Source organism: Streptomyces sp. NPDC046712, from assembly GCF_040645695.1.
Classification (GTDB): domain Bacteria; phylum Actinomycetota; class Actinomycetes; order Streptomycetales; family Streptomycetaceae; genus Streptomyces.
On record NZ_JBEYYW010000035.1, the window covers coordinates 1 to 54,723 of the forward strand.

56 protein-coding genes and 1 pseudogene (1 of these 57 only partly in view) are annotated in these 54,723 nt (G+C 70.9%); 35 read left to right on the forward strand and 22 right to left on the reverse strand.

Features of this window, described 5'->3' with window-relative positions:
- The first annotated feature begins 94 nt into the window (after window positions 1-94).
- From ABZ939_RS32400 to ABZ939_RS32440, 9 genes are all read left to right on the forward strand, one after another.
- A complete protein-coding gene (locus tag ABZ939_RS32400) occupies window positions 95-916 on the forward strand; it encodes a hypothetical protein (RefSeq protein WP_361863248.1) in 822 nt (273 codons plus the stop codon).
- Between the two features lie 10 nt (window positions 917-926).
- Window positions 927-1,574, forward strand: a complete 648-nt coding sequence (locus ABZ939_RS32405) for an HAD family hydrolase (RefSeq protein ID WP_361863250.1) — start codon at window positions 927-929, stop codon at window positions 1,572-1,574.
- A 43-nt stretch (window positions 1,575-1,617) separates the two neighbouring features.
- Window positions 1,618-2,823, forward strand: a complete 1,206-nt coding sequence (locus ABZ939_RS32410) for an MFS transporter (RefSeq protein ID WP_361863253.1) — start codon at window positions 1,618-1,620, stop codon at window positions 2,821-2,823.
- Entirely contained in the window at window positions 2,792-3,970 is a 1,179-nt protein-coding gene (locus tag ABZ939_RS32415) for an acetoin utilization protein AcuC (protein ID WP_361863256.1), read from the forward strand. The genes ABZ939_RS32410 and ABZ939_RS32415 overlap by 32 nt, the downstream gene beginning before the upstream one ends.
- A gap of 96 nt (window positions 3,971-4,066) precedes the next feature.
- Complete coding sequence (locus ABZ939_RS32420) at window positions 4,067-4,882, forward strand: phosphatase (protein WP_361863258.1); 816 nt, start codon at window positions 4,067-4,069, stop codon at window positions 4,880-4,882.
- Window positions 4,883-5,010: 128 nt separating this feature from the next.
- A complete protein-coding gene (locus ABZ939_RS32425) occupies window positions 5,011-5,220 on the forward strand; it encodes a helix-turn-helix domain-containing protein (protein WP_158988220.1) in 210 nt (69 codons plus the stop codon).
- 132 nt (window positions 5,221-5,352) lie between these two features.
- Entirely contained in the window at window positions 5,353-5,451 is a 99-nt protein-coding gene (locus ABZ939_RS32430) for an AURKAIP1/COX24 domain-containing protein (RefSeq protein WP_003948845.1), read from the forward strand.
- 194 nt (window positions 5,452-5,645) lie between these two features.
- A complete protein-coding gene (locus tag ABZ939_RS32435) occupies window positions 5,646-6,686 on the forward strand; it encodes an NAD-dependent epimerase/dehydratase family protein (protein WP_361863261.1) in 1,041 nt (346 codons plus the stop codon).
- A 2-nt stretch (window positions 6,687-6,688) separates the two neighbouring features.
- A complete protein-coding gene (locus ABZ939_RS32440) occupies window positions 6,689-7,750 on the forward strand; it encodes a lysophospholipid acyltransferase family protein (RefSeq protein ID WP_361863264.1) in 1,062 nt (353 codons plus the stop codon).
- A 66-nt stretch (window positions 7,751-7,816) separates the two neighbouring features.
- Here the strand turns inward: ABZ939_RS32440 and ABZ939_RS32445 are convergent, their stop codons facing one another.
- The 3 genes from ABZ939_RS32445 to ABZ939_RS32455 all read right to left on the reverse strand — a co-directional run bounded on the left by ABZ939_RS32445 (window position 7,817) and on the right by ABZ939_RS32455 (window position 11,543).
- The gene (locus ABZ939_RS32445; RefSeq protein ID WP_361863267.1) at window positions 7,817-9,016 is read right to left on the reverse strand and encodes a DUF5667 domain-containing protein; all 1,200 of its coding nucleotides are present in this window, start codon (window positions 9,014-9,016) and stop codon (window positions 7,817-7,819) included.
- A gap of 298 nt (window positions 9,017-9,314) precedes the next feature.
- Window positions 9,315-10,106: an ECF subfamily RNA polymerase sigma factor, BldN family gene (locus tag ABZ939_RS32450; protein ID WP_137988687.1), complete on the reverse strand. Its 792-nt coding sequence runs from the start codon at window positions 10,104-10,106 to the stop codon at window positions 9,315-9,317.
- Window positions 10,107-10,601: 495 nt separating this feature from the next.
- Window positions 10,602-11,543, reverse strand: coding sequence for an HAD-IB family hydrolase (locus ABZ939_RS32455; protein WP_361863270.1), 942 nt, complete (start codon window positions 11,541-11,543; stop codon window positions 10,602-10,604).
- Between the two features lie 137 nt (window positions 11,544-11,680).
- Between ABZ939_RS32455 and ABZ939_RS32460 the strand changes: the two genes are divergently transcribed.
- The 6 genes from ABZ939_RS32460 (at window position 11,681) to hemB (ending at window position 18,379) form a co-directional block, all read left to right on the forward strand.
- On the forward strand, window positions 11,681-11,968 hold the full coding sequence (locus ABZ939_RS32460) for a glutaredoxin family protein (protein WP_361863273.1): 288 nt from the start codon (window positions 11,681-11,683) through the stop codon (window positions 11,966-11,968).
- A gap of 272 nt (window positions 11,969-12,240) precedes the next feature.
- The gene (locus ABZ939_RS32465) at window positions 12,241-13,032 is read left to right on the forward strand and encodes a redox-sensing transcriptional repressor Rex (RefSeq protein WP_361863276.1); all 792 of its coding nucleotides are present in this window, start codon (window positions 12,241-12,243) and stop codon (window positions 13,030-13,032) included.
- Window positions 13,029-14,384 (forward strand): glutamyl-tRNA reductase, encoded by a 1,356-nt coding sequence (locus ABZ939_RS32470; RefSeq protein WP_361863279.1) that lies wholly within the window; start codon window positions 13,029-13,031, stop codon window positions 14,382-14,384. The genes ABZ939_RS32465 and ABZ939_RS32470 overlap by 4 nt, the downstream gene beginning before the upstream one ends.
- Window positions 14,381-15,367, forward strand: coding sequence for a hydroxymethylbilane synthase (gene hemC / locus ABZ939_RS32475; RefSeq protein WP_361863282.1), 987 nt, complete (start codon window positions 14,381-14,383; stop codon window positions 15,365-15,367). The genes ABZ939_RS32470 and hemC overlap by 4 nt, the downstream gene beginning before the upstream one ends.
- Entirely contained in the window at window positions 15,364-17,034 is a 1,671-nt protein-coding gene (locus tag ABZ939_RS32480; protein WP_361863285.1) for a uroporphyrinogen-III synthase, read from the forward strand. Before hemC ends, ABZ939_RS32480 begins: the two co-directional genes overlap by 4 nt.
- Window positions 17,035-17,377: 343 nt before the next feature.
- Window positions 17,378-18,379, forward strand: a complete 1,002-nt coding sequence (hemB, locus tag ABZ939_RS32485) for a porphobilinogen synthase (protein ID WP_361863288.1) — start codon at window positions 17,378-17,380, stop codon at window positions 18,377-18,379.
- Window positions 18,380-18,393: 14 nt separating this feature from the next.
- On the opposite strand, the gene ABZ939_RS32490 is transcribed toward hemB, so the two are convergent.
- Window positions 18,394-19,314, reverse strand: coding sequence for an NAD(P)-binding domain-containing protein (locus ABZ939_RS32490; RefSeq protein WP_361863291.1), 921 nt, complete (start codon window positions 19,312-19,314; stop codon window positions 18,394-18,396).
- A gap of 173 nt (window positions 19,315-19,487) precedes the next feature.
- Between ABZ939_RS32490 and ABZ939_RS32495 the strand changes: the two genes are divergently transcribed.
- The 3 genes and pseudogenes from ABZ939_RS32495 (at window position 19,488) to ABZ939_RS32505 (ending at window position 21,358) form a co-directional block, all read left to right on the forward strand.
- Window positions 19,488-19,757 carry a DUF1876 domain-containing protein gene (locus ABZ939_RS32495; RefSeq protein WP_361863469.1) on the forward strand — a complete coding sequence of 90 codons (270 nt, stop codon included), beginning with the start codon at window positions 19,488-19,490 and terminating at the stop codon, window positions 19,755-19,757.
- Window positions 19,758-19,843: 86 nt separating this feature from the next.
- Window positions 19,844-20,092: pseudogene (locus ABZ939_RS32500) on the forward strand (helix-turn-helix transcriptional regulator); the annotation flags it as partial.
- Window positions 20,093-20,338: 246 nt separating this feature from the next.
- Window positions 20,339-21,358, forward strand: coding sequence for a transcriptional regulator (locus ABZ939_RS32505; RefSeq protein WP_361863477.1), 1,020 nt, complete (start codon window positions 20,339-20,341; stop codon window positions 21,356-21,358).
- Between the two features lie 79 nt (window positions 21,359-21,437).
- On the opposite strand, the gene argS is transcribed toward ABZ939_RS32505, so the two are convergent.
- On the reverse strand, window positions 21,438-23,198 hold the full coding sequence (gene argS / locus ABZ939_RS32510; RefSeq protein WP_361863294.1) for an arginine--tRNA ligase: 1,761 nt from the start codon (window positions 23,196-23,198) through the stop codon (window positions 21,438-21,440).
- Window positions 23,199-23,371: 173 nt separating this feature from the next.
- On the opposite strand from argS, the gene lysS reads away from it, so the two are divergent.
- On the forward strand, window positions 23,372-25,099 hold the full coding sequence (lysS, locus tag ABZ939_RS32515) for a lysine--tRNA ligase (protein ID WP_361863296.1): 1,728 nt from the start codon (window positions 23,372-23,374) through the stop codon (window positions 25,097-25,099).
- A 124-nt stretch (window positions 25,100-25,223) separates the two neighbouring features.
- Window positions 25,224-25,433, forward strand: a complete 210-nt coding sequence (locus ABZ939_RS32520) for a hypothetical protein (protein WP_361863299.1) — start codon at window positions 25,224-25,226, stop codon at window positions 25,431-25,433.
- An 18-nt stretch (window positions 25,434-25,451) separates the two neighbouring features.
- Here ABZ939_RS32520 and ABZ939_RS32525 read toward each other — a convergent pair whose 3' ends face one another.
- From ABZ939_RS32525 to ABZ939_RS32535, 3 genes are all read right to left on the reverse strand, one after another.
- Window positions 25,452-26,669 (reverse strand): DUF2637 domain-containing protein, encoded by a 1,218-nt coding sequence (locus ABZ939_RS32525; RefSeq protein ID WP_361863301.1) that lies wholly within the window; start codon window positions 26,667-26,669, stop codon window positions 25,452-25,454.
- 139 nt (window positions 26,670-26,808) lie between these two features.
- Window positions 26,809-27,534, reverse strand: a complete 726-nt coding sequence (locus ABZ939_RS32530; protein ID WP_361863303.1) for a DUF3558 domain-containing protein — start codon at window positions 27,532-27,534, stop codon at window positions 26,809-26,811.
- A 96-nt stretch (window positions 27,535-27,630) separates the two neighbouring features.
- Window positions 27,631-28,506: a DUF3558 domain-containing protein gene (locus tag ABZ939_RS32535; protein ID WP_361863306.1), complete on the reverse strand. Its 876-nt coding sequence runs from the start codon at window positions 28,504-28,506 to the stop codon at window positions 27,631-27,633.
- Between the two features lie 174 nt (window positions 28,507-28,680).
- On the opposite strand from ABZ939_RS32535, the gene ABZ939_RS32540 reads away from it, so the two are divergent.
- Window positions 28,681-29,874 carry an RtcB family protein gene (locus ABZ939_RS32540; RefSeq protein ID WP_361863309.1) on the forward strand — a complete coding sequence of 398 codons (1,194 nt, stop codon included), beginning with the start codon at window positions 28,681-28,683 and terminating at the stop codon, window positions 29,872-29,874.
- Between the two features lie 85 nt (window positions 29,875-29,959).
- Here ABZ939_RS32540 and ABZ939_RS32545 read toward each other — a convergent pair whose 3' ends face one another.
- A complete protein-coding gene (locus tag ABZ939_RS32545; protein WP_361863312.1) occupies window positions 29,960-30,724 on the reverse strand; it encodes an SDR family NAD(P)-dependent oxidoreductase in 765 nt (254 codons plus the stop codon).
- A gap of 50 nt (window positions 30,725-30,774) precedes the next feature.
- Window positions 30,775-31,110 carry a YnfA family protein gene (locus tag ABZ939_RS32550; RefSeq protein WP_361863315.1) on the reverse strand — a complete coding sequence of 112 codons (336 nt, stop codon included), beginning with the start codon at window positions 31,108-31,110 and terminating at the stop codon, window positions 30,775-30,777.
- Window positions 31,111-31,185: 75 nt separating this feature from the next.
- On the opposite strand from ABZ939_RS32550, the gene ABZ939_RS32555 reads away from it, so the two are divergent.
- Window positions 31,186-31,656 (forward strand): hypothetical protein, encoded by a 471-nt coding sequence (locus tag ABZ939_RS32555; protein WP_361863318.1) that lies wholly within the window; start codon window positions 31,186-31,188, stop codon window positions 31,654-31,656.
- Between the two features lie 8 nt (window positions 31,657-31,664).
- Here ABZ939_RS32555 and ABZ939_RS32560 read toward each other — a convergent pair whose 3' ends face one another.
- Entirely contained in the window at window positions 31,665-33,044 is a 1,380-nt protein-coding gene (locus ABZ939_RS32560; protein WP_361863321.1) for an FAD-dependent monooxygenase, read from the reverse strand.
- 122 nt (window positions 33,045-33,166) lie between these two features.
- Between ABZ939_RS32560 and ABZ939_RS32565 the strand changes: the two genes are divergently transcribed.
- Window positions 33,167-33,727 (forward strand): TetR family transcriptional regulator, encoded by a 561-nt coding sequence (locus ABZ939_RS32565; RefSeq protein WP_361863324.1) that lies wholly within the window; start codon window positions 33,167-33,169, stop codon window positions 33,725-33,727.
- A 32-nt stretch (window positions 33,728-33,759) separates the two neighbouring features.
- Window positions 33,760-34,236, forward strand: coding sequence for a MarR family transcriptional regulator (locus ABZ939_RS32570; protein WP_361863327.1), 477 nt, complete (start codon window positions 33,760-33,762; stop codon window positions 34,234-34,236).
- Between the two features lie 56 nt (window positions 34,237-34,292).
- On the opposite strand, the gene ABZ939_RS32575 is transcribed toward ABZ939_RS32570, so the two are convergent.
- Both ABZ939_RS32575 and ABZ939_RS32580 read right to left on the reverse strand, forming a co-directional pair.
- A complete protein-coding gene (locus tag ABZ939_RS32575) occupies window positions 34,293-35,030 on the reverse strand; it encodes a Mut7-C RNAse domain-containing protein (RefSeq protein ID WP_361863330.1) in 738 nt (245 codons plus the stop codon).
- Window positions 35,031-35,105: 75 nt separating this feature from the next.
- The gene (locus ABZ939_RS32580) at window positions 35,106-35,957 is read right to left on the reverse strand and encodes an NAD(P)H-binding protein (RefSeq protein WP_361863333.1); all 852 of its coding nucleotides are present in this window, start codon (window positions 35,955-35,957) and stop codon (window positions 35,106-35,108) included.
- Between the two features lie 160 nt (window positions 35,958-36,117).
- On the opposite strand from ABZ939_RS32580, the gene ABZ939_RS32585 reads away from it, so the two are divergent.
- Window positions 36,118-36,585 (forward strand): GNAT family N-acetyltransferase, encoded by a 468-nt coding sequence (locus tag ABZ939_RS32585; protein WP_361863335.1) that lies wholly within the window; start codon window positions 36,118-36,120, stop codon window positions 36,583-36,585.
- 14 nt (window positions 36,586-36,599) lie between these two features.
- Here the strand turns inward: ABZ939_RS32585 and ABZ939_RS32590 are convergent, their stop codons facing one another.
- The 3 genes from ABZ939_RS32590 to ABZ939_RS32600 are packed head-to-tail and all read right to left on the reverse strand — an operon-like array spanning window position 36,600 to window position 38,260.
- Window positions 36,600-37,142 carry a GNAT family N-acetyltransferase gene (locus ABZ939_RS32590; RefSeq protein ID WP_361863338.1) on the reverse strand — a complete coding sequence of 181 codons (543 nt, stop codon included), beginning with the start codon at window positions 37,140-37,142 and terminating at the stop codon, window positions 36,600-36,602.
- Window positions 37,143-37,156: 14 nt separating this feature from the next.
- Window positions 37,157-37,987: an AraC family transcriptional regulator gene (locus ABZ939_RS32595; RefSeq protein ID WP_361863341.1), complete on the reverse strand. Its 831-nt coding sequence runs from the start codon at window positions 37,985-37,987 to the stop codon at window positions 37,157-37,159.
- A 27-nt stretch (window positions 37,988-38,014) separates the two neighbouring features.
- Window positions 38,015-38,260 carry a hypothetical protein gene (locus ABZ939_RS32600; RefSeq protein WP_361863344.1) on the reverse strand — a complete coding sequence of 82 codons (246 nt, stop codon included), beginning with the start codon at window positions 38,258-38,260 and terminating at the stop codon, window positions 38,015-38,017.
- A 249-nt stretch (window positions 38,261-38,509) separates the two neighbouring features.
- On the opposite strand from ABZ939_RS32600, the gene ABZ939_RS32605 reads away from it, so the two are divergent.
- Window positions 38,510-39,349: an ABC transporter substrate-binding protein gene (locus ABZ939_RS32605; protein WP_361863347.1), complete on the forward strand. Its 840-nt coding sequence runs from the start codon at window positions 38,510-38,512 to the stop codon at window positions 39,347-39,349.
- Here ABZ939_RS32605 and ABZ939_RS32610 read toward each other — a convergent pair.
- Window positions 39,337-39,771, reverse strand: coding sequence for a MerR family transcriptional regulator (locus ABZ939_RS32610; RefSeq protein ID WP_361863472.1), 435 nt, complete (start codon window positions 39,769-39,771; stop codon window positions 39,337-39,339). The two genes, ABZ939_RS32605 and ABZ939_RS32610, sit on opposite strands and share 13 nt — an antisense overlap.
- A gap of 194 nt (window positions 39,772-39,965) precedes the next feature.
- On the reverse strand, window positions 39,966-40,577 hold the full coding sequence (locus tag ABZ939_RS32615; RefSeq protein ID WP_361863350.1) for a hypothetical protein: 612 nt from the start codon (window positions 40,575-40,577) through the stop codon (window positions 39,966-39,968).
- A 256-nt stretch (window positions 40,578-40,833) separates the two neighbouring features.
- On the opposite strand from ABZ939_RS32615, the gene hemL reads away from it, so the two are divergent.
- The 8 genes from hemL to ABZ939_RS32655 all read left to right on the forward strand — a co-directional run bounded on the left by hemL (window position 40,834) and on the right by ABZ939_RS32655 (window position 49,147).
- Entirely contained in the window at window positions 40,834-42,141 is a 1,308-nt protein-coding gene (hemL, locus tag ABZ939_RS32620; RefSeq protein WP_361863352.1) for a glutamate-1-semialdehyde 2,1-aminomutase, read from the forward strand.
- Complete coding sequence (locus tag ABZ939_RS32625) at window positions 42,138-42,845, forward strand: histidine phosphatase family protein (protein ID WP_361863355.1); 708 nt, start codon at window positions 42,138-42,140, stop codon at window positions 42,843-42,845. The genes hemL and ABZ939_RS32625 overlap by 4 nt, the downstream gene beginning before the upstream one ends.
- 269 nt (window positions 42,846-43,114) lie before the next feature.
- The gene (locus ABZ939_RS32630; protein WP_361863358.1) at window positions 43,115-44,365 is read left to right on the forward strand and encodes a hypothetical protein; all 1,251 of its coding nucleotides are present in this window, start codon (window positions 43,115-43,117) and stop codon (window positions 44,363-44,365) included.
- 95 nt (window positions 44,366-44,460) lie between these two features.
- Window positions 44,461-45,066 carry a TlpA disulfide reductase family protein gene (locus ABZ939_RS32635; RefSeq protein WP_361863361.1) on the forward strand — a complete coding sequence of 202 codons (606 nt, stop codon included), beginning with the start codon at window positions 44,461-44,463 and terminating at the stop codon, window positions 45,064-45,066.
- A 4-nt stretch (window positions 45,067-45,070) separates the two neighbouring features.
- A complete protein-coding gene (locus tag ABZ939_RS32640; RefSeq protein ID WP_361863364.1) occupies window positions 45,071-45,808 on the forward strand; it encodes a cytochrome c biogenesis protein CcdA in 738 nt (245 codons plus the stop codon).
- A 3-nt stretch (window positions 45,809-45,811) separates the two neighbouring features.
- On the forward strand, window positions 45,812-47,494 hold the full coding sequence (locus ABZ939_RS32645) for a cytochrome c biogenesis protein ResB (protein ID WP_361863367.1): 1,683 nt from the start codon (window positions 45,812-45,814) through the stop codon (window positions 47,492-47,494).
- A gap of 11 nt (window positions 47,495-47,505) precedes the next feature.
- Window positions 47,506-48,582, forward strand: a complete 1,077-nt coding sequence (gene ccsB, locus ABZ939_RS32650; protein ID WP_361863370.1) for a c-type cytochrome biogenesis protein CcsB — start codon at window positions 47,506-47,508, stop codon at window positions 48,580-48,582.
- 37 nt (window positions 48,583-48,619) lie between these two features.
- On the forward strand, window positions 48,620-49,147 hold the full coding sequence (locus ABZ939_RS32655) for an SRPBCC domain-containing protein (RefSeq protein WP_361863372.1): 528 nt from the start codon (window positions 48,620-48,622) through the stop codon (window positions 49,145-49,147).
- A 39-nt stretch (window positions 49,148-49,186) separates the two neighbouring features.
- Here the strand turns inward: ABZ939_RS32655 and ABZ939_RS32660 are convergent, their stop codons facing one another.
- From ABZ939_RS32660 to ABZ939_RS32675, 4 genes are all read right to left on the reverse strand, one after another.
- The gene (locus ABZ939_RS32660; protein WP_361863375.1) at window positions 49,187-50,725 is read right to left on the reverse strand and encodes a hypothetical protein; all 1,539 of its coding nucleotides are present in this window, start codon (window positions 50,723-50,725) and stop codon (window positions 49,187-49,189) included.
- A 5-nt stretch (window positions 50,726-50,730) separates the two neighbouring features.
- Complete coding sequence (locus ABZ939_RS32665) at window positions 50,731-52,791, reverse strand: hypothetical protein (protein ID WP_361863378.1); 2,061 nt, start codon at window positions 52,789-52,791, stop codon at window positions 50,731-50,733.
- Between the two features lie 89 nt (window positions 52,792-52,880).
- Entirely contained in the window at window positions 52,881-53,789 is a 909-nt protein-coding gene (locus tag ABZ939_RS32670) for a 2-oxoglutarate and iron-dependent oxygenase domain-containing protein (RefSeq protein ID WP_361863380.1), read from the reverse strand.
- The gene (locus ABZ939_RS32675) at window positions 53,782-54,234 is read right to left on the reverse strand and encodes a nucleoside deaminase (RefSeq protein WP_361863383.1); all 453 of its coding nucleotides are present in this window, start codon (window positions 54,232-54,234) and stop codon (window positions 53,782-53,784) included. Before ABZ939_RS32675 ends, ABZ939_RS32670 begins: the two co-directional genes overlap by 8 nt.
- A gap of 119 nt (window positions 54,235-54,353) precedes the next feature.
- Here ABZ939_RS32675 and ABZ939_RS32680 point away from each other — a divergent pair, with 119 nt between their 5' ends.
- Window positions 54,354-54,723, forward strand: partial view of a DMT family transporter gene (locus tag ABZ939_RS32680; protein WP_361863385.1) — the 5' end (the start) only. Its footprint extends 578 nt past the window's final position; only the first 370 of its 948 coding nucleotides appear in the window; its start codon is at window positions 54,354-54,356; its stop codon lies beyond the right edge, outside the window.

The window sequence follows — 54,723 nt, forward strand, 5'->3', positions numbered from 1 at the left end:
GCAGGGGGGACCCTGTGGGAGAGTAGGACGCCGCCGAACAATTTTTAGCCTCAACCCCTGGACCTGGTCCGGGGGTTGAGGCATTTTTGCGTTCATGTGTGTTTCCACCGCGCCGGCGGAGTTCTCCGGTACCACCCTCTACGCGGGGCGGCAGATCCATCCCGAGCACGGGCTCATCCACGTCCTCGGGTATCAGAACACCGCCGTCAATCTTTCCGCGGGGCCGAACGCGATGCTTCTGCATCTGCCGGCCGTCGGGATGGGGGAGGAGAACTTCCTTCACGTGGGGCGGCACGACGACGTACTGGAGCGGATGCAGAGGGCTTTGCGGCCGCCCGTGGAGGACGACGGGCCCCCGTTCATGGACTGGATGGGCTGGGACCCGGAGGACAGGGTCAAGGTCTTCGAGCACGACGTCTACACCGTCGTCCTCGCCGCCGACCCGACCCTCGTCCCCTTCGCTCTCGACCGCGTACCCGAGCGGAAGCGGCCCACCCTCACACCGGAGCTCTTCGACTTCTACGCGACGCGGTACTCGCAGCACACCATCGCCGTCTGCTGCTTCGACAACGCCGAGGCGCAGGAGGCCAAGCCGCTGTTGCTCTGGTACGAGCCCCTCGACGCCGACGAGTTGACGGCGCCGGCGCTGGACTGCCATACCGGCGTCGCACCGGACCCCGAGGCCCGGGTCGAGGTCGACCACTGGGTGATGTTCGGCACCGACGAGGCCCCGGACGGCTGGGGTGCCCCCGTCACGTACGAACCCGGGATGCGGCACCATCTGCGGTCCTTCCTGCCCGATGCCGTCGTCGGCCGGCACTACCAAGGGGCGTTGCCCAACGGAGACTTCGTCCTTCGTCATGACGACCTGCTTGCCGGGAGGCTCGACGGCATCCGCCGAGTCGGCCCCTCCTAGGCTGGGGGCCATGCGCTATGACCTGGTGATCTTCGACAACGACGGTGTGCTCGTGGACAGCGAGCCGATCTCCAACACTTTGTTGGCCCGCTATCTGACGGAACTCGGGCATCCCACCTCGTACGAGGAGTCCGTGAGGGACTACATGGGATCCGCGATGCACCGCATCCACGACCTGGTCGAGGCGCGGACCGGGCAGCGGTTGCCCGCGGAGTTCGACGAGACGTTCCACGCACGGGTCTTCGCCGCCTTCCAGGCGGAGTTGGAGGCCGTGCCGGGAGCCGACAACGTGCTCAAGCGGCTCGTCGAAGACGGGGTTCCGTACTGTGTGGCCTCCTCGGGCAGCCATGAGCGGATCCGGGTCGGTCACCGGAAGACCGGGCTTGACGCCTGGTTCCGGGACGAGAACATCTTCAGCGCCGAGGACGTCGGGCGGGGGAAGCCGGCGCCCGATCTGTTCCTGCACGCCGCCGACCGGATGGGGGTCGCCCCGGCCCGGTGTGTGGTGGTCGAGGACAGCCGGCTCGGGGTGCAGGCGGCGCTGGCGGCCGGGATGGACGTGTACGGGTTCACCGCGATGACGCCCGAGGAGAAGCTGGCCGGGGCCGTCGGGTTCTTCGGCAGGATGGAGGAGCTGCCGGCGATATTGGGCGTGTGATCCATCTACCCATGGGTAGGGCCGGGTCCTACGCTGTGCCGCCATGACGGATGCGCGGTTGCGGCGTGGGCGGGGATCCCTGGCGGTCAGTTTCTTCGTGCAGGGAGTGACGTTCGCGCTCCTTGTGACCCGAATACCGGCGATCCAGGACCGGTACGGGATCTCGGACGGGCTGCTGCCCGTCTTCCTGGCCGCCGTGCCGATCCTGGCCGGTGTGGCCAGTGTGGCCACGGAGAAGGTGGTGGCCCGGGTTGGGCCGGGGAGGGTCCTGCGATGGGCGCAGCCGGTTGTCCTCCTGGCGCTGCTCGGGGTCGGTGCGGGAAGCGAGATGTGGCAGGCCGCCGTCGCCCTCGGGGTCTTCGGACTCGCGGTCGGCGCGCTGGACGCGTCGATGAACATGCTCGGGGTGAGCCTGCAGCGGGCGTACGGGCGGAGCATCATGCTCGGTTTCCACGCCGCGTACAGCCTGGGCGGGATCGCGGGTGCGTCGCTCGCGTGGGCGGGCGCGCACTGGCACCTGCCGTTGTTCGTCTCATATCTGCCGGTGGTGGCTGTCCTCCTGCCGGCCGCGTTCATCGGCAGCCGTTGGTACACGCCCGGGGCGGAGCCACCCGTCGGTGAGGCGGCCGGCGAGACGAAGGGGAGCGTGGGGGTTTCCCTCAAACTGCTGCTGCCGCTGTGTCTCGTCATGACGTTCGCGTACATCGGGGACTCGACGGTCTCCAACTGGAGCGCCAAGTACCTCCAGGACGTGCTCGGCAGCTCGGAGGAGCTGGCGACCGTGCCGTACAACGCGTACATGGTCACCACGCTGCTCGGGCGGGCCGTGGGGGACTTCGGGGTGCGGCGGCTGGGGGCCGCCATGGTCGTGCGGGGCGGGGCGGTGCTCGCCGCGCTCGGGTTCGCGGTCGTCGCGGTGGCGCCGGGGGCGTGGGTGGGGATGGCCGGGTTCACCGTCCTCGGGCTCGGGCTGAGTGTGATCGTCCCGCAGACGTTCGCGGCGGCCGGCCGGCTCTTCCCCGGGGCGAGCGACGCGGCCGTCGCGCGGCTCAACGTCTTCAACTACGTGGGGTTCCTGATCGGGTCCCCGCTCGTGGGGGCGCTCGGGGACGCCTGGAGCTATCGGGGGGCGATGTTGGTGCCGATGGTGTTGGTCCTGGTGACGGTGGCGTACGCCACGTCGTTCAGTTCTCAACCGGCCCGATACGGTGGCGGGCATGAGCGGCCGCGCACTGTTGATGTGGGATGAAGCTGTCACGGGGTACGACTTCGGGTCGGAGCATCCGATGGATCCGGTACGACTCGCGCTGACCATGGGGTTGGTGCAGGCGTACGGGCTCGACCGGGCCGTGGACGTGGTGGCGGCGAAGCCGGCCGGGGACTCGACACTCCGGCTGGTGCACCGTGAGGACTATGTGGCGGCGGTGCGGGCCGCATCGGCGAATCCGCGGGCCGCGGATCAGGCGTACGGGCTCGGGACGGTCGACGATCCGGCCTTCGCGGGGATGCACGAGGTGTCCGCGCTGATCGCGGGCCAGTCGGTGGGCGCGGCGGAGGCGGTGTGGCGCGGGGAGGCCGCTCATGCCGTGAACTTCGCGGGCGGGCTGCACCATGCGATGCCGGGGAGCGCGTCGGGGTTCTGTATCTACAACGACGCGTCGCTGGCCATCGCCCGCCTGCTGGAGCTGGGTGCGGAGCGGGTCGCGTACGTGGATGTGGACGTGCATCACGGGGACGGGGTGCAGGCGGCGTTCTGGGAGGATCCGCGGGTTCTGACCATCTCGCTGCACGAGCATCCGCGGACGCTGTTCCCGCAGACCGGCTGGCCGGAGGAGACGGGTGCGGCGGGTGCGGGCCAGGGGTCCGCGGTGAATGTGGCGCTGCCGGCGGGGACCGGGGACGCGGGGTGGCTGCGGGCCTTCCACGCCGTCGTGCCGGAGCTGCTCGCGGACTTCCGGCCGCAGGTGCTGGTGACCCAGCACGGGGCGGACACGCACTTCGAGGATCCGCTGGCGCATCTGGCGGTCTCGCTGGACGCGCAGCGGGCCGTGCAGGTGGCCTGCCATGAGCTGGCGCACGCGCACGTGGACGGCGGGAAGTGGGTCGCGCTGGGCGGCGGCGGGTATGCGGTGGTGGATGTCGTACCCCGGTCGTGGACACATCTGGTCGCGATCGCCGGGCATGCGGAGATCGATCCCGAGTCGGTGATTCCGTCGTCGTGGCGGGACCAGGTGTACGCGCGGACGCGGCAGCTGGGGCCGGCGCGGATGACGGACGGGCGGTGGCCGGTGGGCTGGCGTGACTGGGAAGAGGGCTACGACCCGGCGGACCGGCTGGACCAGGCGGTCCTCGCGACCCGGCGGGCGGCGTTTCCGCTCAGGGGTCTGCTCGCGTAGGACCGGACCCGTTCACCGACTGCATGGTTACGCCAACTGTGCGGTCTCCCAGGTGTTTTGACGCGATGTCGGGCCGACTCGGGCAGCATCGATGAGGTGCTGAGTACCGGGGCGCTGCGGGCGCATTTGTTGGCGGCGGGGTTGGCTGGGACGGTGGCGACCTCGCGGGAGCAGAGCCTGCGGAGTTACCGGCTGTTCGCCGCGCGGGATCCGCGGGTGATGCTGGGCCTCGACCCGGAGTGGGGGTGGGGCGAGGGTGAGTTGTTACGGCTGATGGCCGACAAGTGCGGGGTGTCCGGGGATCCGGCGCACCGTTCCGGGCCCGATGTCATCGACCCGGAGCGGACGTTGGACGGGCTCGACGCGTTCGCCGCGCGGCTGGGGGAGGCGGCGGGGCGACGGGCTCCGGTGCTGTTCGGGACCGGTCATCCGCATCGTTTGCTCGGGTTCTACGCAGGGCTCGCAGACGCTTTGTCGGCGGCGGGATGTCTTGTTCTCACACCCGCGCAGGGGCGATGTGTCGACATAACGACCCGGTTCGGTCTACGCACGTACAACCTCGACTACGTACGAGGTGTCGCGCTGGTGCGAGAACCCGGTCTGTCGGGAACCGGGCGTGAGACGGGGGCGCACACCCACTCGCCGCTGCCGGTTAGGGCCGCTCTCGAGGGTGCCGTGGACGGCGGCTGGCCGCTTCCCGAGCTCGTAGTCGGGGACCACGGCTGGGTCTGCGGGGCAGGTCAGCTGGGTTTTGAGGCCATCGGCCTGGCGGACACGGACGATCCCGCGCTGTTCGTCGGGGAGGCGGAGGGGCAGGTCTCCGTGGCCGTTCCGCTTGATGATGCCGTGCGGTCCGATTACTACCGCCCGCTTACTCGCTATGTACTCAATCGAGCGAGTCTGTCACGGTAAACGGCCGATGGCTGCTCCTCTTCCCCACTCGTACCACACGCCCCTAGTCTGGAGCGTGAGCGCACAGCGACGCAGGGTCACCGGAGGGGAAGCCGGTGGGCGTCGTGTGCGGAAGGTACAGGTGGGTCATGGCTGCTGGCGATCGGCCTCTCAACGAGGTCAAGTTTCTGACCGTGGCGGAAGTCGCCTCGGTGATGCGAGTGTCGAAGATGACCGTGTACCGCTTGGTGCACAGCGGTCATCTGCCGGCGATCCGGGTGGGCAGGTCCTTCCGGGTCCCGGAACAGGCGGTTCACGAGTACCTGAGGGAGTCCTTCGTGGGGGTGGAGACCGCGTAGCGGGCGCGCGGCAGGGAGCCCGTCCGCCCCTCGGATTACAAGGTCGGCGCTCGTGCCGGTAGGCTAAGCCCTCGTAGGTCGTGTGGGCCCAGACGCCCCGCACCGAGTGAAGAGAAGTGAGCGAGGGTAGTCGTGGGCTCTGTTATCAAGAAGCGGCGCAAGCGGATGGCCAAGAAGAAGCACCGCAAGCTGCTCAAGCGCACCCGCGTTCAGCGTCGCAACAAGAAGTAAGCGACGGCTGGAACGACGGCTGTTTGTGCGTCGGGCGTGGCCCCCCACCGGTTCCGGTGGGGGGCCACGCTTTTTTCGACAGGTTCCACCCGGTTGCCCACGGCAGTCATCGCAGCGCAACAACGAGGCGCTACGGTGGCGCACAGGCCCCCGGGGGGAGAACTCGGGGGAGAAACCGACGGAAGGCGCGGATCTTGGGCAAGGTCGTGCTCGTCACCGGCGCGGCCCGGTATCTCGGAGGCCGTTTCGTACGGCGTGTCCAGCGGGATCCCGACGTCGACCGGGTGGTCGCCGTGGATGCGGTCGCGCCGACGCACGATCTCGGCGGGGCCGATTTCGTCCGGGCGGACATCCGCCAGCCCGCCATCGCCAAGGTGCTCGCCGAGCACGACGTGGACACGGTCGTCCATATGGACGTCACGGGTACGGCGCTCGGCGCCGGCGGCCGGACGTCGATCAAGGAGACCAACGTCATCGGCACCATGCAGCTCCTCGGTGCCTGCCAGAAATCGCCCCGGATCACGCGACTCGTGATCAAGTCCAGTACGAGCGTCTACGGCTCCGCGCCCCGCGACCCGGCCGTCTTCACCGAGACGACGCCGCCCAAGTCGCTGCCGAGCGGTGGCTTCGCCAAGGACGCCGTCGAGGTCGAGGGGTACGTACGGGGCTTCGCGCGGCGCCGCCCGGACGTGGCCGTGTGCGTGCTGCGGTTCGCGAACATCCTCGGGCCCCGGGCGGACTCCCCGCTCGCCGAGTATCTGTCGCTCCCCGTCCTGCCGACCGTCTTCGGGTACGACCCGAGGCTGCAGTTCGTGCACGAGGACGATGTGATCGACGTCCTGGAGGTCGCCTCGCGCGAGCCGCGCCGGGCGACGCTGAACAGCGGCACCTTCAACGTGGCCGGCGACGGTGTGCTGCTGCTGTCGCAGTGCGCGCGGCGGCTCGGGCGGCCGACGGTGCCGGTGCTGCTGCCCGCGGTCACCTGGGTCGGCTCCGCGCTGCGCACGGTCGGCGTCACCGACTTCTCGCCGGAGCAGATCCGGCTGCTCACCCACGGCCGGGTCGTGTCCACGGTCGAGATGCGCGAGACGCTGGGGTTCGCTCCTCGGTACACGACGGCCGAGACCTTCGCTGACTTCGCCCGCAGCCGCGGGCCGGGTCTGCTTCCGCCGGAGACCCTCGCGGGGGCCGTGGACCGGGTCGCGGCCCGGCTGGATCAGAAGGAGCCCAGGTAACGATGGCGGACGCCAAGGTCATTCCGTTCGACGACGACCGTTCACGGGCGCGGCGACGGCCCGGCAGGGCGGCTCGGGATGCCGCTGTGCGCGCCCTGCCGGGCCAGCACGGGCCCGAGGGGACCGCGTTCGGCCCGCAGGCCGCGGAGCCGGTTGCGGAGCCCCCTGTGGAGCCGCAGGGCGCCGGAGCCGGGTCCACCGCGGGGCCGGGGTCGGAGCGGGGGCGCGGGTGGGAGCGGCGGCTCGCGGGTGGGCTGGCGTTTCTGCGGCGACGGGTGACGGGCGAGTACGAGGTCGACGAGTTCGGCTACGACAAGGAGCTCACCGACCAGGTCCTCATGTCGCTGGTGCGGCCGCTGGCCGACAAGTACTTCCGGGTGGAGGTGAAGGGGGTCGAGAACATCCCCTCCGAGGGCGGCGCGCTGGTCGTCGCGAACCACTCCGGGACGCTGCCGCTGGACGGTCTGATGATGCAGGTCGCCGTGCACGACCACCATCCGGCCGGGCGGCATCTGCGGCTGCTCGCCGCCGATCTGGTCTTCATGCTGCCGGTGGTCAACGAGCTGGCCCGCAAGGCCGGGCACACGCTGGCCTGCGCGGAGGACGCGGAGCGGCTGCTGACGGCCGGCGAGATCGTGGGCGTGATGCCGGAGGGGTTCAAGGGCATCGGGAAGCCGTTCAGCGAGCGGTACAAGCTGCAGCGCTTCGGCCGGGGCGGCTTCGTCTCGACGGCGCTGCGGGCCGGGGTGCCGATCGTGCCGTGCTCGATCGTGGGCGCGGAGGAGATCTACCCGATGATCGGCAACGCGAAGACGCTGGCGCGGGTGCTGGGCATCCCGTACTTCCCGATCACGCCGACCTTCCCGTGGCTGGGGCCGCTGGGTGTGCTGCCGCTGCCGACGAAGTGGACGATCCAGTTCGGTGAGCCGATCGCGACGGACGGCTATCCGCCGGAGGCGGCCGAGGACCCGATGCTGATGTTCAACCTGACGGACCAGGTGCGGGAGCAGATCCAGCACACGCTCTACAAGCTGCTGGTGCAGCGCAGGTCCGTGTTCTTCTGAGCCGCTGGTTCCGCCGGCGGTACGACGATGGGGCGCCCCTCCACGGAGGGGCGCCCCATCGTCGTCTCAGCGAGCGTCCTCGCTGTCGATGCCCAGGCCGGGGAGCAGGCCCGGCAGCAGGGGCGGGATCGTGACGTCCGGCATCGGGGGTGTCGACTGGCCGTCCGGCGACGTGGGGAGTGCGCCGGTCGGCGGGGTCTCGAGCAGGCCGCCCGTGTTGCCGCCCAGCAGGCCGTCGCTCTCCGGGGAGCCCGAGCCGGAGCCCGAGGGCTGGGGCCGGGTGGAGCCTTCGCCGCCCGTGGAGGGGGCGGCGGGGGAGGACGGCGGACGCTGGGTCTGCGTTCGCGGGGTGTCCTGCGGGGAGCCGGGAGTGCCGGTGCCGGCGGCTCCCCTCTCCGGGGTGCGGGGCAGCATCCCCTGGAGCGGCTCGACCTCTTCGTCTATGGCGACGAAGACGTCGTTCACCTCCTTGCCGACGTCGGCGAGCTGCACGGGCAGCCGGACGCGCAGGCCGTTCCAGGTGTCGCGATGGGCTTGGGCGAAGGAGTTGAGCCGGGCCATCGGCCCGATCTCGCCGTCCCGTTCGTACGCCTGGCGCAGCAGCCGGTGGCCCTCGGAGGCGTCGTGCTTCATGCCGCCGAGAACCCGGCGGATCTCGCCGAGCGACTCGTGGTCGAGGTCGCCCGCGCGGCCTCGCTCCATGAGTCGGCGGGCCTCGCTGAGCCGGGTCGACGCCTGGTCCAGGAAGATCCCGCCCCGCTCGGAGTCGTCGTCGGCCATCCCGCGCTTGATGTCTTCCATGCCGCGCTTCAGCCCGTAGAGCGAGTCACCGGGCAGGGCGTCGGAGCTGGCAGCGGCCACACCGCTGAAAGCGCCCGCGGCCACACCGACCGTGAGGCCGCCCGCGGCGATGCCCTTCGACCAGCGGGAGCGTGGTCGCAATTTCCGGAGCGAGGAGGCCCGGTGGGCTCCCCGTCCGCTCGATGTCCGCTGCTCCGGCACCGTAGGGCCCGCGGCTGCGGTCCCCTCCGCGAGCATCGCTTCCATGGCGGCGACGAGCTGCGCTCGTTGCACCACCTTGACCTCGGGGTCCAGCTCCGGTTTCGGCAGGTTGCCGAGACCGTTCGCCAGGGCCAACAGCCGCCCCTGTTCGGCCGGTTCGGCCGACGCCTCGGGCTGCTCGGCCGTCGCGTCGTCGGGCGTCCGATCATCCAGGGCCTGGGCGAAGGCGTTCGCCCGCCGGTGCGCCGATACGTTCGCGATCACTGGCGGCACCTCCTCTCGTCATGACGGTCGACTCCCCGGGGTGTCCGGAAGGTTGCACACCTTGAACACATCCACACGAACGAGTGAGTGGCTGCGGGCACGGCGTGACCACAGGGAGCCTGCATCCCGCACAACGAGCGGCGCGGCACTTGGGTTACGCGCGAAAGATGATCGGACCAGTGCGTCATCGAGGCGTCACCGACTGTGAGTTGGGCGGGGGTCGGGGGACGTGGGGGGTCGTGCGGGGAGTGGGGCGCGTCGCGGTCGGTGGGGGGCGCGTGTGGGGGGCGCGGAGAAGTCAGCGGGCGTCGTCCGGGAGCAGTCGCGCCAGCGTGCGCACGGCCCGGTACTGGAGGGTCTTGATCGCGCCCTCGTTCTTGCCCATGACCCGGGCCGTCTCGGCGACCGAGAGGCCCTGCAGGAATCGCAGGGTCACGCACTCCTGCTGCTGGGGGTTGAGCCGGCGGACGGCGTCGAGGAGGGCCGCGTTGGAGAGGGACTCCAGGACGGAGTCCTCGGGGCTGCGCTCGACCTCGTTGGCGTCGAGCATCTCTCCCGTGGTCACTTCCAGTCGGAAGCGGCTCGACTTGAAGTGGTCGGCGACCAGGTTGCGGGCGATGGTGACCAGCCAGGCGCCGAAGTCGCGGCCCTGCCAGGTGAAGGTGGAGATCCGGCGCAGGGCGCGCAGGAACGTCTCGCTGGTGAGGTCCTCCGCCGTCGCCTTTCCGCCGACGCGGTAGTAGATGTAGCGATAGACCGTGTCGCTGTACTGGTCGTACAGGCGGCCGAAGGCCTCGGCCTCACCGGCCTGGGCGCGCTCGACGAGGTCCATCATGCGGGCGCTGTCGCTGTCGGCGGTGGGGCGGCGGGCGGCGGTCGAGGTTCCGGTGCCGCCGCGGCTGCCCCTTCTGCCGACAGCGGCACCGCTCTCGGCGAGGGCATAGCAAGGACCGGCGGGTGCCGGTGCGGCGAAGGCAAAGGCGGGGACAGGGCCGGCGTACGCGGTGGGGACGAAGCCGCGCAAGTGGTCGAGGACCGTTGCGCGCAGCGTAGCCAGGCCCGAGGCGTCAACCCCGACGTGTGGGTACACGGGACTCCCAGAGGCAGAGCTTCCATCACGTGCAGTGCGGGACCGTTCACTCGTCGTGGCGACGTGTGGGTTCCGTTGTGCGTCTGAGGAGAATAACGCTTCGTACAGGCAGCGCTACACCCAGTTGCGTAAATCATCGATTCCGTCGCACCTGTTACCGCTTGTGGACGGGATCACTCGCACTTCGTGACTGGTTGTTGATCGGATTACTTCCGAGTGTGACTACGTGCACGCTCTGTTGTGCTCGAGTGCACGCGTGGAGAGTGATCCGGGCCGCTGCTGGGTAGGGGGCCGGGAATGCCCGCGAGTCGCCCTGTGCGGTCGTGTTCGACCACGTACGGGTGAGGGGGATTGGTCCCGGGCTGTCGCAGATGATCGCAGCCGAAACGTATCGGCAGGATGCGGCGCGCCGGGCGCGGTCCGGGGCCTGAGCCGACGGCGGGGAGCGGAGTCGACGGCCGTGGGGCCGCAGTCGGCGGCGGCGCGAGGCCGGGGTCAGCGGCGGCGGCGGTGGAGGGCGACCGCGGCGGCCGTGCCGCCCGCCAGCGCGCCGACGCCCGCCGCGGCGGGGATGCCGACCTTGGCCGCCTTGCGGCCCGTGCGGTAGTCGCGCAGCCGCCATTCGCGCGCCTTGGCGTGCTTGCGCAGCTTGGTGTCGGGGTTGATGGCGTACGGATGGCCGACCAGCGACAGCATGGGGATGTCGTTGTGCGAGTCGCTGTACGCCGCGCAGCGGTTGAGGTCCAGGCCCTCGGCGGCGGCCAGTGCGCGCACGGCCTCCGCCTTGGCGGGTCCGTGCAGCGGCTCGCCGACCAGCTTGCCGGTGTAGACGCCGTCGACGGACTCGGCGACCGTGCCGAGCGCGCCGGTCAGGCCGAGCCGCCGGGCGATGATCGTGGCCGTCTCGACCGGGGCGGCCGTGACGAGCCAGACCTTCTGGCCGGCGTCGAGATGGGCCTGGGCGAGCGCCCGGGTGCCCGGCCAGATGCGGTCGGCCATGTACTCGTCGTAGATCTCCTCGCCGATCGACATCAGTTCGGAGACGCGGTGGCCCTTGACGATGGACAGGGCGCTGTCGCGGGCGTCCTGCATGTGCTCCGGGTCCTCGACGCCGGCCAGCCGGAACCACGCCTGCTGCCAGGCGAACCGGGCCAGTTCGCGGCGCTGGAAGAACTTCCGCTTGTACAGGCCCCGGCCGAAGTGGAAGATCGCGGCGCCCTGCATGACGGTGTTGTCGAGGTCGAAGAAGGCGGCGGCCTCGGCGTCGCCGACGACCGGGAACTCGGGCTCGGACGGCTCGGCCCGCGCCGCTGTCTCCCGTTCCAGTTCGAGCTGTTGCGAGGTCTTGCGCGCCGCCTCGGCGGCGGCCTCGCCTGCCAGAACGCTGCGCGCGGTGGCGGAGCGCCTACGGGGGGTGAGCCATCCCATTGCGGCCATGTCGTGAGCATAGCCAGTCTGTTCGGTACTTCCCGACCTCTCGGGATGCCGAGGCGTGAACACTCCGCGACTCTCCTGTTAAACGGACAATGGGGGAGCAAGCTGGAGACAGGGGGCACTGCTCGCGGCAGCGCAGAATGGACGGCATGTTTGGACGGACGAAGAAGAAGGACACCCCCGCCGCCGCCTCGCGGACCGTGACGCTGATCGGGAAGCCGGGCTGCCATCTCTGCGACGACGCCCGGGCCGTGATCGAGGCGGTCTGCGCCGAGACCGGAGCGCGCTGGGAGGAGAAGGACATCACCCAGGACGAGGAGCTCCACCGGGCGTACTGGGAGCAGATTCCCGTGGTCCTCGTGGACGGCGAGCAGCACACCTTCTGGCGTGTGGACGCCGGGCGGCTGCGGCGTGAACTGGGTGCCTGACCGGAAGACGGTTACCATCGTGGACGTTTTGTTGACGTTCGGGGGCGCGATCGTGAGGAGAGTGTGCGGTTTTGCCCCCTTCGGGTTCTCAACGGACTGACACGCCCCACGGTTCCGTCATGGCGCGAACCGACCGCGTGACCCCGGTCACTTTGGCCGGACAAAACGGACACCATCTTTGTGCACGCGTTCACAAAGACATAGCCTGCATTCGACGGGGCGGTCACGGGACATATGGCCGCCTGCAGCCCCGCTCATCCCGCAGGAGCACCGTGGCAACTGGCCGAACTCACCGACCGGCGACCCGCAGCCGAGGAATCCCCGAGGCCACCGTCGCCCGGCTTCCGCTGTATCTGCGTGCGCTCACCGCACTGTCGGAGCGCTCCGTACCCACGGTCTCCTCCGAGGAACTCGCAGCCGCCGCGGGGGTCAACTCCGCCAAGCTGCGCAAGGACTTCAGCTACCTCGGCTCGTACGGAACGAGGGGCGTCGGCTACGACGTCGAGTACCTCGTCTACCAGATCTCCCGCGAACTCGGCCTGACCCAGGACTGGCCCGTCGTCATCGTCGGTATCGGTAACCTCGGCGCCGCGCTCGCCGGCTACGGCGGCTTCGCCTCCCGTGGCTTCCGGGTCGCCGCGCTGATCGACGCCGACCCCGCCATGACCGGCAAGCCGGTCGCCGGGATCCCCGTCCAGCACAGCGACGACCTCGAGAAGATCATCGAGGAGGACGGCGTCTCCATCGGCGTCATCGCGACCCCGGCCGGCGTCGCCCAGCAGGTCTGCGACCGGCTCGTGGCCGCCGGAGTCACCTCCATCCTGAACTTCGCCCCGACCGTGCTCTCCGTGCCCGACGGCGTGGACGTGCGCAAGGTGGACCTCTCCATCGAGCTGCAGATCCTCGCCTTCCACGAGCAGCGCAAGGCGGGTGAGGAGGCGGAGGCCGAGGCCACCGCCGTCCCCACCCCGCCCACGGCCCTCGGTGCCGCGGGCGAGCCCCAGCGCAAGGGCACCGGACGCAAGGGACCCGACGGGGACGTCCCCGCCGTGATGCCGGCATGAGTCTCCTCGTCGTCGGCCTCAGCCACCGCAGCGCGCCGGTCAGCGTCCTGGAGCGGGCCGCGCTCGCCGCGGACACCCAGGCCAAGCTGCTCCAGGACACCCTCGCCGCCGAACCGGCCGCCGAGGGCGCCGTCCTGGCCACCTGCAACCGCATCGAGCTCTACGCCGACGTGGACAAGTTCCACGCCGGTGTCGCCGAGCTGTCCACGCTGCTCGCCCAGCACAGCGGCGTCGGCCTCGAAGAGCTGACCCCCTATCTCTACGTCCACTACGAGGACCGGGCCGTCCACCACCTCTTCTCGGTGGCGTGCGGGCTCGACTCCATGGTCGTCGGCGAGGGCCAGATCCTCGGCCAGATCAAGGACGCCCTCGCGCTCGGCCAGGAGCTGCACACCGCGGGCCGGCTCCTCAACGACCTGTTCCAGCAGGCGCTGCGGGTCGGCAAGCGCGCCCACAGCGAGACCGGGATCGACCGGGCCGGACAGTCGCTCGTCACCTTCGGGCTCGAGCAGCTGGCCGACGGGACGGATGTCGACACCTGGGCCAAGGGCAAGCGCGCCCTGGTCATCGGGGCCGGCTCGATGTCCTCGCTGGCCGCCGCCACGCTCGCGCGCGCCGGGGTCTCCGAGATCGTGATCGCCAACCGTACGACCGCCCGTGCCGAGCGGCTCGTACAGATCCTGACCGAGGCCGGGGGAACGGGCGTCGCCGCACGCGCGGTCGAGATGGTTGCCGTCGGCGACGAACTGACACGTGCCGACGTCGTCGTCTCCTGCACCGGTGCCACCGGACTCGTCCTCACCGGCGAGGCGGTCGAGACCGCGATGAAGGACCGCACGGCCCCGCTCGCCCTGCTCGACCTGGCCATGCCCCGCGACATCGACGCCGCCGTCCACCGCATGACGGGCGTCCGGCTCGTCGACATCGAGTCGCTGGCGGACGCCTCCGCCGACGCCCCGATGGCCGCCGACGTCGACCAGGTGCGCGCGATCGTCTCCGACGAGGTGGCAGCCTTCGGCGCCGCCCAGCGCGCCGCGCACATCACCCCGACCGTGGTCGCGCTGCGCACCATGGCCGCCGATGTCGTCGCGGGCGAGGTGGCCCGGCTCGAGGGCCGGCTGCCCGACCTCGACGACAAGCAGCGCGCCGAGATCACCCAGACCGTGCGCCGGGTGGTCGACAAGCTCCTGCACGCGCCGACCGTGCGGGTCAAGCAGCTCGCCAGCGAGCCCGGCGGCGCCGGGTACGCCGACGCGCTGCGGACACTCTTCGACCTCGACCCGGAGACGGTCGCCTCCGTCTCCCGGGCCGACCTGAATGACGCCGACGTCAAGAACCGAGGGCGAGTATGACCGAGAGGGCACTGAGGCTCGGGACCAGGCGCAGCAAACTCGCCATGGCCCAGTCCGGGCATGTGGCCGACGCCGTCCGGCAGCTGACCGGCCGGCCCGTCGAGCTCGTGGAGATCACGACCTACGGGGACGTGTCGCGTGAGCACCTCGCGCAGATCGGCGGTACGGGGGTGTTCGTCGCCGCCCTGCGCGACGCGCTCCTGGCCGGCGAGGTGGACTTCGCCGTCCACTCCCTGAAGGACCTGCCGACCGCCCAGCACCCGGACCTGGTGCTGGCCGCGATCCCGCGGCGCGAGGACCCGCGCGACGTGCTGGTCGCCCGCGAGGGACTGACGCTCGACCGGCTGCCCCAGGGCGCCCGGATCGGCACCGGTTCGCCGCGCCGGATGGCCCAGCTCAACGCGTACGCGCGCAGCCACGGGCTGACCATCGAGACCGTGCCGATCCGCGGGAACATCGACACCCGCGTCGGATACGTACGCAGTGGAGAGCTGGACGCGGTGGTACTCGCCGCGGCCGGTCTCAACCGCATCGGCGGGACGGAGGAGCTCACCGGCTCCCTGTCGCTCGACCACCTGTCGGTCGACACCGTCCTGCCCGCCCCCGGCCAGGGGGCCCTGGCGATCGAGTGCGTGGCGTCCGGCGCCGCCCTCGTCGCCGCGCTCGCCGAGCTCGACGACCCGCACACCCGGGCCGCCGTGACCGCCGAGCGATCCCTGCTCGCCGCCCTGGAGGCCGGCTGCTCCGCACCCGTGGGTGCGCTGGCCGACCTGCTGGCCGAGGATTCCGGCCGCGGGCAGATTGTCACTGAAATGCGCCTGCGCGGCGTCGTCGGCACCACCGACGGCTCGACGCTGGTGCAGCTGTCCACCACCGGTCCCGTACCCGCGTCGCACGACGAGGCGATGGAGCTCGGACGCGAACTCGCGGACGAGATGCTCGCCAAGGGTGCGGCCGGTCTTATGGGGGAGCGAGCACTTTGAGCCCCACCAGCCCGACCACCAGCCCCGCGTCCCCGGCCTTCTCCGGTCACGGGAGCGTCACCTTCCTCGGCGCCGGACCAGGCGATCCAGGACTGCTGACCCTCCGGGCCGTCGAAGCCCTAGCCGGCGCGGACGTCCTGATCGCCGAGCCGGAGGTGCTCGAAGTCGTCCGGTGCCATGCGCGCGCGGGCGTGAGCACGCCTGAGCTGACGGTTGTTGACGAGGCGTCAACAACCGCCGGTGTCCCCGTGTTGAGGGATGCGACCAATCTTGTCATGGAGGCCGCGCGGGGCGGCAAGCGGGTCGTCCGTGCGGTGACCGGCGACCCCGGCCTCGACGGAAACGCAGGTCAGGAGATGCTCGCCTGCGCCGCCGAGGGCATCCCCTTCGAGGTCGTGCCCGGTGTCGCCACGGCCGTCGGCGTACCCGCGTACGCCGGTGTCCCGCTGCGCGACGCGCAGGGCACCGATGTGCGCTTCGTGGACGCCCGGACCGCCGACGACCGTTGCTGGACCGAGGTCGGCGCCTCCGACGGCACCGTCGTCGTGTCCACCTCGCTGGACTCGGTCGCGGCCGCGGCCGGTGAACTGGTGGCGGCGGGCCGTAAGCCGGACACCCCGCTCACCGTGACCATCGGCGGCACGACGACCCGGCAGCGGACCTGGACGGCGACGCTCGGCACGATCGCGCAGGTCTTCAAGCAGGGCAAGGTGCTCCCCTCGCCCGAGGGTCACCGTCCGGTCATAGCCGTGGTCGGCGAGCGCAGCGCCCCGGCGCAGCGGGACCAGCTGGCGTGGTTCGAGTCGAAGCCGCTGTTCGGCTGGCGGGTACTCGTGCCGCGCACGAAGGAGCAGGCCGCGTCGCTCTCCGACCAGCTGCGCAGCTACGGCGCCGTTCCGCACGAGGTGCCGACGATCGCGGTCGAGCCGCCGCGGACGCCGCAGCAGATGGAGCGTGCGGTCAAGGGTCTGGTGACCGGCCGCTACGAGTGGATCGCCTTCACGTCGGTCAACGCGGTGAAGGCGGTGCGGGAGAAGTTCGAGGAGTACGGGCTCGACGCGCGGGCCTTCGCCGGCATCAAGGTGGCGGCGGTCGGCGAGCAGACGGCCGCGGCGCTGGTCGACTTCGGTGTGAAGCCTGACCTGGTGCCGAGCGGGGAGCAGTCGGCCGCCGGTCTCCTCGAGGACTGGCCGCCGTACGACCCGGTCTTCGACCCGATCGACCGCGTCTTCCTGCCGCGGGCCGACATCGCGACGGAGACGCTGGTCGCGGGGCTGATCGAGCTCGGGTGGGAGGTCGACGACGTGACCGCCTACCGGACGGTGCGGGCGTCGCCGCCGCCGGCGGACACGCGCGAGGCGATCAAGGGCGGCGGCTTCGACGCGGTGCTGTTCACGTCGTCGTCGACGGTGCGGAACCTGGTGGGGATCGCCGGGAAGCCGCACAACGTGACCGTGATCGCCTGTATCGGTCCGGCGACCGCGAAGACGGCGGAGGAGCACGGGCTGCGGGTCGACGTCCTGTCGCCCGAGCCGTCGGTGCACAAGCTCGCGGAGGCGCTGGCGGACTTCGGTCTGCGGCGGCGGGCGGCGGCGCTGGAGGCGGGGGATCCGGTGACGCGGCCGTCGGAGCGGCGGCCGGGGGCGCGGAGGCGTCGGACGACGTAGTTCGGTTTCTTGGGGTGCGGGGCCTTGTCGGGGTCCCGCACCCCGGTGCGTTTCGGGGCCTTGTGTTTCAGGCCCTTGTGGAGGGCCCCGGCCCTGGTGCGTGGGGGCGGTCGGAGCGGAGGCGCCCGCATGGGCGCCGTCCCGTGTGCCCACCCGTCCCGCCCTGCGGGACGATTGCCCACACGGGGGTGGGGGCGCGGGGCGATTGCCCGCACGGGGGTGGGGGTGCGGGGCGATTGGCCGCACGGGGGTGGGGCGCGGGGCGGGTGCCCTCGCGGGGGTGGGGGTTATGCCCACAACGGGTCGGCAAGTGCACTGGTTCAGCGGGCGTAGCCTCGGGCGTATGAACTCGTACGGAACCTTTCCCGGGGCGCGGCCGCGGCGGCTGCGGACGACTCCTGCCATGCGGCGGATGGTGGCCGAGACGCGGCTGAGCCCGGCCGATCTGATCCTTCCCGCGTTCGTGCGGGAGGGGATCAGCGAGCCCCGGCCGATCGCCGCGATGCCCGGCGTGGTGCAGCACTCGCGGGACACCCTGCGCAAGGCCGCCGTGGAGGCGCTGGAGGCCGGCGTCTCCGGGATCATGCTGTTCGGCGTGCCCGAGGACGAGAAGAAGGACGCCGCCGGCACCGCGGGCACGGACCCGGACGGGATTCTGCAGGTCGCGATCAGGGACGTGAAGGCCGAGGTCGGCGACGACCTCGTGATCATGTCGGACCTGTGCCTCGACGAGTACACCGACCACGGGCACTGCGGCGTCCTGGACGAGACCGGGCGCGTCGACAACGACGCCACGCTGGAGCGGTACGCCGAGATGGCGCAGGTCCAGGCCGACGCCGGGGTCCACGTGGTCGGACCGTCCGGGATGATGGACGGCCAGGTCGGGGTGGTCCGGGACGCGCTGGACACCATCGGCAAGGAGGACGTGTCGATCCTCGCGTACACGGCGAAGTACTCCTCCGCCTTCTACGGCCCCTTCCGCGAGGCCGTCGCGTCCTCCCTGCAGGGCGACCGCAAGACGTACCAGCAGGACCCGGCCAACGTCCGTGAGTCGCTGCGCGAGTTGGCGCTGGACCTGGAGGAGGGCGCCGACATGGTGATGGTGAAGCCCGCGGGTCCCTACCTCGACGTGCTGGCGAAGGTCGCCGAGGCCGTGGACGTGCCGGTCGCCGCGTACCAGATCAGCGGTGAGTACGCGATGGTCGAGGCCGCGGCCGAGAAGGGCTGGATCGACCGCGACAAGGCCATCTTCGAGACGCTCACCGGAATCAGGCGCGCGGGCGCGCAGATGATCCTGACGTACTGGGCCACCGAGGTCGCCCAGAAGCTCGGTCGCGGGGTCTGACGGGGCGCGAGCGATCAGCGCACCAGCATCTCCGCCAGACGGGACAGGCCGTCCGCCGCGTGGCCCTCGGCGATCGAGCGGTCCAGCAGCGCCTGGAAGGGCTCGAAGAGCTCCGGGCTGACGCCCTGGGCCTTGTAGGTGGCCAGGAAGTTGGGGAAGGCCGACTGGTTCACCGCCAGGCTGGACACGTCGGTCAGGTGCCGGCCCGAGTCGACGGCCCGGGCCAGTTCGGGGACGGTGCCGAGCATCGCCGTGATCCACGGGACCAGCAGCTCGCTGTACTCCTCGGCGTTCACCTTCTCCGTACGGGCCAGGGCCAGGGCCTGGACCACACCGATGAGCATCCCGTACATGCCGGTCAGCAGACCGAGGTCGTACAGGGCCGCGAGGCCAGGGTCGGTGCCGGTCCACTTGGTGCCGCCCAGGGCCGCGAGGGTCGGGCGGTGGGTCTCGTACGCCTGCTCGTCGCCGCTGTAGAAGACGTACGCGTCCGGGCCCGCGATCATCTGCGGGATCGCCATGATGCCGCCGTCGAGGTACCGGGCGCCGAGCCTCTCCGCCCGGGCGGAGAGCGTCCGGGCCTGCTCCGGCGTCCCGTTCGTGAGGTTGACCAGCGTCTTCCCGGCCACGGAGTCACCGAGGGCGGTGAGGAGTTCGTCGACGTTGTCGTTCGTCAGCAGGCACAGGACGACGAGCGGGCTCGCCGCCACCGCGTCCGTGGGCGTGTCGGCGGGCAAGGCGCCCTGCGCGACCAGCGGGCCGGTCTTGGCCGGCGAACGGTTCCAGACGGTGACCGGGTGGCCGGCGTTCAGGAAGGCCGCGGCGAGGGCCGTGCCCATCATGCCCAGACCGAGGACGGAGACCGGGGAGGAGGCGGTGGCGGAGTCGGTCGCGGACGTGGTCGCGGAGACGGCTGCGGAGGCGTTTTCGGACATGGGTGTGCTCCAGAGCTTGGAATCGGGGGTTCGAGTCGCTGTCCGGCTCGCATTCGATCCTTCTCCGGGGCGGTTCGTCCCACAAGTACCGACTTAATAGTCAGGTACGCACCGATTGGTAAGGATGGGCCGCTCGGCGCACCCTGGAAGTACCTCAGGAGGTGGTCCTCATGATGCACACCCTCGTCGGATGGCACATCGAGATGGAATTCCAGGAGGACGGCGACGCGACGAAGGCGGCCGCCATGGTGCGGCTCGGTGACGGCACCGAGTTCCGCGCCCAGGGCAATGCCCACAGGCACCCGTCCGACCCGGAGCAGCTGAGGGTCGGCGAGGAGATCGCGGGCGCACGCGCGCTCATGGATCTCGCCTCCCAGCTGCTTCAGAAGGCACACACGGAGATCGACGAGGTCTCGGGCAGGACGTCCCACCCGATCCGCTGACCCCTTGACCTCCTGCTCCCTCGGGACGGTGGCGTCGCCGAGCGCGTTCAAGCCATGCGGCGCCGCCACCGTCCCGGGGCGGGCTGATGACGCTGCCGTGGCCGGGGGACAATGGGGCCCGGGACGGCGAGGGGGGCACGGGGCACGTGGCAACGGATGCGGGCGGATTCGCGGAGCTGGTACGCGGACTGAAGGAGCGATCCGGGCTCAGTTACGGGGCGTTGGCGAAGAAGCTTCACGTCAGCACGTCCACGTTGCACCGGTACTGCAACGGCGACGCCGTTCCGACGGAGTTCGCCCCGGTGGAGCGGCTGGGGCGGCTGTGCGGGGCCTCGCGCGAGGAAATGATCCAGCTGCACCGCAGTTGGATCCTGGCGGACGACGCGAGAGGGAAGGGGAAGGCGGCCGGGGCGGCAGAGGCGGCGGTCGAGGAGCCGGAGCCGGCGGGCGGGTCTGTCCCTGAGCCTACGGGCGGGTCCGCGCCGGAGCCGGCCGGTGGGTCCGGGCCTGACGCGGAGGACGGGCCTGTGTCTGCGCCTGAGTCGGCGGGCGGGTCTGTTCCTGAGTCGGCGGGCGGGCCTGTGCCTGACGCGGCGCCCGCGCCCGCGGCCGGGGCGCCCGCCGTCGGCGGCGAGGCGTCGGTGGACGCCGTCGTCACCGTTCAGCCGTTGAACCGGCCCCCGGCCACCGCGCCGTTCCGGTCACGCAAGCGCCTGGCCATGGCTCTCGCCGCGGCCGCCGTCGTCGCGCTCGTCGTGCCCGTCGCGTACGCCGTCCGCGGCTCGGGCGGCACGGGCGGCGGTGGCGAGGGCGGTACGGCGGCCGGCCCCACCGCCCAGGCGGACACCACCCGCACCCCCATGCCCTCGTCGACCGGCTCCGGAACCCCGTCCGCCGCCGGCTCCACGTCCGCCTCCGCGACACCGAGCGCGCAGACGCCGCCCTCCGCCGGCACGGAGTCCTCCGCCGCGACGCCGCGCGAGGAGACCGACCCGCCCGTGAGCGTGGGCATCAGCTCCTACGCCTGGGACGGGCCCTGCAGCCAGTACTTCGCGCTCGATCGGGAGCCCGGCGAGGTGCCGCCCCCCGCCCCGCAGGACACCCGCGCCTGGGCCCGCGCCCTCGGCGGGGTCGACGGCGGACACATGAAGATCGAGCTGACCGCGACCGGCAGGACGGACGAGTCGGTGGTTCTCAACGCCCTCCACGTACGTGTGGTGGAGCGCGGAGCGCCCCTGAACCGGCCGGCGTACTTCATGGGTGACGGCTGCGGCGGCGGAATCACCCCGCAGACCTTCGACATCGACCTCGATGCCCAGAGCCCGCTCGCGAAGCCGGTCGCCGGCCGCGACGGCGACCGGACCGTGCCGGCCAAGGACTTCCCGTACAAGGTCTCCACCAGCGACCCCCAGGTCTTCAACCTCGACGTGCACACCGAGGCGCACGTCGCGGCCTGGTACCTGGTGGTGGACTGGAGCACCGGCGAGCGGCACGGGAAGGTGATCGTCAACGACGGTGGCAAGCCGTTCCGTACGAGCGCGATCGAGGGGATGAAGCAGTACAACTACCTGCCCGACAAGAGCCAGTGGGTGTCCCGGTAGGAGTACGGCGAGGGCCCCGGCGCCGTTCGGAAACGGTGCCGGGGCCCTCGTGTGCCCTATGCCCTGTGCCGGTCGGGCGTCAGAGACGCTCGGGGGTCCGGATGCCCAGCAGGGCCATGCCCTGGTGGAGCGTGCGGGCCGTCAGCTCGCACAGGAACAGCCGGTTCTCCACGTGCTCCGGGGTGTCCGCCTTGAGGACGGGGCACTCCGAGTAGAACGTCGTGTACTGCGACGCCAGCTGGTACAGGTACGCGGCCAGCTTGTGCGGGGCGTACTCGGCGGCGGTCTCGGCGAGCAGCTCGCCGAAGCCGTCCAGGTGCAGACCGAGGGCGCGCTCCGCCGGCGCAAGGGCCAGCTCCGGGTGGGCGGCCGGCTTGGCGTCGCCCGCCTTGCGGAGGATCGACTGGATACGGGCGTACGCGTACTGGAGGTACACCGAGGTGTCGCCGTTCAGCGACACCATCTGGTCCAGGTCGAACTTGTAGTCCCGCGCCGCGGACGTGGACAGGTCCGCGTACTTCACCGCGCCGATGCCCACCTGGGCGGCCCGCTCGGTGATCTCGTCCTCGGTGAGGTCCTGGGCCTTCTCCCGGACCACGGACGCGGCCCGGTCGATCGCCTCGTCCAGCAGGTCCACCAGCCTGACCGTCTCGCCCTCACGGGTCTTGAACGGCTTGCCGTCCTTGCCGAGCACCGTGCCGAACGCCAGCTGGACCGCCTTGACCTCGTCGTTCAGCCAGCCGGCCCGGCGGGCGGTCTCGAAGACCATCTTGAAGTGCAGCGACTGGCGGGCGTCGACCACGTACAGCAGGGTCGTCGCCTCCAGGTTCTGCACACGGTCACGGATCGCGGACAGGTCGGTGGCCGCGTAGCCGAAGCCGCCGTCGGACTTCTGGACGATCAGCGGGGTCGGGTTGCCGTCCGGGCCCTTGATGTCCTCGAAGAACACGCACAGCGCGCCGTTGGAACGGACCGCGACACCGGACTCCTCCAGGATGCGGCAGGTCTCCACCAACATGTCGTTGTAGCCCGACTCGCCGACCACGTCAGGGTCGTTGATGTCCATGTCGAGCTTGTCGAAGACCGAGTAGAAGTAGATCTTCGACTCGTCGACGAACCGCTGCCACAGGGCACGGGTCTGCTCGTCGCCGGCCTGGAGGTCCACGACCCGCGCCCGGGCACGGGTCTTGAACTCCTCGTCGGAGTCGAACAGCGCGCGCGAGGCCTTGTAGAGCCGGTTGAGGTTGGACATGGCCTCCTCGCCGGAGACCTCCTCCTCGGACTTGTGGTCCAGCTCGTGCGGGTGCTCGATCAGGTACTGGATGAGCATGCCGAACTGGGTGCCCCAGTCGCCGATGTGGTGGCGACGGACCACCTTCTCGCCCGTGAACTCCAGGATCTCGACCATCGCGGCGCCGATCACGGCGGAGCGGAGGTGGCCGACGTGCATCTCCTTGGCCACGTTCGGCTGCGCGTAGTCGATCACCGTCGTGCCGGCGCTCTCCGCGTACGGCACACCGAGGCGGTCGTCGGCGGCGCGGGCGGCGAGGGTCTTGATGATCGCCTCGTCGGTGACCGCGATGTTCAGGAAGCCGGGGCCCGAGACCTCGATCTCCTTCAGCACGTCGTTCGCCGGAATGCCGTCGACGACCTTCGTCGCCAGCTCACGCGGGTTGCCCTTGAGCTGCTTGGCGAGGGCCAGGATGCCGTTGGCCTGGAAGTCGGCCCGGTCGCTTCGTCGCAGCAGCGGGTCGGCGGAACCGGCCTCCGGCAGAGCTGCCGAGAGACCTTCCGCGAGGCGCTGCTGCACGGTCGAAGCGAGGGAAGGGACCGAGGCCATGAGCTTCCGTTCCTGTCGGTGGTGGGCTATATCGCTTGTCAAGTGTCCCATGGGTGGGCAACGTGTTTTCTCCACCTGTGGACAACCACGGAGTGCGCCGTTCCGTCTGGGAGAATGGCTGACGTAAGGCTGCAAGGCTTTCGAGGGAATCAAGGAAGAAGGACGTACCGACCGTGGCTCAGAGCAGCACCGAGACCGACTGGGTCTCCCGTTTCGCGGACGAGGTCATCGCCGAGTCGGAGCGACGTGCGCCTGGCAAACCGGTCGTCGTCGCCTCCGGACTCTCCCCCTCCGGCCCGATCCACCTGGGCAACCTCCGCGAGGTCATGACCCCGCACCTGGTCGCCGACGAGATCCGCCGACGGGGGTACGAGGTCCGGCACCTGATCTCGTGGGACGACTACGACCGGTACCGCAAGGTGCCGAACGGCATCCCGGGTGTGGACAAGGAGGGCTACGAGCAGCACATCGGCAAGCCGCTCACCTCCGTGCCGGCCCCGCCCGGCTCGGCGCACCCGAACTGGGCCGAGCACTTCAAGGCCGCCATGGTCGAGTCGCTCGCCGAGCTGGGCGTCGAGTACGACCCGATCAGCCAGACCGAGCAGTACACCGCGGGTACGTACCGCGAGCAGATCCTGCACGCGATGAAGCACCGCGGCGACATCGACGCGATCCTCGACCAGTACCGGACGAAGAAGGCGCCGAAGAAGCAGTCGCAGAAGCCCGTCGACGAGGCCGAGCTGGAAGCCGAGGAGGGCTCCGGCGCGGCCGCCGAGGACGACGGCTCCGGCGGCGCCGGGGGCTACTTCCCGTACAAGCCGTACTGCGGGCAGTGCGAGAAGGACCTGACGACCGTCACCTCGTACGACGACGAGACCACCGAGCTGGCGTACACCTGCACGGCGTGCGGCTTCTCCGAGACCGTCAAGCTCAGCGAGTTCAACCGCGGCAAGCTGGTCTGGAAGGTCGACTGGCCGATGCGCTGGGCGTACGAGGGCGTGATCTTCGAGCCGTCGGGCGTGGACCACTCCTCCCCCGGCTCGTCCTTCGTCGTCGGCGGCCAGATCGTCCGCGAGATCTTCGACGGCGTCCAGCCGATCGGCCCGATGTACGCCTTCGTCGGCATCAGCGGCATGGCCAAGATGTCGTCCTCGCGCGGTGGCGTGCCCACCCCGGCGGACGCGCTGAAGATCATGGAGGCGCCGCTGCTGCGCTGGCTGTACGCGCGCCGCAAGCCGAACCAGTCCTTCAAGATCGCCTTCGACCAGGAGATCCAGCGGCTCTACGACGAGTGGGACAAGCTGGAGGCCAAGGTCGCCGACGGCTCCGTACTGCCGGCCGACGCGGCGGCGTACGCCCGCGCCGCCCGCACGGCCGCCGGTGAGCTGCCGCGCACCCCGCGCCCGCTGCCGTACCGGACGCTGGCCTCGGTCATGGACATCACCGCCGGCCACGACGAGCAGACCCTCCGGATCCTCACCGACCTGGACCCGGAGAACCCGGTCACCAGCCTCGACGAGGTCCGCCCGCGCCTGGACCGCGCCGAGAACTGGATCACCACCCAGGTCCCGGCCGACCAGCGCACCATCGTCCGCGACGAGCCGGACGCCGAACTCCTCGGCTCCCTCGACGACCAGGGCCGCGAATCCCTCCGTCTCCTCCTGGAGGGCCTCGACACCCACTGGTCCCTCGACGGACTGACCACGCTCGTCTACGGCGTCCCGAAGGTCATGGCCGGCCTCGACCCCGAGGCCAAGCCCACCCCCGAGCTGAAGGTCGCCCAGCGCGCCTTCTTCGCCCTGCTCTACAAGCTCCTGGTGAGCCGCGAAACCGGCCCGCGTCTGCCGACGCTGCTGCTCGCGGTCGGGGCCGAGCGGGTGCGCAAGCTGCTCGGCGCGTAGCCGCTCGACAGACAGAAGCCCGCCGCCCGGGGTTCCGGGCGGCGGGCTTCTGCATCCTTCGGACTAGGCCGGCTTCCGACGTGCGCACGACGAAAACGGGCGCCGCGCGGGAGACCGTGAAGGCATGAAGAACGAAGCCATCGCAGTCATCGGTTGGATCACCCTCGTCCAGGGCGGACTCGGCGCCGGCGGGCAGATCTTCGGCGACAAGGCCTGGGGGATGCTCCAGAAGTGGTGGGACATCCCCACCGCCGGCTACATCGTCCTGGCACTCGTCGGGATCGCCCTCGCCGTATGGGGCGAGACCGCGAAGCAGCGGGCCAAGGCAGCCTGAGCCCCGGCCCGCAGGCGGTTACGGGATGTGGTTCTCCACCATCTGCTGCTCGATGCGCTGCCGCAGGCCCGGCGTCAGCTGCCGAAGCAGCGACGTGCTGCGAGGGTGCTGCGTGGCGTACCGGTCGCTGAGCAGTATGTCGAGCTCCTCGTTGCTCGGGAACTGCTGGTTCTCCTGGACGTAGTCCCACATCGCCTTGTACGCGACCTCCGCGAACTCGGCCGTGGACGGCTCCGGATCGACGTACTCCTCGTACTCCTCGAACTGCTGCTCCTGGCGAGGTCCCGGGATCGGCAGGTCCTCCGGGCCCTGCGGCACCGCCACCGGGGTCGGCTCCAGGCCCTCCACGTACTGGGGGTCGTAAGCACCCTCGTACGCTTCGGGGGAGATCTGCTGGGCGTCGAACCACGGGCTGTCGTGGTTCGGGGGCATCTCCGGACCGACCGGGCCCTGGGGGAGCTGCGGCTGCGGGGCCAGCTGGACCGGCGCCTGAACCGCCTGCACCGGCTCCGGCTGCGCCGCCGTCGGCTGCGCAGGGATCAGCGCCGGCTCCACACCCGCCGCCGCCAGCCCCGCCGCCGCCGTCTCCGCCAGCGGCACGCCGTACTTCGCCAGCCGCAGCGGCATCAGCGCCTCCACCGGCGCCTTGCGCCGCCACGCCCGCCCGAAACGCGCCTGCAGCCGGGCCTGATAGATCAGCCGGTCCTGCTCCAGCTTGATCACCTGCTCGTACGAGCGCAGCTCCCAGAGCTTCATCCGGCGCCACAGCCGAAAGGTGGGCACGGGGGAGAGCAGCCAGCGGGTGAGCCGGACGCCCTCCATGTGCTTGTCGGCCGTGATGTCGGCGATCCGGCCCACCGCATGACGCGCCGCCTCCACCGCGACCACGAACAGCACCGGGATCACGGCGTGCATGCCCACACCCAGCGGGTCAGGCCACGCAGCCGCACCGTTGAACGCGATCGTCGCCGCGGTCAGCACCCACGCCGTCTGCCGAAGCAGCGGGAACGGGATCCGGATCCACGTCAGCAGCAGATCCAGTGCGAGCAGCACACAGATGCCGGCATCGATGCCGATGGGGAAGAAGTACGAGAAGTCGCCGAAGCCCTTCTCCACGGCGAGCTCACGCACGGCGGCGTACGAACCCGCGAAACCGATACCGGCGATGATCACCGCACCGGCGACCACCACACCGATCAGTATCTTGTGCGTGCGTGTCAGCTGTATCGCGGCCACCCGCGATCCCCTCCCGTCATACGACATCTCGCGGGCACAGCGTGGCACATGCGCGAGGAGCCCGGCCCCCGGGGGAGGCGCGGACTCCTCGAAAACATGCGCAAATACGGGTGTTCGCGACTGCGGCCGCGCACACTTGTTACTTAGCGGTGGCCGCGACCGCCGCGACAGCCTCCTTGGCCGCCTTCACCGCGCCATCCATGATCACCTTGTCGGTCGGGGCGGTCGCGCCCCAGTAACCGGCACCGTTGTACGTCAGCAGCACCAGCACATTGCCGGTCCGCGCCACCACCGAGGCGTACTTGAAGTCCTCGCCCGTCTTCCTCAGCTCGTACGCGACGGCCTTCGACTGCTCGCCGACGCCAGGCGCCTCCGTGGTGCGCAGCTTCTTGGCACCCTCGGTCGCCTGGAGCTTGGCCAGCTCCTTGGCGAAGTTCTCCTCGGCGCGCTGCCGGCCGCTGCCGAGCGAGGCGTCCGACTCGTAGCGGTAGAAGGCGACGTCGAGCCAGCGGTACTGCGAGCCCTTCACGCCCTTGTCGTCGAGACCGTTCCACGAGCAGCCGCCCCGGCTCGTGGTGTCGCTGGAGTTGGCGGTCGTACCGTTCTTCGCCTTCGCCTTGGGCACCAGGCTCGCGGTCGTCTTCGCCGAGATCGACTTGCAGACGTCGGGCAGCTTCGCGTACTTCGCGGGCTCGACCGTCTTCGTCGACTGCTGGGCGCTCGGGGCGGCGGAGGACGCCGAACCCTTGCCCTTGTCCGGGGTGCCCGCACCGTCGGAGTCCGAGGAGCAGCCGGCGGCGACAAGCATCACCGGAACGGCTGCGCAGGCGAGTATGCGGGAGAGTCGCGGGGCTGATCGGTGCATGGTTCCTTCAGTCGCTTGTCGTACGGTCCGGCCGGCGGCCACGGTACGCCGACACGTTACGTGCTCGCGATCCGCTCACGGAGCGGGTCCGAGCGGCTACTCCTCCAGGCGTTCGGCGAGCAGCCGGGCCAGATTCCGGGCCTTTTCCTGCAGTTCCTGGCTGTCCGGGGGCTCCGCGGCGCCGCCCGTCTGCTCCACGTACTCGACCGTCACGATCACATTGGATGTGCGGAACACCACGCTCACGGTGCGGTGCCGGCCGTTCGGCCCGTCGGAGCTGAGCACGTCGTCGAGGAACGCGACCTGCCCGAGGCCCTCCAGGACACGGGGCTCCAGACCGGTGGTGGCGGGCGCGGTCGGGGTGGAGGTCGCGGGCGGAACGGCGGAACCGGCGGGCGGGGCGGGGCTCGCGGGGGGTGTGGCGCTCGTGCTGGTGCTTGTGGTGGTGCTGGTGGTGCCACCGGTGGGACTTCCGGGTGTCTGCGTGGCGGGCGGGGTCTGCGGCGTCTGAGGCGTCTGCGGGGGCACGGGGAGGTCCGCCGCGATCTGCTTGCCCGAGAAGACCTCCTGCGCGCGGTCGTCGTCGCTGACGGCCGGGTCGTACGACACCACCCGCTCGATGTCGAGGCGCAGCCGGTGCGAGGCGTCGGGGGTGTCGGCCTTCCAGTTGCAGCCGACCCGGCGGTCCGTGTCGTACGTGACGGCGGCGGTGCCGCGGTACGCCTGCTCGCGGTCCTTGTCGGGGAGCTGGGCGGCGCCGGGGAGCAGGTCCTTGAGGGTGGCCTGCGGGACGGAGCCGCAGGGCTCGAAGAGGTTGCGGTAGCGGCCGGGAGGAGCGGGGGTGGAGGCGGGGCCGGCCTTGGAGTCGACGGCGTCCACGCCGGTTCCGCCGCTCGAGGAGCAGCCGGTGAGGCCCAAGGCGAGCGCCGCTGCGAGCGCTGTCAGACCGGGTACGTACGCCTGTCGCTGCACGCTCCCAGGCTCCCTTCTCCCGAGGACTTCGCCGAAAACTGTTTGCCGCCGGAGTCCGGTCGGTGGACACAATGTCTACCGCACGCGCTGCCGTTGATGCCGGTCCGTCGTCACCTGTACGGGCCTTGGAGCCGGTTTTTGCGTTATCAGGCTTTTTGGGGGAATCGAGGAAGTATGTCGTATGTAGAGGTACCGGGCGCGAAGGTGCCCATCCGGATGTGGGCCGATCCTTCCACGGTGGAGGGCGGCGCCATGCAGCAACTCCAGAACGTGGCCACGCTGCCGTGGATCAAGGGCCTGGCCGTGATGCCGGACGTGCACTACGGCAAGGGCGCGACGGTCGGGTCCGTGATCGCGATGCGCGGGGCGGTCTGTCCGGCGGCGGTCGGTGTGGACATCGGCTGCGGGATGTCGGCGGTCAGGACGTCGCTGACGGCGAACGACCTGCCCGGTGACCTCTCGCGGCTGCGGTCGAAGATCGAGCAGGCGATTCCGGTGGGGCGGGGGATGCACCGGGACGAGGTGGACCCCTCGCGGCTGTTCCAGTTCCCGACGGCTGGGTGGGGCGACTTCTGGTCACGCTTCGACGGGATCGCCGAATCGGTCAAATTTCGGCACGAGCGTGCCCAGAAGCAGATGGGAACGCTCGGAAGCGGAAATCACTTTGTCGAGTTCTGTCTCGACGAGTCGGGGTCGGTCTGGCTGATGCTGCACTCCGGGTCGCGGAACATCGGCAAGGAGCTCGCCGAGTACCACATCGGCGAGGCGCAGAAGCTGCCGCACAACCAGGGGCTCGTGGACCGGGACCTGGCGGTCTTCGTCGCGGACACCCCGCAGATGGCGGCGTACCGGAACGATCTCTTCTGGGCACAGGAGTACGCGAAGTACAACCGCGCGATCATGATGGCGCTCTTCCAGGAGGTCGTCCGGCGGGAGTTCCGCAAGGCGAAGGTGACCTTCGCTCCCGTCATCTCCTGCCACCACAACTACGTGGCGGAGGAGCGGTACGAGGGGATGGACCTGCTCGTCACCCGTAAGGGCGCGATCCGGGCCGGCTCCGGCGACTTCGGGATCATCCCGGGCTCGATGGGCACCGGTTCGTACATCGTGAAGGGTCTCGGCAACGAGGCGTCCTTCAATTCGGCCTCGCACGGCGCGGGCCGGAAGATGAGCCGGAGCGCGGCGAAGCGGCGCTTCTCGACGCGGGACCTGGAGGAGCAGACGCGGGGCGTGGAGTGCCGGAAGGACTCCGGTGTCGTGGACGAGATCCCGGGCGCGTACAAGCCGATCGAGAAGGTGATGGAGCAGCAGCGGGACCTGGTCGAGGTGGTCGCGAAGCTGAAGCAGGTCATCTGTGTGAAGGGCTGAGATACCTAGGAAGAGGGGCCGACGCCCATGGCGTCGGCCCCTCTTCGTGTGCTCGTCGGCCCCTCTTGCTGTGCTCAGCGTCTGCTCACAGCTCGCGGTGGACCTTGGTGTTGGAGGCCTGGGCGCGGGGGCGGACGACGAGGAGGTCGATGTTGACGTGTGGGGGGCGGGTGCAGGCCCAGGTGATGGTGTCGGCGACGTCGTCGGCGGTGAGGGGTTCGGCCACGCCCGCGTAGACCTTGGCGGCCTTCTCGGTGTCGCCGCGGAAGCGGGTGGTCGCGAATTCGTCCGTCTTCACCATGCCGGGGGCGATCTCGATGACGCGGACCGGGCTGCCGACGATTTCCAGGCGGAGGGTCTCGGCGAGGACGCGGGCGCCGTTCTTGGCGGCGACGTAGCCGGCTCCGCCTTCGTAGGTGGAGTGGCCGGCGGTGGAGGAGAGGACCACGACCGTGCCGTCGCCGCTGGCGGTGAGGGCGGGGAGCAGGGCCTGGGTGACGTTGAGCGTGCCGATGACGTTGACCTCGTACATCTGGCGCCAGTCGTCCGGGTCGCCGGTGGCGACGGGGTCCGCGCCGAGGGCGCCGCCGGCGTTGTTGACGAGGACGGCGATCGTGCGGAAGGCGGTGGCGAAGGTCTGGACGGCCTCGCGGTCGGTGACGTCGAGGGCGTACGCCGTGGCCTGGTGGCCGGCTTCGACGATTTCGGCGGCGAGCGCTTCGATGCGGTCCTTGCGGCGGGCGGTGAGGACCACGCGGTATCCGGCGGCGGCGAGTTGCCTGGCGGTCGCGGCGCCGATACCGCTGCTCGCTCCGGTGACGACGGCGATGGGGGTACCGGCGGCGGTCATGACGTGCTCCTCGCGCGTGTGGTCGATTGTGCGGTCAGGATATGCGGCGGTCAGCGGGCACGTGGGGCGTACATGATCACTGCCATGCCGGCGAGGCAGATGAGGGCGCCGAGGACGTCCCATCGGTCTGGGCGGTAGCCGTCGGCGATCATGCCCCAGACGAGGGATCCGGCGACGAACACGCCGCCGTAGGCGGCCAGGATGCGGCCGAAGTCGGCGTCGGGCTGGAGGGTCGCGACGAAGCCGTAGGCGCCGAGGGCGAGGACTCCGGCGCCGATCCAGATCCAGCCGCGGTGTTCGCGGACGCCTTGCCAGACGAGCCAGGCTCCGCCGATCTCGAAGAGGGCGGCGAGGGCGAAGAGGGCGGCGGAGCGGGCGATGAGCATGGGGTCAGGGTGCCATGGGACACGCTGATTGACGGCTAGTCAGAATATAAGGGGATCTGTCGGTATCTTCGGGGCATGAGTGCGATGCGCAAGGGCCTGCTCGGGGCGGCGTCGGCGGCCGTGGTGGTGCTGGGTGCGGGCGAGAGTGCCCGGGCCGTGGGGTTCGAGGCCGATCTGGCCCACCATGGTCATGTCTCCCTCTGGGAGGGGCGGCTCGGTGTGTGGCTGGTGAGTGAGAACCACGGGCCGTCGGACGTGTCCCAGGCGACCGTGCGGCTCGCCTTCTCCGAGCCGATGGCGGGTGGGCAGGAGCTGCCCCCGTCCTGTCTGTGGGGGAGCGACCGGGTGGTGGCCTGCCGGACGGGTGAGCTGCGGGCGGCCGGGGCGATCGAGGAGCTGGCCCTCGATCTGCGGACGGCGGGCTCGCCGGACGAGTTGACGGTCCACATCTCCACGGCCTGGACGGACGGGACCACCGACGGCAATCCGAGGAACGACCGGCATCGTGTCCTGGTCCTGGCCACCGGTGACCCGTACGTCTTCTGAGGGCACGGTCAGAAGGTGTAGCCGTCGGGGCGGACCAGGAGTGTCGAGCGGCGGTCGGGGTCGGTCCAGGTGGCCCGTACGACGCGGTCCGGCGTGGTGGGGGAGGCCGGCAGGTCCGGGGTCGCGCCCTCGGGGGCGATGTGGACGAACTCGCCCGCGCGAAGGAGCTCGTAGAGCCTGCCTTCCCGGAGCTCGAGGTCCGGGACGCGCCGGGTGCCCCGGCCGTAGGCGATGCCGAGCCCGCTGATCATGCCCATCACCTTGGCGGAGGCGGCGGGCACGGTGTTGAGGATGCGGGCGGCGAGGGCGCGGGCGGTGCGCAGGAGGGGGCCGTGCGCCATGGCGAGCCGGACGATGGCGCCGCTGCTGCGGAGCACGGCGGCGCCGACGGGGTGGCGTTCGGACTGGTAGCTGTCGAGGAGTGCCTCGGGGTCGGGGGCGTCGCCGCGCAGGACGGCGGCGAGTTTCCAGGAGAGGTTGGCGGCGTCCTGGAGCCCGGTGTTCATGCCCTGGCCGCCGGCGGGGGAGTGGACATGGGCGGCGTCGCCTGCGAGGAAGACCCGGCCGACGCGGTAGGAGGGAGCCTGGCGTTCGTCGCTGTGGAAGCGGGAGATCCAGCGGGCGTCGTGCATGCCGTAGTCGGTGCCGAGGGCGCGGCGGGCGATCTCGCGGACCTCGTCGAGCTCGACGGGCTCGCTGTCGGGGACCTGGCGGTTGCGGTTCCAGCCCATGACGCGGTACCAGCCGTCGCCGAAGGGGGCGATGAAGGCGAACGCGTCCTCGGCGCCGTTGACCGTGAGGAGTCCTTCGGGCTTCTCGGCGAGGCGAACGTCGGCGAGGACGATGGAGCGGATCACCGAGTCGCCGGGGAAGGGTAGGCCGAGGGCTGTCCGGACGGCGCTGCGCACGCCGTCGGTGCCGACGAGGTAGCGGGCGCGGATGGTGAGGGGGGTGCCGTCGGGGTCGGTGAGTTCGGCGGTGACCTGGTCGGCGTCCTGGCTCAGTCCGCGCAGTTCCGTTCCGTACCGGAAGTCCACACCGGTGGACTGCGCGCGTCGCTCGAGGAGTCGCTCGACCTCGTACTGGGGGGTGATGAGGAGGTACGCGAAGCGGGAGGGGAGCCGGGTCAGGTCGAGGCTGAGGCGGCGGAAGAGCCGCAGCTCGGTGATGGGGGTGCCGGTGGCGATCAGCTCGTCGGCGAGGCCGCGGGCGTCGAGCTGCTCCAGGGTGCGGGCGTGCACGCCGAACGCGCGGGTCATGTTGCTGATGCCGTGCGGCCGGCGCTCGACCACGGTGACCCGCAGCCCGGCGGCGGCGAGGTCGCCGGCGAGGAGCATTCCGGTGGGGCCCGCGCCTACGACGAGGACGTCCGTGTCCAGGTGGTTCATGGCTGCCTCCTGATCGGGTGGTGCCCACGGCCGGTGGCCAACATCTGTTGGTCAACGCTTGTTGGCAAATGTAGAAGCGTCCGCGCTGGCCTGTCAACACCTGTTGGCCTACAGTTGTTGGCATGAAGACCGCACGCCGCTCCGACGCCACCCGCGCCGCGATCCTCGAAGCCGCTCGCGAACGGTTCGCCTCCGACGGGTACGAGCGCGCCACCATCCGGGCCATCGCCCGCGACGCCGGCATCGATCCGTCGATGGTGATGCGCTACTACGGCAACAAGGAGGGGCTGTTCGCCGCCGCGTCCGAGATCGAACTGGAGATCCCCGAACTCGGCGCCCTGCCGTCCCGGCACATCGGCGCGGTCCTGGTCGCCCACTTCCTCGACCGCTGGGAGCGCGACGACGTACTGACCGGGCTGCTGAGGGTCGGCGTCACCAACACCGCGGGTGCAGCGCGGATGCAGGCGATCTTCGCCGCGCAACTCGGCCCCATCGCCCTCGGTGTCTGCCCCGACCCCGCCGAGGCGCCGCGCCGGGCCGCGCTCGTCGCCTCGCAGATCCTCGGCATGGCGCTCGCCCGCTATGTACTGCGGTTGCCGCCCGCCGTCACCATGTCCCGCGAGGAGGTCGTCGCCTGGCTGGGGCCGACCGTCCAGCGCTACCTCACGGCCCCGGAGCCGTAGAGCGCCAGGTCGCTGTTTCGTACAATTTCTGCATGCCGCAGAAGAAATCCGCACGGCGGGACGGCCTCATGGCCGAGCTGTACGGCGAGTCCCGCCGCTACATGGCCGCGTACGCGCTGTTCAACCAGGCCGTCGCGGACCATCTGCGGCTCCACCCGACCGATGTGCAGTGCCTGAACCTGCTCTCACTGGAGCCCGGCCCCGTGACCACCGGCCGGATCGCCGAGCTGACGGGGCTGACCACCGGCTCCGCGACGCGGCTCGTCGACCGGCTGGAGCGGGCCGGCTATGTCACGCGGGAGCGGGACGCCGAGGACAGGCGGCGCGTACTCGTGACCGCGGTGCCTGAGCGGATGGCGGAACTGGGCGCGTTCTGGCGCCGGCTCAACGGGGCCTGGGGCACGATGTTCGACGTCTACAGCGACGCCGAGGTCGCCCTGCTCATCGCCCATATGCGGCGGACCGTCGAGCTCAGCGCGGAACAGGTCGAGCGGCTGCGCACGGGGTAGATCGGCTGACCCCGCCGGTCACCGGCCGGGCCCGGATCGGCGCGCGGCAGCCGGGATCAGCGCGCGGCAGCCCCGCCGAACTCGCGCAGCGCGTCGGTGACGATCGCCTCCAGGCGGGCGTGGTGGGCGCCCCGCCAGTACACCCGCTCGCACTCCGTGCACCGCGCGAAGACGTCGTACGTCTTCTCCGTGCCGTGCTCCAGTCGCTCGCGCACCGAGTCCTTGTCGGCGTCGGTGAGCTGCCCGTTGCAGGCGGTGCAGCGGGTCCAGGGCGCCAGGACGGGTCCGAACCGCTCCAGCACGTCGCGGAGTTGGTCGTCGGGCCGGTCGCTGTACACATAGGCGCCGGCCCACAGCTCCCGGCGGCGCAGCAGCCCGCGGTCCCGGGAGAGCATCACGCGCCGCTCCTTCGCGGAGAGCGCGGCCAGCGCGGGATCGCCGATGTCCTCGCTCTCGTACGCCGCGTCGACCCCGAGCAGCCGCAACCGCCGGGCCAGCGTGCCCAGATGGACGTCGAGGAGGAACCGGAGCGGGGCTCCGGGGACCGGCTGGGGGCGCTCGACGCCCTCGACCTCGACCGTCTCCCCGGCCGCGGGGATGTGGGACACCTCCACCGGGCGCCCGTCCACGAGCAGCCGGCCGACCTCGGTCAGCGGAACACCCAGCGACTCCACGACATGGCCGAGCGTGGACGCGCCGTCGGTCGCCACGGGGGTACGCCCGGGGCGGCGCTCCGCCGAGACGAAGAGGCGCAGGTCGGGGGCGAAGCTGATCTGGATCTCCGGTCCGTTCACGGGGACAGGATGTCACCGCGGCCCGCCGGGCGGCCAGGGAATTCGGCCCCAGGGGCCCCGGACCGGGCCTGACGCCTACGGGCGGAAGGCGTCCGCGTGGTCGCCGGCCCATTCCGCGAAGGTGCGGGCCGGGTGGCCGGTGAGCTCCTCGACCGTCCGCGTCAGGGGCACCGGCCGGCCGTCGTGCGAGGCCCAGTAGGAGAGCAGGGCGTCGGCGAAGGTCTCCGGAAGGTAGTCGGCGACCGACTTCTTCCACTGCTCGGGGGTGACGGCGGCGGGGGTCGCGGCCTGGCCCGTCACCTCGGCGAGTATCGCCAGCTGCGCGGTGAAGTCGAGCGACTCGGGGCCGGTCAGCAGGTACGAGGAGCCGCGCAGCCGGGGCTCGGTCAGCACCGCGAACGCGGCCTCGGCGACGTCCTTCTCGTGGATCGGATCACCGTGCGACCCGGGGTACGGCAGCTCCACCGGGCGCGAGGCGGTGATCGCCCACGCCCACTGCAGGGCGTTCGTCGCGAAGGCGCCCGGCTGGAGATGGGTCGCCTCGAACGCGCCGTCGGCCGCGGCGGTCGCGAGGGCGCGCTCGACGGCCAGGTGGGAGGCGGCGATCGGGTTCTGGGCGGCGTCGGGGGCGAGGACGGAGCTGGAGGAGAGCAGGGCGACGTGCCGGACGCCGGCCGCCCGGGCCTGCGAGACGAACGCGTCGATGTGCGAGGCCTCGGCGTACAGGAAGACGGAGTCGACGCCGTCGAGGGCGGCTTCGAAGTGCGTGGGATCGGAGAGGTCGCAGCGGACGGTGTCGACGCCGTCGGGTGGTGAGAGGTCCGCGGGGTTCTTGGACGCGGCCCTGGTCTTGATGCCGGCGCCGTGGAGCAGTTCGAGGAGGGCGGAGCCCACGCGGCCGCGGCATCCGGTGACGAGAACGGTCATGACAGGGGTCCCTTCGACGAGGCTGTCCTCACGCAGTCGGTTGCGCAAGGAAGAATCTGTGTCACGCAGATAAATATCCGTGCGCGGCCTCCGCTCGTCAACCCTGATAAAACCCCGACACCCCGCAGGCGCGCCCCGGCCCCTGGGATACCGTCCCGATATGAAGATCATCGACCTCGAGCCCGGCGACCCGCGCCTGGAAGCCGACCTGCTCCCCGTCCTGCGCGAGCTGCGCCCGCACCTCACGCCGGAGCTCTTCCGCGACGTCTTCCGCAACGGCCACCCCCAGGGCCTGCGCTTCAGCGCCGCCTACGCCGAGGACGGCACCTGCGTGGGCGTCGCCGGCTGGCGGATCATCGACAACACCAGCGCGATCCGCAAGCTCTACGTCGACGACCTGGTCACCGCCGCCACCGCCCGCTCCACCGGCGTCGGCCACGCGCTCCTGGCCTACCTGGAGCAGCACGCCCGGGACACCGGCTGCCACGAGCTCAACCTGGACTCCGGCACCCACCGCACCGGAGCCCACCGCTTCTACCTGCGCGAGCGCCTCGACATCGTGGCCTTCCACTTCACCAAGTCACTGACCACCGACGGCGCGGACGGCCCGGCCGCCTCGGACGCCTAGCGGGATTCGGCCGCCTAGCGGGCTTCGGCGGGCCGGAGCGCCTCCAGGTCCAGGCGCCAGTCGTTGCAGCGCAGCGGATGGCCCGGCGGGTACTCGAACGCGCGCTCACCGAGCAGCTCGAAGCCGGCCTTGCGGCACACCGCGTTCGACGCCCCGTTGTCCGTCGACGGGAAGGCGTGCAGGAAGCGGTGCGTGCGCTCGGCCCGCGCCAGCTCCGCCACCGCGCGCGTGGCCGCCGTCGCGACACCCCGCCCCTGAAACCCCGGAAGCACCATCCAGCCCGTCTCGTACACCGGCTCCCCGTCCCAGGTCTGCTTCCAGAAGCCGATGCTGCCGACCACGACCTCCTCGGGGAGCAGCACGATCCGGAACATCAGCCCCGCGCTCGTACGGTCGGCGCTCAACCGCACATACCGCTCGTGCCGCTCGACGAGCGCCTTCTCGGTCTCGGGGCCGCCGAGGTGCTCCATGAGCTCGGGCGCGTTCATGGCGCGCAGCAGACCGAAGTCCTCCTCGGACCAGGGCTCAAGTCGTACCGGCGAGGCGTGGGTGTCCATGGCCGCACTGTAGGTCAGGGCTCGGACATCCGGCGGGCGTATGCGGTCGGCGGTACCCCGACCGTCGCCGTGAAGTCCCGTACGAGATGGGCCTGATCGCTGTAGCCGAGCTCGGCCGCGAGGCCGGCCCAGTCCAGTGCGCCCTGTGACTCGGCGGACTCGGCACGCTCCAGGGCCTCGTGGATGCGGTAGCGCAGGATGACCCATTTCGGGCCGACCCCGACGCAGTTCGAGAAGAGTCGCTGGAGCGACCGGCTCGACAGCCCCTCTGTGCGGGCCAGTTGGGAGACCCTGCGGATCGTACGGTCCGTACGGACCAGGTCCACCAGCGCCATCGCCTGGACGGCCTGCGGGTCGGGCTCGGGGCCGCGGGCCAGCAGGAAGGCGTCGAGGGCCGCCACGCGCGCGTGGTCGGGCTCCGGGGTGAGAACGGCGGCCACGGAGGCGTCCCCCGCGCCCGCGAACACCTCGTCGAGCGGGACGCGCCGGCCGGTCCACGCCGACACCGGCCGTCCGGGGGCGAACGGCCGGAAGCCGCCCGGCCGGAACTGCACCCCGCAGACCCGGCCGACGCCCATCAGCTTCTTCGTGAAGAGTTCCAGCCCGATCCCGGAGACCTCCCCGGAGGAGTCCTCCCCGTACCGCTGGAAGACGACGTTCACGGACGGATGCGGGACGACATGGCTGGCGTACGGCTCGGAGAGGTCCCAGTCGATGAACCAGTAGTGCTCCAGATACGGGCGCAGCTCCGGCGCCGGACCGTGACGGCGGAACCGGACGCGGGTGAGGAGCTCGGCGGCGTCGACGATGCCGCGGGTGTCGCGGCGCGGACCGGAAGCAGTCATGCCGCGCACCCTAGGCGGCGGCCGCGCTCACCGCAGGCGGCCCGCGGACCCCACGGAGAGGCGGGAGACGACCTGGCCGAAGGCGTGTTCCTCGGCCGGGGTGAGCGACACGGTCTCCTGGGGGTGCCAGACCCGCTCCAGCGGCGCGGCCGCCTGCGCGCGGCGGGCACGGGAGCGCAGTCCCAGCGCCACCCACACCGCGGCGGAGACGGCGAGCAGCCCGACGAGGGTGATCACACGGGGGTCCGAGAACTGGCCGGGCAAGGACGACATGGCTGACTCCAGGGAGCGAGGCCGGCACGGCGGGCGCGCCCTGGCGGACGGCGCGTGCGTACGGCGCTGACGATTCCTACTACTTCCTCCCGACCTGTTCAGTTAACACGATGATGGGGGACTTTCGGCAGGGGGTTCGGGACCGAAGTCCCGTCCCGCCCGGGCGGTGCGAGGCCCTCTTGTGTGGGCCGGGGAAGCGCTCCAAGGTGGCGGGAGAGGGAGCATTCCGGCCGGGGAGGGAGCAGCCGCATGTCGGACGCAGGGGCGTGGGGGTTCACCGACGACAGGGGCGTGGCGCTGACCGCCGTACACCGGCCCGAGCGGGTGGTGGCCTATGTACGGGCCGGGGCGGCGCTGCTCGACCTGGGGGTGACGCCGGTCGCGGTGTACGGCTCCGGACACGACGGCGAGGTGCTCGATCCGGTCAAGGCGGGTGGTCTTGCGGCGGCCGGAGTGCCCTACCTGGGGCCGGGGCGGACCCTGGACGAGGAGGCCGTGCGGAGCCTGCGCCCCGACCTGATCGTGGATGTCACCTACGACGGGAAGAGCGCGTACGCGCTGGACGAGGGCGTCCCCGGGCGGCTCGGGGTGAGCGCGGCGGTGCTTTCCGTGGGCAACGAGCTGAGCCTGTCGGCGATCATCGGGCGCTTCGGTGAGCTGGGCGCCTCTCTGACAGGGGCCGACGGCCCGGGCCCCGACGTCGTCGCCTCCGCCGAGGCGGTCCTGCGGTCCGTCGCCGCGCGCACGGACGTCGGCGTCCTCGCCCTCTCCGGCGCGGGCCCCGACCAGGTCCACCTGGCCCGGCCGCACGCCTGGCCCGAGCTGGCCCGGCTCCAGGAGCTCGGCGTCCGCCTGCTCGATCCCGGCCCCGGCGCCGGCGCGAACTGGCTCACCGCCGACTGGGAGCACGCGGCCCGGCTCGACCCGGGCCTGGTGCTCCACGACAGCCGCGCCAACGCCGTGGGCCCCGACGTCTTCCCGCCCGTGGGGCACGCGCGCGTGGCGCCGTGGAACCCGGAGACGCCGCCGAGCCCGGCGGCGTACGCCCGCTTCTTCGCGGACCTGGCCGCATCGCTTCAGGAGAAGTAGGCCGGGGTTTCGACGCTCCCGCCCAGGCGGGCCCGCAGGGAGCTCGCGAACTCCTCCGCGCGGGACAGTTGGGCGTGGAGTTCCGCGACCCGTTCGGTGGCGGCCCGCTCGTACCGGCGCACCCGTGCGACCAGGGCGGACCGCTCCTCGGGCAGCAGTTCGGCGTCCGTGCCGGGGCGGTCCGCGGCGAGGCGGTCCACCGCCGCGAGCAGGTCGCGGGTCTCGTCGATCGTGAAGCCGAGCGGCTTCATCCGGCCGATCACCATCAGCCGGTCCACATCGGCGTCGGTGTAGAGCGGGAAGCCGCCCGGGGACGAGGCGGACGGGACGACCAGGCCGGTGTCCTCGTACTGGCGGATGGCCCGCAGGGACAGTTCCGTCCGTGCGGCGACCTCGCCGATCTGCATGGGTTCGCCGGCCAGGCGCAGTCTGCTCACGATGTCCGTCCTTCCTCGTGCGGGCACCGACGGGCGCGGCTCCCGCTCAGTTCATTCTGTTTGTCCTAACTTCAGCACTTATGAGAGCTGGAAGTGTGGCGAAACGCCTGCTGGTGGGCCGGCCATTGGACAGCCGCTGCACGACCAGAGCGCGCTGCGGCTCAAGACCCGCTGTGACCCTACGGCCAGACCAGGCAGTACGGCTGGTGTCCCGCCTCGTGCAGGCGGACCGAGAAGTCCTGCCACTCGTGGAGCAGCTGGTAGACGTTGAAGGCGTCGCGCGGGCCGCCGCGGTCCGGGACCGTGGACCATATGAAGGCCGCCGCGCCGACCGATTCCTCGCCGATGCCGCGCAGCGGGTCGACCACGGTCATGGGCAGCTTCACCACGGCGTAGTCGGGATGGAGGACGACCAGTTCCAGCGGGGGCACCTTGTGCAGGGGCATGCCCTGGATGCCCGTGAGGACCATCGCGGCTATGGTCTCGGGCTTGATCTTGGTGAACATGCCGCCCATGCCGAGCTCGTCGCCGCCCAGCTCCTCCGGGCGCATCGAGATCGGGACGCGGGCCGCCGTGGCGCCGTCGGGTGCGCCGAAGTACTTGTACGTCACCCCCAACCGGCCACTCCCGCCCCCCGTCGTGGGTCCCGTGGGTCCCGTGGATGCCCCGGATCTCGTGGATTCCGAGGACTGCGTGGGCTCTTCCGTACGCCGTCGCCGGTGCCGCCCCCGCCGGGCAGGCTCCGGACCCAGATCGTCCGTCCCCTCGCCCAGTTCGCCACCGCGATGCATATCTCCACCCGACTGCTTTTTAGGCAACACGACCCCCGCCGCGCAACCCGATCATCGTGACAGTGACCTCCCCCACGCTCTCGCGGTGAAACACCTGTCCGCAAGAACGTCCGGCCCTCTGACACCATGGATTCCGTGAGCCATCCCTATGACGCCCCAGTTTCGCAGACGCGGAGGACCGACGCCCCGGCGTAATTCACAGGGTGCCCACGCCGTCTCTCCGTACTCGCAGACTTACTCGCAGGTCAGGACCACAGTGCCGTATTCATACGAAGCCCCAGTCTCACAGACGCTTTTCGACCGCGCGTCCCTCGTGACGCCCGGCGGCGTGAACTCACCGGTGCGCGCATTCCGGGCCGTGGGCGGTACGCCCCGGTTCATGGTGTCCGGTACCGGCCCGTACCTCACCGACGCGGACGGTCGCGAGTATGTCGACCTCGTCTGCTCGTGGGGACCGATGATCCTCGGCCATTCCCACCCCGAGGTCATCGCCGCGGTGCAGGCCGCCGTCGCGCGCGGCACCTCGTTCGGCACGCCCGGCGAGGGCGAGGTCGCCCTCGCCGAGGAGATCGTCGCCCGGATCGAGCCCGTCGAGCAGGTTCGGCTGGTTTCCTCCGGTACGGAAGCCACGATGTCGGCGATCCGGCTCGCCCGCGGCTTCACCGGCCGCGCCAAGGTCGTGAAGTTCGCCGGCTGCTACCACGGGCACGTGGACGCGCTGCTGGCCGCGGCCGGCTCCGGTGTGGCCACCTTCGGTCTGCCCGACACGCCCGGCGTGACCGGCGCGCAGGCCGGCGACACGATCGTGCTGCCGTACAACGACCTGGAGGCCGTGCACGAGGCCTTCCACCGGCACCCGGGCGAGATCGCCTGTGTGATCACCGAGGCCTCGCCGGGCAACATGGGCGTCGTCCCGCCGCTGCCCGGCTTCAACCAGGGCCTGAAGGACGCGTGCGAGAAGAACGGCGCGCTGTACATCTCCGACGAGGTCATGACCGGCTTCCGGACCTCCCGCGCCGGCTGGTACGGCGTCGACGGGGTGAAGCCCGACCTGATGACCTTCGGCAAGGTCATGGGCGGCGGCTTCCCGGCAGCGGCCTTCGGCGGCCGCGCCGACGTCATGGGGCACCTCGCCCCGGCGGGCCCGGTCTACCAGGCGGGCACCCTCTCCGGTAACCCGGTCGCCACCGCCGCCGGTCTCGCGCAGCTGCGTCTGCTGGACGCCGCCGCGTACGAGAAGGTCGACGCGGTGTCGAAGGAGATCCAGGAGCTCGTCACCGGCGCGCTCACCAAGGAGGGCGTCGCACACCGGCTGCAGACCGCCTCCAACATGTTCTCGGTCTTCTTCACCTCCACCGAGGTCCGCAACTACGACGACGCGAAGAAGCAGGAAGCCTTCCGCTTCAACGCCTTCTTCCACTCGATGCTGGCGGACGGGGTCTACCTGCCGCCGTCCGCCTTCGAGTCCTGGTTCGTGTCCACGGCCCACGACGAGCGCGCGATCGAGCGGATCGCCGCCGCGCTGCCCGCCGCCGCCCGCGCCGCCGCGGAGGCCACCGCATGACCGGGACGACCGGGACGACCGGGTCCAGCGGCAGCGACATCACCGTCGTCCATCTGGTGCGGCACGGCGAGGTGGAGAACCCCGACGGTGTCCTCTACGGCCGCCGCTCCGGCTACCACCTCTCCGAGCTCGGCCGGCAGATGGCCGACCGGGTCGCCGAGCACCTGGCCGAGCGGGACATCACGTACGTCGTGGCCTCGCCGCTGGAGCGGGCGCAGGAGACGGCCCAGCCGGTCGCCAAGGGCCACGGCCTGGACCTGGCCACGGACGAGCGGCTCATCGAGGCGGCCAACGTGTTCGAGGGCAAGACCTTCGGCGTCGGCGACGGCGCCCTGCGCAAGCCGGGCAACTGGAAGCACCTCACCAACCCGTTCAAGCCGTCCTGGGGCGAGCCGTACATCGAGCAGGTCGTCCGGATGATGGGCGCCCTGGACGCGGCGAAGGACGCGGCCCGTGGTCACGAGGCGGTCTGCGTCAGCCACCAGCTGCCGATCTGGATCGTGCGGAGCTTCGTCGAGAAGCGGAAGCTGTGGCACGACCCGCGGCGGCGCCAGTGCACGCTGGCCTCGCTGACCTCGTTCACGTACCAGGGCGACAAGATCGTCTCGGTCGGCTACAGCGAGCCGGCCCGTGACCTCGTCCCCGCGCATCTGCTCGCGGGCGCGAAGCCGGTCAAGGGGAAGGCGAAGGCCTTCGGCGCGTAACGCTCCGCGGGGAGACCGGCAGGAATCCCGCGGGCCGGCCGTGGCTGGTCGCGCAATCCACGGCGCCCCTACCGGGGCACGGTAGCCGTCAGGGTGTTCGACGTGCCCTCCCTCGGGTACACCCCTCAGGGCGATCGGATGACATGAAGTCATCTGGTCGCCCTGAAATTTTTGTGCTATTTCCCGGAACCTCCGTGTTCCTCCCGGCATCTCACTCATTGTCGGATTGGATGACCTTGCGGTCATACGTCAGCGCGAATGGGGATGTCATGCGCGGGATCAGTCGAAGGAGTCTGCTGGGAGCGGGCGTTGGAGCCGCGGCGGCCATCGGGATCGCCGGATGCAGTGCCAACAGCAAGGACAAGTCGGGCAATTCCGGACCGGGTAAGGGTGGCGACGCCTCGGGAGCCCCGAGCGGGCCCGCACCCACCGAGAAAGAGGCCCGGCTCATCGGTGACGGTTCCACCGCCGACACCGGAAAGCAGCCGAACCAGCCCGACGCCCCCGTGCCGCTCGAACCGGGTCAGACCCCGCCGCAGTTCGTGATCTTCTCCTGGGACGGCGCCGGCGAGGTCGGCAACGGCCTCTTCCCGCGCTTCCTCGAACTCGCCAAGAACCACGACGCCGCGATGACCTTCTTCCTCTCCGGGATCTACCTCCTGCCGGAGTCCAAGAAGAACCTCTACCGCCCGCCGAACAACCGCGTCGGAGCCTCCGACATCGGCTACCTCACCGACGACCACATCAAGGACACCCTCAAGAACGTCCGCCAGGCGTGGCTCGACGGACACGAGATCGGCACCCACTTCAACGGCCACTTCTGCGGCGGCTCGGGCTCCGTCGGCAACTGGACGCCCGCGCAGTGGCAGAGCGAGATCGACCAGGCGACGAAGTTCGTCACCGAGTGGAAGACGAACAGCGGCTGGACCGACCTCGACCCGCTGCCCTTCGACTACAACAAGGAACTCGTCGGCGGCCGCACCCCCTGCCTCCTCGGCCAGGACAACCTGCTGCCCACGGCGAAACGGCTCGGCTGGCGCTACGACGCCAGCTCCCCCGGCGGTCGCCAGATGTGGCCGGTCAAGCGCCAGGGGATCTGGGACCTCCCGCTGCAGGCCGTGCCCTTCCCCGGCCACTCCTTCGAGGTCCTGTCCATGGACTACAACATCCTCGCCAACCAGTCGAAGAACACGACCAAGGGCATGCCCTCGCGCTACCCGGGCTGGCGCAAGCAGGCCACCGAGGCCTATCTCGCCGGGTTCACCCGCGCCTACGAGTCCAACCGCGCGCCCTTCTACATCGGCAACCACTTCGAGCAGTGGAACGGCGGCATCTACATGGACGCCGTCGAGGAGGCCCTCAAGGGCATGGCGGGCAAGAAGGACGTCCGGCTCGTCTCGTTCCGGCAGTTCGTGGACTGGCTGGACGTCCAGGACCCCAAGATCCTCGCCAAGCTCCGTACGCTCGAGGTCGGACAGTCCCCGGCCGGCGGCTGGAGTACCTTCCTGCGGCCCGCTTGACCCCGACATGCCCTTTAAGCCCCCTTGACAAGGGGCTTTACGGGCACTCAGGGGGGTGCCCAAGATCCCCCAAACGCCCATGCGAAACTTTTCACATGAGCCTTAGCCGTGCCTCTCGACGCACCCTGCTCGCCGTCGGAACGCTGTCGGCCGCCCTCGCGCTGTCGGCCTGCACATCGGACAACAACGGCAAGTCCGGCGGCGGCGGTGGAACCAACTTCGTGACCAACACGGGGGGTGTCTCCACGGTCGCCAAGGGCGAGCGCAAGGCGACCAACACGATCGCGGGCGACACCCTCGAGGGCGAGCAGCTCGACATCGCCGACCTCAAGGGCAAGGTCGTCGTGCTGAACGTCTGGGGCTCCTGGTGCCCGCCGTGCCGCGCCGAGGCCCCGCACTTCACCAAGGTCGCGAACGAGCTCAAGGCCAAGGGCGTGGAGTTCGTCGGGATCAACACCCGCGACTTCAACAAGCAGCCCGCGCTCGCCTTCGAAGAGGACTACAAGGTCCCGTACCCGAGCCTCTACGACCCGGCCGGAAAGCTCATCGTCAACGGATTCCCCAAGGGCACGCTCAACCCGCAGGCGATCCCCTCCACCGTCGTCCTCGACAAGGACGGGAAGATCGCCGCCCGCTCCCTCATGGCCCTCGACGAGAAGAAGCTCCGCTCGATGATCGAGCCGCTTCTCGCGGAGAAGTGATCCGGTGAACGAGACGGTCTTCAGCGGGGCCCTGCTCCTTGCCCTGCCCATCGCCGTCCTCGGCGGTCTGGTCTCCTTCTTCTCGCCGTGCGTCCTGCCGCTCGTCCCCGGCTATCTGAGTTACGTGACCGGCGTCACCGGCACCGACCTGGCCGAGGCCAAGCGCGGCCGGATGGCGGGCGGCGCCGCGCTGTTCGTGCTCGGCTTCACCGTCGTCTTCGTCTCCGGAGGCGCCCTCTTCGGCGGCTTCGGCAGCGCCCTGCAGACGCACCGCGACATCATCTCCAAGGTGCTCGGCGCCCTGACCATCCTTCTCGGCGCCTTCTTCATGGGCGCGATGCCCTGGCTCACCCGCCGCGAGTTCCGCTTCCGCAAGCGCCCGGTGACGGGACTGCTCGGCGCCCCCATGCTCGGTGTGCTGTTCGGCCTCGGCTGGGTGCCCTGCATCGGCCCGACCCTCGCCGCCGTCCTCGCACTCGCCTCCAACGAGGCCAGCGCCGGCCGCGGCGCCCTGCTCACGGTCGCCTACTGCGTGGGCCTCGGCCTGCCCTTCATCCTCACCGCGATCGCCTTCCGCCGGGCGCTCGGCACCTTCGGCTGGGTGAAGCAGCACTACGTCTGGGTCATGCGCATCGGCGGCATCATGCTGATCGTCACCGGCCTGCTGCTCGTCACCGGAGCCTGGGATGGCATCGTGTCCGAGATGCAGTCCTGGGCCGCCGACTTCACTCCGGGGATCTGACCCATGAGCAACACCAGCCCGAACGAGACCGACGAGCGCGAAGACCTGAGCGCCGCGGGCTCCCAGCTCTCCACCGCACCCACGGAGGAGACCGCCGTCGGCGGCCCCACCCTCGGGGTCGTCGGCTGGATCCGCTGGTTCTGGCGCCAGCTGACCTCGATGCGGGTCGCGCTGATCCTGCTCTTCCTGCTCTCCCTCGGCGCGATCCCCGGCTCACTCATCCCGCAGACCAGCGCGGACGAGCTGAAGGTGCAGACCTTCAAGGAAGCCCACGAGACGCTCACGCCGATCTACGAGAAACTCCAGCTCTTCGACGTCTACAGCTCGGTGTGGTTCTCCGCGATCTACATCCTGCTCTTCGTCTCCCTCATCGGCTGCATCGTGCCGCGCAGCTGGCAGTTCGTCGGCCAGCTCCGCGGCCTGCCGCCCGGCGCCCCCGGCCGCCTCACCCGGCTGCCCGCGTACACGACCTGGCGCACGGAGGCCGAGCCCGAGCAGGTCCGCGAGGCCGCGCTCGCGCTGCTCAAGGGCCGCCGCTTCCGCGCGCACACCGTCAAGGACGCCGTCGCCGCCGAGAAGGGCTATCTGCGCGAGGCCGGGAACCTGCTCTTCCACATCGCGCTGATCGTGATGCTGGTCGCCTTCGCGTGGGGGCAGCTGTTCAAGTCCGAGGGCGGCAAGCTGATCGTCGAGGGCGACGGCTTCTCCAACACCCTCACCCAGTACGACGACTTCAGGTCCGGCTCCCTCTACAGCACCGATGACCTCGCCCCGTTCAGCTTCCAGCTGGACAGCTTCACCGGTACGTACGAGAAGAGCGGCCCGCAGCGCGGCACCCCGCGCACCTTCGAGGCCGCCGTCACGTACTCCGAGCCCGGCGGCAAGGACAAGAAGGCGGTCATCCGCGTCAACGAGCCGCTGCAGGTCGGCGGCTCCAAGGTGTACCTGATCTCCCACGGGTACGCGCCCGTGGTCACCGTCAAGGACGGCCGGGGCAAGGTCGTCTTCCACGGAGCCGTCCCGCTGCTGCCGTTCGACAACAACATCACCTCTACCGGCGCGATCAAGGTGATGGACGGCTACCGCGACAAGAACGGCAAGAAGGAGCAGCTGGGCTTCCAGGCCTTCTTCGTGCCGACCTTCGCCGGCGCCGGCAAGGGCGACATGTTCTCGCAGTTCCCGGCGCTCGACTTCCCCGTCATGGCGCTCACCGGCTTCCACGGCGATCTGCGCGTGGACTCCGGACTGCCGCAGAACGTGTACCAGCTGGACAAGTCCAAGATGACCCAGTTCGAGGTCGAGGGCGGCACCGGCAAGGCCAACCGGCTGCTGCCCGGCGAGACGATGACGCTGCCCGACGGTGCCGGCTCGATCACCTTCGAGAAGGACATCAAGGAGTGGGCGAGCTTCCAGGTCTCGCAGCAGCCCGGCAACGGTCTCGCCCTCGCGGGCGCGATCGCCGCGATCGCGGGCCTGAGCGGCTCCCTGTTCATCCAGCGGCGCCGGGTCTGGGTCCGGGCCGTTCGGGGGAAGGACGGCGTCACCGTCGTCGAGATGGCGGGTCTTGGCCGGAGCGAGTCCGCCAAGCTCCCGGAGGAGCTGGCCGATCTCGCGGTCACGCTCAACGCACAGGCGCCGACCGCGCCCGAACCTGCCACAGCAGAAGCCGAAAGGGCTGAGAAGTGAATCTCGCCGCCGTGAGTCTCGCCGCCGAGACCAACGAGAGCCTGGCGCAGATGAGCAACACGCTCATCTACTCCTCGATGGCCGTCTACACCCTGGCCTTCCTGGCGCACATCGCCGAGTGGGTGTTCGGCAGCCGCAGCAAGGTCGGCCGGACGGCCGCCGCGCTGACCGTCGACACCCCGGCTCCGGCGGTGTCCGTCCAGGTCAGGCAGGCCGGCGGCACCGCCGTCCTGGACAAGCCCAAGGTCGTCACCCGCTCCGGCGCCGGCGTCCGTGACGTGCCCGACGGTCCCGGCGCGGCCGGCGGCACGGTCAAGGGCGATCTGTACGGCCGTATCGCCGTCTCGCTCACCACGCTCGCGTTCCTGGTCGAGGCGGGCGGTGTGATCGCCCGCGCGATCGCCGTGCAGCGCGCCCCCTGGGGCAACATGTACGAGTTCTCCACCACCTTCTCCACCGTGGCGGTCGGCGTGTACCTCGCCTTCCTGCTCGCGAAGAAGAACGTGCGCTGGATCGGTCTGCCGCTGGTGACGACCGTCCTGCTGGACCTGGGCGTCGCCACGACCGTGCTGTACACCGAGAGCGACCAGCTCGTTCCCGCGCTGGACTCCTACTGGATGTGGATCCACGTCTCCACGGCGATCTTCTGCGGCTCGGTGCTCTACCTCGGGGCCGTCGGCACCCTGCTCTACCTCTTCCGCGACTCCTACGAGAACAAGCTCGCGAACGGTGGGAAGCCCGGCGCCTTCGCCCGCTCGGTCCTCGAGCGGCTGCCGTCGGCGGCGACGCTGGACAAGTTCGCGTACCGGGTCAACGCGGCGACGTTCCCGCTGTGGACGTTCACGATCATCGCGGGCGCGATCTGGGCCGGCGACGCGTGGGGCCGCTACTGGGGCTGGGACGCCAAGGAGGTCTGGGCGTTCATCACCTGGGTCGGTTACGCGGCGTATCTGCACGCCCGCGCGACGGCCGGCTGGAAGGGCCGCAAGGCCGCGTACATCGCCCTCATCGCCTTCGGCTGCTTCCTCTTCAACTACTACGGCGTCAACATCTTCGTGACCAGCAAGCACTCGTACGCGGGCGTCTGAGCTGGCACGGCTCGTGCCCCGGCGGGACGCTGGAGGTATGAGCGAGATACCTCGGGGCAGGTCCGAGACCCACGACGGCAATCTGCATCACCTGCGGTACGTGATCGATCTGCCGCACCCGATGATCCGGGTGTGGGCGGCCGTCGCGACGCCGGAGGGCCTGCCGCAGTGGCTCTGCGAGGCGGATCCGCTGGAGCCGAGGCTCGGCGGAGCGGTGACGCTGCGCTGGCTGAACGGAGACACGGTGGTCTCGGGGCAGGTGACGGCCTGGGACCCGGAGTTCGTGGCCGAGTACACGGTCGGCCCGCCGCACGGCCGGATCAGGTTCCATCTGGAACCGTCCGGAGGCGGCGGGTCGACCGTGCTGCGTTTCACGAACGAGTTCCGTGGGACGCCGGAGGAGAAGCTGGACTTCCTCGCGGGGTGGCACGACCACTTCGAGCGCCTGGACGAGGCGCTGGAGGGGCGGCCCACGGACTGGCGGACCTGGACCCCGGATCGCCGGCAGCATCTGCGGGACCTGTACGCGAGGGACGAGGCGCGCTGGCCGAAGTGGGAGCCGTAGGGGCTGTCCGGCGGGTCAGGGCCGGACAGGCCCTAGGGGCTAGCCCCTCCTCGGTGGCAGGCAGTCCTGCGTCGGGGGCCTGCCCTCCGGCCAGGCGATCTGGACGAACCTCTGCGAGCCGTCCTGGGCCAGTTCCACGATCGGGACCGCCTTGTTGAAGGGGTTGCCGAAGTTGTCCAGGCAGATCCAGCCGCTCGCGCCGTCGACCCGCAGCGAGCCCTTCACCTGCGGCCACTGCGTGACCACGTCCGCCAGTTCCGGGTACTGGGCGCCCTGCGGGGTCGCCTGGCGGATCGCGTGGACCGCCGTCGCCATCGCGTCGTACGCCACGATCGCCTGGCCGTCCGCCAGCGCGACCGGCTTCTTCGACGCCCGGGCGATGTCCGCCAGGAACGTGTCGTACGCGGCCGTCGAACCGCCCGTCGCCGGTACAGGCCGGCCCGGCGCGGGCTTCCAGGCGTCCGGGTGGGCCAGCGAGGCGTAGCGGACGGTCAGCTTCGCCTTCAGAGCGGCCCGGTTGAGCTTGCTGTCCGCTCCCAGGTACGAGCCCTCGTCACCGGTCAGGATGGTGAACGCCCGCTCGGCGCAGCCGCGTGCGCCCAGCGCGTTGATGAACTGCCGCAACTGGGTGTGCCGGCCGGCGAAGAACACCGTCTCCGCCCTCGTGTCGCAGATCAGATGGGTGATCTGGCGGAATGTGTTCGCCGTCGTGCCCTCCTCCGTCGGGTCGGCGGGCGAGGTGAACAGCTGCGGCTCGTACGGGGCGCCTTTGAGCGAGGCCGCGAACGCCGACTTCAGCGTGTCCGTGTAGTGGTCGCCGGTCCGGGTGTCCTGGACCAGCAGCGCCTTCGACGCCTCGACCTTCCCGAAGTGGGCCAGTGCCTTGGCCTCGTCGCCGTTGGTGGGGGAGACGCGGGCGAGGCCGGGATAGCGGTTGTTGCCCGCGCCGGGGCCGTTGGCGATGTCGTCGGCGGTGATGGTGGTGCCGACGACGGCGACGCCGGCACCGGTCAGGGCCGCCACCGCCTGCCGTATCTCGGTCGAGGAGGTGGCCACCCCGGAGACCGCCCGCAGCCGGTCGTCCCCGCCCGTCATCGTCTTCAGCCGGTCCACCGTCGCACGCCACTGCGCGTTGCCCTTGCCGGTGTTGGCGAGGACGAGCCGGATCTTCGGGGTCTCGCTGTTGGAGTCGTGGTTGGCGCGGTACTGCCGGGCGAACGCGCCCTGCACCTCGTGCAGGACCTTCACCTGCATCCCGGCGTCCGGCGAGGTCAGCGGCAGCAGCAGGGCGACCGTCGCGTACTCGCCCGGCTTCAGGGCGCGGTTCTCCTCGCGGATCAGCCCGGCCACCTCGGTCAGGGACGAGACGCCGAAGTCGTAGCCGTCGCCGTTGACGCCGATGCACTCCGTACTGCCCGGGGGCCGCTCCACCCCCGCGGCGCAGGAACGGTCCTCCGGGGTCGTGGCGCGGTCCACCGCGAGGCCGACCGCGGAGAGGAGGACGGTCAGCGTCACCACCGCCGTGAGGATCTTCTGACGGGGGGTGTGCCACAGGCGGAAGCGCAGCCGGTCGAACATGGTCCTCAGACTCCGTCCTCGCGCGCCGGCGGCAGCGAGAGCTCCCGCCAGGCGCGGATGTCCGTCGGCCAATGGGTGGCCGCGTCCCACAGCGGTCTGTTGCCCGTCAGATGGCGGCCGGACAGCTGGCGCAGCTCGAACGCCAGCTTCTCGGTCACCTCGCCGTCGGGCAGGGCGAGCGGGTCGGTCAGCAGCCAGACCGCGTGCAGCAACCTCCGTAGACGCAGGTGGAGTTCGGTGGTGTCGGCGTCGAGACCGGCGGGCATCAGGTCGGGCGGCCGCTGCCCGAGCGCGACGGCCCGGCGGGGGTCGGGGCCCGTCCGGTCCCGGGTGCGCGGGTAGGGGGCGGAGGCGATGAACCGCAGCCGGCCGAGCCAGTCCTCGATGTCCGGGCGGGGGAACGTGACCCGCAGATGAGTCACGGCCTGCTGGGTCCGGCCGAGGGCGAGTTCGTGGTGCAGCCGGTAGGGGAGCCCGCCCTCCTGGTCGTAGTGCCGGTGCAGGGTCTCGTGGACGGCCCGCCAGGTCGCGTACTCCTCGCCGTCCTCGAACCGCAGCCGGTGCAGCAGCAGGGCGCGCAGCAGCGGATCGGCGACGAAGTGCTCCGGGCTCTCGGGCCAGCCCTCGGCACGCAACCGGTCGCGGACCTCCAGCGCCATGTCCCCGTCCGGGGACTCTCCGGGCAGCCGCGTGTGGGCGAGGAGCCGGGCGGAGGTCTCGTCGTGGGCCGCGGCGAGGACCGCGAGCCGGCCGTGGTGCTCCCCGGGCAGCAGCTCGCCGAGCAGTGTCGGCGCGACCGGCACCGGCGGGGCGTCCTCGCGCAGCTCCACCGTCAGGTCGAGCAGCGCGCCCGGGGTGAGGCCGGGGCGGAGCTCCGCGGGGGCCTCGCCCGCGGTGCGGCCGAGCAGGGTCACCCCAAGCGGGCGCCCGCCGCTGAGCCGGTGGACGCCGCGGGCCAGGTCGGCAGGGGTCCGGCCGACCGGGTCGTGGCGGTCGAAGGCCGACTGGGCGTGCGTGGGGGAGAGCGGGGTGAGTTCGACGGCGAGGATGCCGGAGGTGACGTCCGTGCCGCGCGGGCAGGGGGCCAGGCGGGCGGTCTCGGGCAGCCGCAGCCGGGTCGCGCGGCGCATGCCCTCGAGGTCGCGGACCCGGGAGGAGGCGAAGACCACGATCCGGTCGCGGCGCCCGGCGGCACGGTCCCGCAGGATCGGTTCGATCAGCCGACGGCCCAGCGGTTCATGGGCGTTGTCGAGGAGGAGGACGGGCCGGCCGCTGCGGGCGCCGGCCCGCAGCAGACCGGTGAAGGCCCGGTACAGGTCCTCGACGAGCGCGCCGACCAGGAAGCTCTCGGCCTCCTGACGGCGCCGACCGCCCTGCTCGAAGTCGTTGGCGAGGTACTGGAGGCCGATCTTGCCCCGGCCGCCGGCGTTCCGGTAGTTCCCGTACCAGTTCTCCGATCTGCGCTGGCTGCGGCCGAACACCTCCTCCAGGACGGTCTCCACGGTCGCCTCGGCGAGCAGCCCGGCCATCGGCGCGGTGGCCTCGGCGAAGTTGGCGGCCAGCTTGCTGAGGACCTTGGTGACCCAGGTGGCGCCGGCCCCCTTCGCCGCGTCGACGGTCGCGAGGACCGGCCCGAGCCGCTGCAGATCGCGCCGGGCCCGTTCCTCGTCCTCCCGCGACCAGCTGGTGGAGGCGACGGCGACCAGACCGAGCGACAGCCGCGGGAACTCGACCGCCGCGCTGGCGAAGCCGCGCGGGGCGAGCTGTCCGGCGAGCTCGGCGAGCGCCCCGGTGAGCGGGGTCCAGCCGGGCCCGTGATCGGCGGGCGGCTCGATGTGCGCGCAGTCCAGGAGAGCGAGCGGAGTGGCCCCCTTGTAGGCGTTGCGCAACTGCTTGAGCAGGGCCGTCTTGCCCATGCCCCGCCCGCCGGTGAAGACGGTGACCGGCGGGTCGTCGCCGTGCTCGTACGCGGTGCGGGCGAAGCGGTACGGGGTCAGCCCGGTGAGCCGGGCGGCGAGTCCGGAATCCTGGAAGACCGCCTCGCGGCCGTACAGCTCTCTGTCCACGCGCCGTCACCCCCGTCACAGTCAACTCCAGGATATCGACGGCATGTTGGGAAAGCGGCAGGCTTTTCGACTCTGTTGTGCGGGTGTTGTCACCCTGTGGCGATTGCGTCGAGTTGGGCGCGCAGATAGGTGTGGGACTCGATGCCGTGGATCGTCGTCCCGGGATCGCACTCGTAGAAGTACACCAGCGACATCAGCTCCTCGGCGGGCGCGTCGGCCGGCGGCGGCAGCACCCGGTGGCGCCCGGACCGCCACCGCCCACCCGTCCAACCCGCCATCAGATCACCGATGTTGACGGTGAACGCCGCGGGGTCGTACGGAGCGTCCTGCCAGCCCCCGGAGTCGGTGAAGACCTGCAGCCCGCCCTTCCCCGCCTCCCGGTCGAGGACGGTGACGGTGCCGAAGTCCGTGTGCGGACCGATGCGGAACTGGCCCGGCTCCGGCTCCCCGGTCCGCTCCCGCCCCGGATACCAGTTGATGTTGAAGCCGAACGTGGGGTGCCCGGTGTGCCGGGTGAAGAAGTCCCGCTCCTCGCCGAGCGCCTCACCGAGCAGATCCAGGACCCGGTCCGACAGGGCCTGCATCTGCGCCAGATACGTCTCCACCAGCGGCTTCAGCTCCGGCACCTCGGCGGGCCAGGTGTTCGGCAGAAACCACTCGGCGTCCACGGCCGCGTCCCCGGTCGGCTCCTCCGCCGCGAAGGAGAGCGACTCCTTCAGGTCGGGCGGGGTCACCGTGCCCTCCGCGTACCCGTTCGCCTCCGCGCCGGGCCCGAGCCAGCCGCGCCCGCCGACGCGCACCGCGTACGGCTCCTTGACGGCGGGCGGGAGGTGGAAGAAGGCGCGGGCCGTCTCGCGGATGGCCGCGCGCAGGCCGGGGTCGATCCCGTGCCCGGTGACCAGCAGGAAGCCGGCCTCCCGCAGGGCACGGTCGACGGCGGGCAGCTGCCCGGCCGGATCGCGGGTCAGATCGATCGTCGGAAGACTCGCCTCACTCATCTCCGATGTCCTCGTTCCACAGAGCCGGATGATTGTCGATGAACTCCCGCATCAGGGCGGTGCATACGGGATCGTCGAGTACCAGGACCTCGACCCCGTGCTCGGCGAGCCAGTCGTGGCCGCCGTGGAAGGTCTCCGCCTCCCCGACGACCAGCCGCGAGATCCCGAACTGCCGCACAAGTCCGGAGCAGTACCAGCAGGGGGAGAGGGTCGTCACCATCGTCGTCCCCCGGTACGAACGCTGCCGGCCGGCCGCCCGGAAGGCGGCGGTCTCCGCGTGCGTCGACGGGTCCCCGTCCTGCACGCGCCGGTTGTGCCCGCGCCCGAGCAGCGACCCGTCGGCCCCGTACAGCGCGGCCCCGATCGGAATCCCGCCCTCGGCGAGCCCGGCCCGGGCCTCGGCGAGCGCGGTGGCGAGCCACTGACGTGCCTGGTCCTGGTCCATGCCGGGACTCTTCCCCGAACCGGGCCCGACACGTCATCGGCTCCGCCGATGGGGGCCATCGGCAGGACGCCCCACTGGCTCGTGGACCGGCCCCGGGCCCTCTCCGTAGCGTCGCAGACATGAGAAACGAGCGCGGAACGCAGACCAGGGGAACCGTCGAACTGACCCTCGCCATGGTGCTCTCCGGCACCCTCGGCATCTTCGTCGTGGAGTCCGGGGCATCGCCCTTCAACGTGGTGTTCTTCCGGTGCCTCTTCGGGGCCGCCGCCCTCGGTGCGTACAGCCTGGCCCGCGGCTACTTCACCGGGCACGGCCTCACGCCGAAGAAGCTCGGACTCGCCGCGCTCGGCGGGGTGTTCATCGTCTTCAACTGGGTCTTCCTCTTCGAGGCGTACGAGGCCACCTCGATCTCCTTCGCCACCGTCGTCTACCACACGCAGCCGTTCTTCCTGGTGGTCCTCGGCGCGGTGCTGTTCCGCGAGCGGATCA

Coding starts and splice junctions, on each gene's coding strand:
- ABZ939_RS32530 (WP_361863303.1), bottom strand. CDS start 27,534: ATGCACCGATCAGCCCCGCGACTCTCCCGCATACTCGCCTGCGCAGCC.
- ABZ939_RS32675 (WP_361863383.1), bottom strand. CDS start 54,234: ATGGACCAGGACCAGGCACGTCAGTGGCTCGCCACCGCGCTCGCCGAG.
- ABZ939_RS32630 (WP_361863358.1), top strand. CDS start 43,115: ATGCGCGGGATCAGTCGAAGGAGTCTGCTGGGAGCGGGCGTTGGAGCC.
- hemC (WP_361863282.1), top strand. CDS start 14,381: ATGACCGAGAGGGCACTGAGGCTCGGGACCAGGCGCAGCAAACTCGCC.
- ABZ939_RS32655 (WP_361863372.1), top strand. CDS start 48,620: ATGAGCGAGATACCTCGGGGCAGGTCCGAGACCCACGACGGCAATCTG.
- hemB (WP_361863288.1), top strand. CDS start 17,378: ATGAACTCGTACGGAACCTTTCCCGGGGCGCGGCCGCGGCGGCTGCGG.
- ABZ939_RS32540 (WP_361863309.1), top strand. CDS start 28,681: ATGTCGTATGTAGAGGTACCGGGCGCGAAGGTGCCCATCCGGATGTGG.
- ABZ939_RS32585 (WP_361863335.1), top strand. CDS start 36,118: ATGAAGATCATCGACCTCGAGCCCGGCGACCCGCGCCTGGAAGCCGAC.
- ABZ939_RS32425 (WP_158988220.1), top strand. CDS start 5,011: ATGGCTGCTGGCGATCGGCCTCTCAACGAGGTCAAGTTTCTGACCGTG.
- ABZ939_RS32595 (WP_361863341.1), bottom strand. CDS start 37,987: ATGACTGCTTCCGGTCCGCGCCGCGACACCCGCGGCATCGTCGACGCC.
- ABZ939_RS32550 (WP_361863315.1), bottom strand. CDS start 31,110: ATGCTCATCGCCCGCTCCGCCGCCCTCTTCGCCCTCGCCGCCCTCTTC.
- ABZ939_RS32405 (WP_361863250.1), top strand. CDS start 927: ATGCGCTATGACCTGGTGATCTTCGACAACGACGGTGTGCTCGTGGAC.
- ABZ939_RS32645 (WP_361863367.1), top strand. CDS start 45,812: ATGAGCAACACCAGCCCGAACGAGACCGACGAGCGCGAAGACCTGAGC.
- ABZ939_RS32410 (WP_361863253.1), top strand. CDS start 1,618: ATGACGGATGCGCGGTTGCGGCGTGGGCGGGGATCCCTGGCGGTCAGT.
- ABZ939_RS32495 (WP_361863469.1), top strand. CDS start 19,488: ATGCACACCCTCGTCGGATGGCACATCGAGATGGAATTCCAGGAGGAC.
- ABZ939_RS32440 (WP_361863264.1), top strand. CDS start 6,689: ATGGCGGACGCCAAGGTCATTCCGTTCGACGACGACCGTTCACGGGCG.
- ABZ939_RS32415 (WP_361863256.1), top strand. CDS start 2,792: ATGAGCGGCCGCGCACTGTTGATGTGGGATGAAGCTGTCACGGGGTAC.
- ABZ939_RS32460 (WP_361863273.1), top strand. CDS start 11,681: ATGGACGGCATGTTTGGACGGACGAAGAAGAAGGACACCCCCGCCGCC.
- ABZ939_RS32590 (WP_361863338.1), bottom strand. CDS start 37,142: ATGGACACCCACGCCTCGCCGGTACGACTTGAGCCCTGGTCCGAGGAG.
- ABZ939_RS32660 (WP_361863375.1), bottom strand. CDS start 50,725: ATGTTCGACCGGCTGCGCTTCCGCCTGTGGCACACCCCCCGTCAGAAG.
- ABZ939_RS32555 (WP_361863318.1), top strand. CDS start 31,186: ATGAGTGCGATGCGCAAGGGCCTGCTCGGGGCGGCGTCGGCGGCCGTG.
- ABZ939_RS32545 (WP_361863312.1), bottom strand. CDS start 30,724: ATGACCGCCGCCGGTACCCCCATCGCCGTCGTCACCGGAGCGAGCAGC.
- argS (WP_361863294.1), bottom strand. CDS start 23,198: ATGGCCTCGGTCCCTTCCCTCGCTTCGACCGTGCAGCAGCGCCTCGCG.
- ABZ939_RS32400 (WP_361863248.1), top strand. CDS start 95: ATGTGTGTTTCCACCGCGCCGGCGGAGTTCTCCGGTACCACCCTCTAC.
- ABZ939_RS32560 (WP_361863321.1), bottom strand. CDS start 33,044: ATGAACCACCTGGACACGGACGTCCTCGTCGTAGGCGCGGGCCCCACC.
- ABZ939_RS32490 (WP_361863291.1), bottom strand. CDS start 19,314: ATGTCCGAAAACGCCTCCGCAGCCGTCTCCGCGACCACGTCCGCGACC.
- ABZ939_RS32455 (WP_361863270.1), bottom strand. CDS start 11,543: ATGGCCGCAATGGGATGGCTCACCCCCCGTAGGCGCTCCGCCACCGCG.
- ABZ939_RS32635 (WP_361863361.1), top strand. CDS start 44,461: ATGAGCCTTAGCCGTGCCTCTCGACGCACCCTGCTCGCCGTCGGAACG.
- ABZ939_RS32670 (WP_361863380.1), bottom strand. CDS start 53,789: ATGAGTGAGGCGAGTCTTCCGACGATCGATCTGACCCGCGATCCGGCC.
- ABZ939_RS32615 (WP_361863350.1), bottom strand. CDS start 40,577: ATGCATCGCGGTGGCGAACTGGGCGAGGGGACGGACGATCTGGGTCCG.
- ABZ939_RS32625 (WP_361863355.1), top strand. CDS start 42,138: ATGACCGGGACGACCGGGACGACCGGGTCCAGCGGCAGCGACATCACC.
- ABZ939_RS32565 (WP_361863324.1), top strand. CDS start 33,167: ATGAAGACCGCACGCCGCTCCGACGCCACCCGCGCCGCGATCCTCGAA.
- ABZ939_RS32570 (WP_361863327.1), top strand. CDS start 33,760: ATGCCGCAGAAGAAATCCGCACGGCGGGACGGCCTCATGGCCGAGCTG.
- ABZ939_RS32605 (WP_361863347.1), top strand. CDS start 38,510: ATGTCGGACGCAGGGGCGTGGGGGTTCACCGACGACAGGGGCGTGGCG.
- ABZ939_RS32470 (WP_361863279.1), top strand. CDS start 13,029: ATGAGTCTCCTCGTCGTCGGCCTCAGCCACCGCAGCGCGCCGGTCAGC.
- ABZ939_RS32580 (WP_361863333.1), bottom strand. CDS start 35,957: ATGACCGTTCTCGTCACCGGATGCCGCGGCCGCGTGGGCTCCGCCCTC.
- ABZ939_RS32520 (WP_361863299.1), top strand. CDS start 25,224: ATGAAGAACGAAGCCATCGCAGTCATCGGTTGGATCACCCTCGTCCAG.
- ABZ939_RS32600 (WP_361863344.1), bottom strand. CDS start 38,260: ATGTCGTCCTTGCCCGGCCAGTTCTCGGACCCCCGTGTGATCACCCTC.